General features: G+C 66.4%; 47 protein-coding genes, 2 pseudogenes and 2 riboswitches (1 of these 51 running past the window's edge). Of the genes and pseudogenes, 21 read left to right on the top strand and 28 right to left on the bottom strand.

Features of this window, described 5'->3' with window-relative positions:
- Positions 1 to 171: the 5' portion of an amidohydrolase family protein gene (locus ACW4E8_RS10665; RefSeq protein WP_456804472.1), read on the bottom strand. Its footprint begins 684 nt before the window's first position; the window shows 171 of its 855 coding nt (coding positions 1-171); the start codon lies at positions 169 to 171; its stop codon lies off the left edge, out of view.
- Between the two features lie 125 nt (positions 172 to 296).
- Between ACW4E8_RS10665 and ACW4E8_RS10660 the strand changes: the two genes are divergently transcribed.
- The 3 genes from ACW4E8_RS10660 (at position 297) to ACW4E8_RS10650 (ending at position 3103) form a co-directional block, all read left to right on the top strand.
- A complete protein-coding gene (locus ACW4E8_RS10660; protein WP_456804471.1) occupies positions 297 to 1046 on the top strand; it encodes a GntR family transcriptional regulator in 750 nt (249 codons plus the stop codon).
- Positions 1047 to 1071: 25 nt separating this feature from the next.
- Positions 1072 to 2052 (top strand): tripartite tricarboxylate transporter substrate binding protein, encoded by a 981-nt coding sequence (locus ACW4E8_RS10655; RefSeq protein WP_456804470.1) that lies wholly within the window; start codon positions 1072 to 1074, stop codon positions 2050 to 2052.
- A 61-nt stretch (positions 2053 to 2113) separates the two neighbouring features.
- The gene (locus ACW4E8_RS10650) at positions 2114 to 3103 is read left to right on the top strand and encodes a Bug family tripartite tricarboxylate transporter substrate binding protein (RefSeq protein WP_456804469.1); all 990 of its coding nucleotides are present in this window, start codon (positions 2114 to 2116) and stop codon (positions 3101 to 3103) included.
- Between the two features lie 37 nt (positions 3104 to 3140).
- On the opposite strand, the gene ACW4E8_RS10645 is transcribed toward ACW4E8_RS10650, so the two are convergent.
- The 3 genes from ACW4E8_RS10645 to ACW4E8_RS10635 are packed head-to-tail and all read right to left on the bottom strand — an operon-like array spanning position 3141 to position 7217.
- On the bottom strand, positions 3141 to 3644 hold the full coding sequence (locus tag ACW4E8_RS10645; protein ID WP_456804468.1) for a TlpA family protein disulfide reductase: 504 nt from the start codon (positions 3642 to 3644) through the stop codon (positions 3141 to 3143).
- Complete coding sequence (locus tag ACW4E8_RS10640) at positions 3641 to 4864, bottom strand: sialidase family protein (RefSeq protein WP_456804467.1); 1224 nt, start codon at positions 4862 to 4864, stop codon at positions 3641 to 3643. Before ACW4E8_RS10640 ends, ACW4E8_RS10645 begins: the two co-directional genes overlap by 4 nt.
- A gap of 25 nt (positions 4865 to 4889) precedes the next feature.
- Positions 4890 to 7217 (bottom strand): TonB-dependent receptor, encoded by a 2328-nt coding sequence (locus ACW4E8_RS10635; RefSeq protein ID WP_456804466.1) that lies wholly within the window; start codon positions 7215 to 7217, stop codon positions 4890 to 4892.
- A gap of 156 nt (positions 7218 to 7373) precedes the next feature.
- A riboswitch (glycine riboswitch) is annotated at positions 7374 to 7472 on the top strand.
- A riboswitch (glycine riboswitch) is annotated at positions 7473 to 7591 on the top strand.
- Between the two features lie 11 nt (positions 7592 to 7602).
- On the opposite strand from ACW4E8_RS10635, the gene ACW4E8_RS10630 reads away from it, so the two are divergent.
- Positions 7603 to 8916, top strand: a complete 1314-nt coding sequence (locus ACW4E8_RS10630; RefSeq protein WP_456804465.1) for a D-amino acid dehydrogenase — start codon at positions 7603 to 7605, stop codon at positions 8914 to 8916.
- Between the two features lie 766 nt (positions 8917 to 9682).
- On the opposite strand, the gene ACW4E8_RS10625 is transcribed toward ACW4E8_RS10630, so the two are convergent.
- From ACW4E8_RS10625 to ACW4E8_RS10580, 10 genes are all read right to left on the bottom strand, one after another.
- Positions 9683 to 10627 (bottom strand): branched-chain amino acid ABC transporter permease, encoded by a 945-nt coding sequence (locus tag ACW4E8_RS10625; protein ID WP_456804736.1) that lies wholly within the window; start codon positions 10625 to 10627, stop codon positions 9683 to 9685.
- Positions 10628 to 10698: 71 nt separating this feature from the next.
- Entirely contained in the window at positions 10699 to 11583 is an 885-nt protein-coding gene (locus ACW4E8_RS10620; RefSeq protein WP_456804464.1) for a branched-chain amino acid ABC transporter permease, read from the bottom strand.
- A 10-nt stretch (positions 11584 to 11593) separates the two neighbouring features.
- Positions 11594 to 12319, bottom strand: a complete 726-nt coding sequence (locus ACW4E8_RS10615; RefSeq protein ID WP_456804463.1) for an ABC transporter ATP-binding protein — start codon at positions 12317 to 12319, stop codon at positions 11594 to 11596.
- A 21-nt stretch (positions 12320 to 12340) separates the two neighbouring features.
- Entirely contained in the window at positions 12341 to 13114 is a 774-nt protein-coding gene (locus ACW4E8_RS10610; protein WP_456804462.1) for an ABC transporter ATP-binding protein, read from the bottom strand.
- Positions 13115 to 13163: 49 nt separating this feature from the next.
- On the bottom strand, positions 13164 to 13853 hold the full coding sequence (locus ACW4E8_RS10605) for a DUF2848 domain-containing protein (RefSeq protein ID WP_456804461.1): 690 nt from the start codon (positions 13851 to 13853) through the stop codon (positions 13164 to 13166).
- 67 nt (positions 13854 to 13920) lie between these two features.
- Positions 13921 to 15147: an ABC transporter substrate-binding protein gene (locus tag ACW4E8_RS10600; protein WP_456804460.1), complete on the bottom strand. Its 1227-nt coding sequence runs from the start codon at positions 15145 to 15147 to the stop codon at positions 13921 to 13923.
- A gap of 47 nt (positions 15148 to 15194) precedes the next feature.
- Positions 15195 to 16538 (bottom strand): amidase, encoded by a 1344-nt coding sequence (locus ACW4E8_RS10595; protein ID WP_456804459.1) that lies wholly within the window; start codon positions 16536 to 16538, stop codon positions 15195 to 15197.
- 2 nt (positions 16539 to 16540) lie between these two features.
- The gene (locus tag ACW4E8_RS10590; protein WP_078199353.1) at positions 16541 to 16921 is read right to left on the bottom strand and encodes a cupin domain-containing protein; all 381 of its coding nucleotides are present in this window, start codon (positions 16919 to 16921) and stop codon (positions 16541 to 16543) included.
- A 45-nt stretch (positions 16922 to 16966) separates the two neighbouring features.
- On the bottom strand, positions 16967 to 18451 hold the full coding sequence (locus ACW4E8_RS10585) for a 4-hydroxyphenylacetate 3-hydroxylase family protein (protein ID WP_456804458.1): 1485 nt from the start codon (positions 18449 to 18451) through the stop codon (positions 16967 to 16969).
- 36 nt (positions 18452 to 18487) lie between these two features.
- Entirely contained in the window at positions 18488 to 19033 is a 546-nt protein-coding gene (locus tag ACW4E8_RS10580) for a flavin reductase family protein (protein ID WP_456804457.1), read from the bottom strand.
- A 368-nt stretch (positions 19034 to 19401) separates the two neighbouring features.
- On the opposite strand from ACW4E8_RS10580, the gene ACW4E8_RS10575 reads away from it, so the two are divergent.
- Positions 19402 to 20625: an IscS subfamily cysteine desulfurase gene (locus ACW4E8_RS10575; RefSeq protein ID WP_456804456.1), complete on the top strand. Its 1224-nt coding sequence runs from the start codon at positions 19402 to 19404 to the stop codon at positions 20623 to 20625.
- Here the strand turns inward: ACW4E8_RS10575 and ACW4E8_RS10570 are convergent.
- Positions 20622 to 21164 (bottom strand): MarR family winged helix-turn-helix transcriptional regulator, encoded by a 543-nt coding sequence (locus ACW4E8_RS10570; RefSeq protein WP_010812514.1) that lies wholly within the window; start codon positions 21162 to 21164, stop codon positions 20622 to 20624. The genes ACW4E8_RS10575 and ACW4E8_RS10570 overlap by 4 nt on opposite strands.
- 109 nt (positions 21165 to 21273) lie before the next feature.
- Between ACW4E8_RS10570 and ACW4E8_RS10565 the strand changes: the two genes are divergently transcribed.
- On the top strand, positions 21274 to 21855 hold the full coding sequence (locus tag ACW4E8_RS10565) for a nuclear transport factor 2 family protein (RefSeq protein WP_456804455.1): 582 nt from the start codon (positions 21274 to 21276) through the stop codon (positions 21853 to 21855).
- Between the two features lie 10 nt (positions 21856 to 21865).
- On the opposite strand, the gene ACW4E8_RS10560 is transcribed toward ACW4E8_RS10565, so the two are convergent.
- Together ACW4E8_RS10560 and ACW4E8_RS10555 are read right to left on the bottom strand one after the other, a co-directional pair.
- On the bottom strand, positions 21866 to 22909 hold the full coding sequence (locus ACW4E8_RS10560; RefSeq protein ID WP_456804454.1) for an amidohydrolase: 1044 nt from the start codon (positions 22907 to 22909) through the stop codon (positions 21866 to 21868).
- 62 nt (positions 22910 to 22971) lie between these two features.
- A complete protein-coding gene (locus tag ACW4E8_RS10555; RefSeq protein ID WP_456804453.1) occupies positions 22972 to 24189 on the bottom strand; it encodes an RNA-guided endonuclease InsQ/TnpB family protein in 1218 nt (405 codons plus the stop codon).
- 260 nt (positions 24190 to 24449) lie between these two features.
- On the opposite strand from ACW4E8_RS10555, the gene ACW4E8_RS10550 reads away from it, so the two are divergent.
- Positions 24450 to 25370, top strand: coding sequence for a LysR family transcriptional regulator (locus ACW4E8_RS10550; protein ID WP_456804452.1), 921 nt, complete (start codon positions 24450 to 24452; stop codon positions 25368 to 25370).
- Between the two features lie 3 nt (positions 25371 to 25373).
- Here the strand turns inward: ACW4E8_RS10550 and ACW4E8_RS10545 are convergent, their stop codons facing one another.
- From ACW4E8_RS10545 to ACW4E8_RS10515, 7 genes are all read right to left on the bottom strand, one after another.
- Positions 25374 to 26372 (bottom strand): Bug family tripartite tricarboxylate transporter substrate binding protein, encoded by a 999-nt coding sequence (locus tag ACW4E8_RS10545; RefSeq protein WP_456804451.1) that lies wholly within the window; start codon positions 26370 to 26372, stop codon positions 25374 to 25376.
- Between the two features lie 30 nt (positions 26373 to 26402).
- A complete protein-coding gene (locus ACW4E8_RS10540) occupies positions 26403 to 27647 on the bottom strand; it encodes an ABC transporter substrate-binding protein (RefSeq protein ID WP_456804450.1) in 1245 nt (414 codons plus the stop codon).
- Between the two features lie 80 nt (positions 27648 to 27727).
- On the bottom strand, positions 27728 to 28834 hold the full coding sequence (locus ACW4E8_RS10535) for a Bug family tripartite tricarboxylate transporter substrate binding protein (RefSeq protein WP_456804449.1): 1107 nt from the start codon (positions 28832 to 28834) through the stop codon (positions 27728 to 27730).
- Positions 28835 to 28910: 76 nt separating this feature from the next.
- Positions 28911 to 29639 (bottom strand): SDR family oxidoreductase, encoded by a 729-nt coding sequence (locus ACW4E8_RS10530; RefSeq protein WP_456804448.1) that lies wholly within the window; start codon positions 29637 to 29639, stop codon positions 28911 to 28913.
- 35 nt (positions 29640 to 29674) lie between these two features.
- Positions 29675 to 30847 carry an acyl-CoA dehydrogenase family protein gene (locus tag ACW4E8_RS10525; RefSeq protein ID WP_456804447.1) on the bottom strand — a complete coding sequence of 391 codons (1173 nt, stop codon included), beginning with the start codon at positions 30845 to 30847 and terminating at the stop codon, positions 29675 to 29677.
- Positions 30841 to 32463, bottom strand: coding sequence for an AMP-binding protein (locus ACW4E8_RS10520; protein ID WP_456804446.1), 1623 nt, complete (start codon positions 32461 to 32463; stop codon positions 30841 to 30843). The genes ACW4E8_RS10525 and ACW4E8_RS10520 overlap by 7 nt, the downstream gene beginning before the upstream one ends.
- Positions 32464 to 32475: 12 nt before the next feature.
- Positions 32476 to 33564: a cyclase family protein gene (locus tag ACW4E8_RS10515; protein WP_456804445.1), complete on the bottom strand. Its 1089-nt coding sequence runs from the start codon at positions 33562 to 33564 to the stop codon at positions 32476 to 32478.
- 142 nt (positions 33565 to 33706) lie between these two features.
- Between ACW4E8_RS10515 and ACW4E8_RS10510 the strand changes: the two genes are divergently transcribed.
- Positions 33707 to 34507, top strand: coding sequence for an IclR family transcriptional regulator (locus tag ACW4E8_RS10510; protein WP_456804444.1), 801 nt, complete (start codon positions 33707 to 33709; stop codon positions 34505 to 34507).
- A gap of 34 nt (positions 34508 to 34541) precedes the next feature.
- Here the strand turns inward: ACW4E8_RS10510 and ACW4E8_RS10505 are convergent, their stop codons facing one another.
- Positions 34542 to 35777, bottom strand: coding sequence for a CaiB/BaiF CoA transferase family protein (locus ACW4E8_RS10505; RefSeq protein ID WP_456804443.1), 1236 nt, complete (start codon positions 35775 to 35777; stop codon positions 34542 to 34544).
- Between the two features lie 126 nt (positions 35778 to 35903).
- On the opposite strand from ACW4E8_RS10505, the gene ACW4E8_RS10500 reads away from it, so the two are divergent.
- The 3 genes from ACW4E8_RS10500 to ACW4E8_RS10490 all read left to right on the top strand — a co-directional run bounded on the left by ACW4E8_RS10500 (position 35904) and on the right by ACW4E8_RS10490 (position 39085).
- Entirely contained in the window at positions 35904 to 36749 is an 846-nt protein-coding gene (locus ACW4E8_RS10500) for an IclR family transcriptional regulator (RefSeq protein WP_456804442.1), read from the top strand.
- A 123-nt stretch (positions 36750 to 36872) separates the two neighbouring features.
- A complete protein-coding gene (locus ACW4E8_RS10495; protein WP_456804441.1) occupies positions 36873 to 37871 on the top strand; it encodes a Bug family tripartite tricarboxylate transporter substrate binding protein in 999 nt (332 codons plus the stop codon).
- Between the two features lie 35 nt (positions 37872 to 37906).
- The gene (locus ACW4E8_RS10490; RefSeq protein WP_456804440.1) at positions 37907 to 39085 is read left to right on the top strand and encodes an acyl-CoA dehydrogenase family protein; all 1179 of its coding nucleotides are present in this window, start codon (positions 37907 to 37909) and stop codon (positions 39083 to 39085) included.
- Between the two features lie 28 nt (positions 39086 to 39113).
- Here the strand turns inward: ACW4E8_RS10490 and ACW4E8_RS10485 are convergent, their stop codons facing one another.
- A complete protein-coding gene (locus tag ACW4E8_RS10485; RefSeq protein WP_456804439.1) occupies positions 39114 to 40046 on the bottom strand; it encodes a LysR substrate-binding domain-containing protein in 933 nt (310 codons plus the stop codon).
- A gap of 154 nt (positions 40047 to 40200) precedes the next feature.
- On the opposite strand from ACW4E8_RS10485, the gene ACW4E8_RS10480 reads away from it, so the two are divergent.
- Together ACW4E8_RS10480 and ACW4E8_RS10475 are read left to right on the top strand one after the other, a co-directional pair.
- Complete coding sequence (locus tag ACW4E8_RS10480) at positions 40201 to 41190, top strand: Bug family tripartite tricarboxylate transporter substrate binding protein (protein ID WP_456804438.1); 990 nt, start codon at positions 40201 to 40203, stop codon at positions 41188 to 41190.
- A 101-nt stretch (positions 41191 to 41291) separates the two neighbouring features.
- Entirely contained in the window at positions 41292 to 42587 is a 1296-nt protein-coding gene (locus ACW4E8_RS10475; protein ID WP_456804437.1) for a hypothetical protein, read from the top strand.
- A 95-nt stretch (positions 42588 to 42682) separates the two neighbouring features.
- On the opposite strand, the pseudogene ACW4E8_RS10470 reads toward ACW4E8_RS10475, so the two are convergent.
- Positions 42683 to 42970 (bottom strand): annotated as a pseudogene (locus ACW4E8_RS10470) (CoA transferase); the annotation flags it as partial.
- Between the two features lie 257 nt (positions 42971 to 43227).
- Between ACW4E8_RS10470 and ACW4E8_RS10465 the strand changes: the two are divergent.
- From ACW4E8_RS10465 to ACW4E8_RS10450, 4 genes are all read left to right on the top strand, one after another.
- Positions 43228 to 44253 (top strand): acetamidase/formamidase family protein, encoded by a 1026-nt coding sequence (locus ACW4E8_RS10465; protein WP_456804436.1) that lies wholly within the window; start codon positions 43228 to 43230, stop codon positions 44251 to 44253.
- Between the two features lie 32 nt (positions 44254 to 44285).
- Entirely contained in the window at positions 44286 to 44495 is a 210-nt protein-coding gene (locus tag ACW4E8_RS10460) for a XapX domain-containing protein (RefSeq protein ID WP_010812532.1), read from the top strand.
- 32 nt (positions 44496 to 44527) lie between these two features.
- A complete protein-coding gene (locus tag ACW4E8_RS10455) occupies positions 44528 to 44719 on the top strand; it encodes a DUF1427 family protein (protein WP_010812533.1) in 192 nt (63 codons plus the stop codon).
- Between the two features lie 97 nt (positions 44720 to 44816).
- On the top strand, positions 44817 to 47180 hold the full coding sequence (locus ACW4E8_RS10450; protein ID WP_456804435.1) for an acetamidase/formamidase family protein: 2364 nt from the start codon (positions 44817 to 44819) through the stop codon (positions 47178 to 47180).
- Positions 47181 to 47219: 39 nt separating this feature from the next.
- On the opposite strand, the pseudogene ACW4E8_RS10445 reads toward ACW4E8_RS10450, so the two are convergent.
- Positions 47220 to 47357, bottom strand: a pseudogene (locus ACW4E8_RS10445) (IS30 family transposase); the annotation flags it as partial.
- Positions 47358 to 47661: 304 nt separating this feature from the next.
- Between ACW4E8_RS10445 and ACW4E8_RS10440 the strand changes: the two are divergent.
- Genes ACW4E8_RS10440 through ACW4E8_RS10425 form a run of 4 tightly spaced genes read left to right on the top strand, consistent with a single transcriptional unit; the run spans position 47662 to position 57596 of the window.
- Positions 47662 to 49470: a ShlB/FhaC/HecB family hemolysin secretion/activation protein gene (locus ACW4E8_RS10440; protein WP_456804434.1), complete on the top strand. Its 1809-nt coding sequence runs from the start codon at positions 47662 to 47664 to the stop codon at positions 49468 to 49470.
- A gap of 11 nt (positions 49471 to 49481) precedes the next feature.
- Complete coding sequence (locus tag ACW4E8_RS10435; protein ID WP_456804433.1) at positions 49482 to 50618, top strand: glycosyltransferase family 4 protein; 1137 nt, start codon at positions 49482 to 49484, stop codon at positions 50616 to 50618.
- Positions 50619 to 50661: 43 nt separating this feature from the next.
- On the top strand, positions 50662 to 51012 hold the full coding sequence (locus tag ACW4E8_RS10430) for an ESPR domain-containing protein (protein WP_456804432.1): 351 nt from the start codon (positions 50662 to 50664) through the stop codon (positions 51010 to 51012).
- Positions 51009 to 57596 carry a hemagglutinin repeat-containing protein gene (locus tag ACW4E8_RS10425; protein ID WP_456804431.1) on the top strand — a complete coding sequence of 2196 codons (6588 nt, stop codon included), beginning with the start codon at positions 51009 to 51011 and terminating at the stop codon, positions 57594 to 57596. Before ACW4E8_RS10430 ends, ACW4E8_RS10425 begins: the two co-directional genes overlap by 4 nt.
- Positions 57597 to 57671 lie beyond the last annotated feature (75 nt).

Genomic DNA, 57671 nt, shown 5'->3' with positions numbered 1-57671 from the left:
AAAGCTGGTCTGCACCACTACCCCATACAGGTCTCCCAGCTCTGCAAGCCGGGCGTGCCAGCCCTTCAGGTCGGCGGCATAGGGCGGCCGGTAGCGGGCCGATGGCGTGGCCGGTCCGGCATCGAAGACGTGGAAGTGGGTATCCACCAGCGGCAAAGCGCACTTGCTCATCAGTCAGCCCCTCAGTGGCGCGTCTCAGTGGCGCGGGTATATCCGGATATGGCATCCGAACCCGCGTCAGTATTCTAGTCCTCTAGAGGACATCGACATTGACATCAATTTAGCACGGGTTCGGCATGCCAGACAACGCGCTGCTCCAGACCACGACCACCGCCGCGGGCCTGAGCCGCTACGGCCAGATCGCGGCAGAACTGCAGGTAAAGATCGTTTCCGGCGCGTGGACGCCCGGCAGCGCCATCCCTGCGGAAGGCGCGCTGGCCAAGGAATTCGGCATTGCGCTGGGCACCATCCGGCAGGCCATCGCCGTGCTGGTCCAGCAGGGCCTGCTGGAGCGCGTGCAGGGCAAGGGCACCTTTGTGCGCAAGGGACTGAGCGGGGCCAGCCTGATGCGGTTTTTCCGCTTCGGCGGCGCCGATGGCGCGCCGGCGGTGCCGCGCTCGGAAATCCTGTCGTGCCGCGCCGTGCGCCTGGACAAGGCCATGGCAACCCGCTTCGGGCTGCCGACCGGCGCGCGCGGGCTGGCGATCTCGCGCCGCCGCTGGCTGGAAGACACGCCCCGGCTGCTGGAATCGATCTGGCTGCCGCTGCCGCGCTGCGAGGCCCTGCAGCAGATCCCGCCGGTGCAATGGGGCGACCTGCTCTACCCGCTGCTGGGCAGCGCCTGCGGCATCACGGTCCATCGCGCCGTGGACGAAGTGACCTTCCGCACGCTGGCAGCAGACGAGGCCGCCTTGCTGGACTTGCCGGATGCGCACCCGTGCGCGGTCGTGACCCGGCATGCCTTCGACCTGGGCGGCAACTGCATCGAATACCGGCTGACGCGGGGCGACGCCTTTGCCTTTCGCTATACCGCGGACGTCCGCTGACGGACCGCGCCGAGGAGACAGACCCATGCACGTACGCCACGCGATCGCCGCCACGATCGCTGCCATGATCGCCACCACCACGCTGGCGCAGGCCGCCGACACCGCAGCTGCCTGGCCGGCACGCCCCGTCACGATCGTGGTGACGTATCCGCCGGGCGGCGGCGCGGACCTGATGGCACGGCTGATCGCCCCGGGTCTCGGGCGCGAGCTGGGCCAGACCGTCGTCGTCGAGAACCGCCCGGGTGCCGGCGGGCAGATCGGTGCCGCCTATGTCGCCAAGGCGGCACCGGACGGCTACACGATGATGGTCGATGCCTCCTCTTATGCGGTGAATCCCAGCCTCTATCCGCGCCTGCCCTACGATCCGGACAAGGCCTTCCGGCCGGTCGGCGTGCTGGCGCGCTATCCCAATGTGCTGGTGGCCACGGCGGGCTTTCCCGCCAGCAAGGTCAGCGACGTCCTGGCCATGGCCAGGCAAAAACCAGGCTCGGTCGCCTTTGCGTCCTCGGGCAATGGCTCGGCGCAGCATCTGGCCGGCGTGCTGTTCGAGCAGCGCGCGGGGGTCGATCTCCTGCATGTGCCCTACAAGGGCGGCGGCCCGGCCATGACCGATGTCATCGCCGGCCAAGTGCCGCTGTTCTTTGCCAACGTGGCTTCGAGCCTGCAGCACATCAAGGCCGGCAAGCTGAAGCCGCTGGCGGTGACCAGCCATGCCCGCACCCAGGCATTGCCGTCCGTGCCCACCATGCAGGAAGCCGGCGTGGCGAGCTACGAGGTCTATGAATGGAATGCGGCCTTCCTGCCCGCCGCAACGCCGGACCCGATCGCAGCGAAGCTCGCTGACGCCCTGCAGAAAGTCATGACCAGCCCCGAGATCCGGCAACGCGTGGCCGAGCTGGGCGGCGAGGTCGTGGCTGCGCCGCCCGCACAGGCACGGCAATTCATCGACGGGCAGACCCGGCTATGGGCCAAGGTCATCCGGGACGGCAACATCAAGCCCGAATAGCACCCACCAGCACCGCCCCTGCCCCACCACGGCCCAGCTACAGAACTTTCAGGAGACAAGCATGACCCCGATAAATCCCCTTCGACGCCATCTGCTCAAGACCACCGCCGCGCTAGGCGCGTGCGCGCTGGCGCCAACGCTCGCGCGTGCCCAGGCCTGGCCGGCCAAACCGATCCGGCTGGTGGTGCCGTTCGCACCGGGCGGCAGCTCGGAGATCGTGGCGCGCTCCACCGCGGCGGAGCTGACCAAGCTGCTCGGCGTGTCAGTGTTCGTCGAGAACAAGCCCGGCGCGGCCGGCAATATCGCGATGGGCGAAGTCGCGCGCGCCGATGACAACCACACGCTGATCCTCGGCCATATCGGCACGCTGGCGGTCAATCCCTTTATCTTCCCGAAACTGCCCTACGACCCCGTCAAGGACTTCCGCGCGATCTCGCTGCTGTCGAAGGTGCCGAGCCTGTATGTGGTCCACCCCGACGTGCCCGCGAAGAACCTGAAGGAGTTCGTGGCGCTGGCCAAGAGCAAACCAGGCAAGCTGAACTACGGTTCGGCCGGCAACGGCAGCGCCGGCCACCTGGCCTTTGAATACCTGAAGGCCGCGACCGGCACCTTCATCACCCATGTGCCGTATCGTGGCAGCGGCCCGCAGATCACCGACCTGCTGTCGGGGCGGCTGGACGCGGCCGCCGTCGGCGCGCCCGCGATCATCCAGTTCATCAAGGCCGGCAAGTTGCGCTGCATCGCCACCGGCACGACCCAGCGCATTCCCCAGCTGCCTGATGTGCCAACGGTTGCCGAACAAGGCTATCCCGGCTTCGAAATGACGCAGTGGTATGGCCTGCTGGCGCCGGCATCTCTGCCCCAGGCGGCCGCCGACAAGCTGGCGGACGCCACCGTGAAAGCAGTGAAGAGCAAGTCGTCGGTCGAGCGCCTGAGCGCCGATGCGGCGATTGTCGTGGGCGACACGCCGGCGGAGTTCGCGCGTTTTATCGCGCAGGAGCAACAGCGCTGGAAGCCGATCATTGCGCGCGCGGGCATCAAGCCCGACTAAGCGGACAGCCGCTGGGCCGGATCACCCCGGTCCAGCCTCAGCCGGCGATGCCAGCCCAGCGCAGGTGCTTGCCCCAGTCCGCGTCGCTGATCACGCCGGACACGCCCTGCCGCTGGCCATCGGCGCGATAGAAGTACGTGCGCGGCATCTCGCCCATCCAGTCCGGGTCGACCGCATAGCGCAGCCGCTCCTGCGGCTCGTGCCCGAATACCCACGCGTTGCGCGTGAGCCTGACGCGCTGGAGCAGTTGCTGCACCTGTGGCAGCGCGTCGGGGTTGTCCGTCGCCAGCGTGACGACGCGCAGGTCCGGATGCTTCGTACGCAGCTTGTCGATGGCGTCGAAGTTGCGCTTGCAATAGATGCAGTCGAGCGACCACACCACCAGGACAAAGGGCTTGCCCTGCTGGCTGGCTGCCAGCTGGGTGGCGCTGGCCGATGCGAACACAGCGACGCGGTCGGCCGGTTGACTGCCGGCATTGGCGGCAGTCATCGCCAGGGTCAGCACGGCAGCGGCGAGCAGCTTGCGGCGGGATAGCATCATGCGCCCTCCTTGCCCAGCGGGAACACCTGGAAGCCCTCGGCCTCGGTACGCCACAGCACGTAGGCGCGGCCGGCATGCTGCAGCAGGTGCGGTTGGTCCGAGTCGCGTTCTGTGCCGGCCAGCTTGCGCGTCTGCCAGGTCTTGCCGCCGTCTTGCGACAACATCGCTGACAGGCGTGTCTGCTGGCCGTCGAACGATTTCCAGGCCACCGCGATCTCGTTGTCGTTCAGCGCGACGATATCGGCATGCTGCGCGCGCGGGTCATCCAGCGGGCGCTGTGCCTGCAGCTTGCCGTCCTTCCAGCGCCCCACCGAGACCGTGGGCTTGCCTTCGCGCACGTTGAACCAGACCATATGCACTGTGCCATCGGGCGCCACCGAAGCGCCGGGGCCGTGGTGCGGGCAGGCGTCGATGCGCCAGTCGTCGAAGGTGGCGCGCTGCATCGGCGTGGCCTTGCCGTTGGTGCCCAGCAGCGCCAGCGCGTGGTCGCGCGCGTTGGGCGGGAACACATGGCGCCACAGCGCCAGCATCTTGCCGTCGGGCGTGGGCGACAGCGCGATGCGGCAGCATTCGCACGACTGGTCGGCGATCTTGTAGTCGCCCTGGAAGGTCTTGCCCTGGTCGGCCGAGACCGCGTAGTAGACCGCGGCGCCGGCATACGGCTGCTTGCGCGCCTCGGCGGCAACCACGTCGCGCTTGTCGATCCAGCTGACAAAGACGCGCCCGGCGTTGTCCACCGCGATGGCGTCGAAGCGGTGCGCGATCTGGTCGCGGTTGGCATGCACCGTCAGCGGTTCGGCGAAGGATTTGCCGCCGTCGGTGGAACGCGCAAAGCGGATAAAGCCGGTCCACGGCGTGGGCAGCGGCTGGGTCCAGGTGACGAAGATCTCGCCGTCGCGCCCGGTGGCGACCTTGGGCCGGCTTTCATGATCGGCGGCGACTGCTTCCGGCGTGCTGTTGACATGCTGCGCCGGCCCGAAGCTGCGGCCATGATCGCTCGACGCCCGCACGGCAACATAGGGGCCGTCCTTGTAGGCGATCCACAGTTTGCCGTCCCGATCGAAGGCGGCGCCGGTGCCCAGCTCGCTCATCTTTGCGGCCTTGGCCTGCCCGCCGTGGCCGCTGTGATCGCCGTGCGTTTGCGCGGTCGCGGCCAGCGCGGCACAGGCCATCATCAGCCCGGCAACGATCAAGCGGAAACCGGGGCGAACGCCTTGCATGGTTGTGGTCAGCCTGTTCACGTGCTCAGAAGGAGAGTTTCGCCTCGGCGTAGAACGTCCGGCCCGGATACGGGTGGTAGACGTAGTAGCGCTGGTCGGTGAGGTTGTCGATGCCAAGCCCGAGGCGCACGTTCTTCGCGGGCCTGTACGTCACCTTGACGTCAAAGGTCAGGAAGCTGCTGGTGCCGCCGAAGGTGTCGGGATTGACGTCGGAATTGTCGAGCGTATTGTACTGCCGCCCCGAATAGGTCATGGCCAGCGTGCCGGCCCAGGCCGGCGTGATGCGATAGGTGCCCATCAGGTTGGCGCGCCACTTGGGGATGCGGTAGAAATACTTGCCCACCGAGGCCGGGTTGTTGGCGTTCTCAAGCGTCTTCGAATGGTTGTAGGCCCCGCTGGCCGACAGGTCGAAGCCGCTGACGAAGACATCGCGCGCGTCATAGGCCAGCTCGATGCCGCGGGTGCGCACGCGGTCGACGTTCTGGAAACTGGTGACGGTCGGGAATACCGTGGTGTTGGTCTGGCTGACCAGGGCATCGCGGATATCGTCCTCATACACCGAGACCCGGAAGTACGACGAATCCACTGTACGCTCGAAGGTCAGGTCCTTCGAGAACGATCGCTCGGGCCGCAGGTTGGGATCGTTGTTGATCAGCGCGGTCCCGGTGATGCGGCCCTGGAACAGCTCGCTGACAGTCGGGTAGCGATAGGCCTGGCCCAGCGACAAGCGGCCCAGCCAGTCCTGCCCGAAGGCCTTCTCCAGCGCCAGCTTGGGCGACCAGTTGGATTCGCTGCGCACCGGGTAGCCGATATCCACGCCGGGCTGGCTGCGGCTGCCGTCATAGGCGCGCCAGTGTTCGTAGCGCACGCCGGGGATCAGCTTCCAGTCCTCGGCGAAGTACCAGGCGTCCTGCGCATAGAGCGCCTGGGTCTCGGTCTTGCCGGCAAAGGCGTTGTTGAAGGCGGTGATGGTGGCCGCCTGCCAGTCCGAGGTGTTGTAGGTGGTGTTGCTCAGCCGGTAGTTGTCGTAGTGATAGCCGAACGTGACCCAGTGCCCGCCCTGCAGCTGCTGCGGGCGGTAGTCGGCCTTCAGGTCGAGCGTGCGCCAGCCGGTGCCGTCACCATAGGTCACCGTGCCCGGCCCGCTGCCGACGGTGTTGGCGCTGCGGCTGATGTCCTTGCTGACGTCGAACAGCGACGCCACGCCCGAGAAATTCCAGCCGGTCTCGTTGCGCGTGCGCAGCGACAGACCATAGAGCCAGCGCGCGTCCTCGCCGTTGCTCGGGGCAAAGGCGTTGGCGGGAATCACATAGCGATAGCCGCCGATATTCACATTACCGCTCGACACCGCATTGCCATTGGCATCGCGCAGGTAGCTGCCCGTGGCGCTGGAGCGGTCCTGTTGCCAGTAGGCGGCAGTGAACTGCGCCTGCAGGGTATTGGTGATGTCGTAGCCGAGCTTGAGCTTGAGCTGGTCCTGCACCGTGTGCGTGACGCCCTCGCTGTTCACGCCCATCACCACGCGGTCGCGGCCGGTCTGGTCCTGGTCGAAGTAGGCGCCGGTGACCGGCTTGTCGGCAGAAGTGGCGCGGGCTGTGGAGCGCGCCGCGGTATAGAAGCTCAGCGGCTGGCTCTTGCTGTCCTGCCGGTCCACGCTGACCAGCCACGAGAACGGGCCGACGCGGTCGCCCACATAGGCGTTGGCGTGGACTCCGTTGAAGTTGTCGTGCGTGCCATACAGGCTGAAGCGCTGCGTGAACAGCTGCACGCTGGCATCGCCCTCGAACTTCTCCGGCGTGCGCGTGGTGATCAGCACCGTCGCGCCCAGCGAGTTGCCGGGATACAGCGCCGAATACGGGCCGTACAGCACGTCCATGCGCTCGATTTCGGCGCTGTTGACCAGCGACCAGCGCGGCGGGAAGCTGAAGTCCGAACCCAGCAGGTTGGACAGCAGCAGGCCGTCCGCATAGACCAGCCCGCGCGCCGACTGGCGCGAACTGGTGCTGCGCACCGAGATGATCGAGTTCATATCGCCGATGAAGCGCTTGCGTACGGCGAGGTTGGGCGCGTATTTGAGGGCGTCTTCCGTGTTCACCACATTGAAGTCGGCCATGCGGCGGCTGCTGATGCCGTAGGCCGGCGAGGGCGTGTTGGGCGCTATGGCCGGCGTCTCGCCGCGCTCCGACTTGGCCGAGACCACCACCTCCTGCAGCGGCTCGGGCGCGTCCACCACCTGGGCGGCGGCGACGGCGGGGCCCATCAGTACCGCCGAAACGGCCAGTGCAATGCGATTTTTCTTCACTGGAAAACCTTGTTGTCGTCTTTTTTGGCTCACCCCACCTGAGCGCAGCATACGGCGCTTCTCCCCGAGAGCGAGCGCTGACATTTTATGGGGCACAGGGACGCAGGCCGATGCGACATAGCGACGCGGGCGGCAGGCCGCCTAAGCGTTAACCCGCATATCCAACGTCGAGCCTTGTCACTACATTGCCCCGATTGGCCTCAAGCCAATGTGATGCAGGGAGAGACTGTCGCGGCGCCCGCCGCGGACAGCGCCGAAGGAGCAACCGCCCCGGAAACTCTCAGGCAAAAGGACCGGCATCACCAGTCAGTGCACTCTGAAGAATGCCGGACGCTATCGTCCGCCGGCATACCGAAGGAGCAAGCGCGCCCCGCCCTGGCGGCCGGGTGTCGTGAATCTCTCAGGTCCAGAACAGAGGGGGCGTCCGCCACGCATATTGCGTCCGGGCTCCCACCATCGACGTTCCTGGAACCTGCAGATCATGAAATCAATCGCTGTCATCGGCGGTGGCATCACGGGTGTCACCACGGCCTACGCGCTGGCCCGGCGCGGATTCTCCGTCACGCTGTTCGAACGGCACCGCTATGCCGCCATGGAGACCTCGTTCGCCAATGGCGGACAGCTATCGGCCTCCAACGCCGAGGTCTGGACCCACTGGTCGACCATCGTCAAGGGCATGAAGTGGATGCTGCGCAACGACGCCCCGCTGCTGGTCAATCCCCGGCCGAGCTGGCACAAGCTGTCGTGGTTCGCCGAGTTCATCGCCGCGATCCCCCACTACCGCCGCAACACCATCGAGACCGCGCGCCTGGCCATCGCCGCGCGCGAGCACCTGTTCGCCTGGGCGGCGCAGGAAGGCATTGATTTCGACCTGAAGAAGGAAGGCATCCTCCATATCTACCGCGACAAGGCCGGCTTCGAGCAGGCCGGCCGGGTCTCGGCGCTGCTGGCGCAGGGCGGGCTGGAGCGGCGCGCCGTGACGCCCGAGGAGATGCGCGCGATCGAGCCGACGCTGGCCGGGTCGTACTACGGCGGCTACTTCACCGAGAGCGATTCCACCGGCGACATCCACAAGTTCACCAGCGGCCTGGCCGCGGCCATCGATCGGCTGGGCGTGCGCTGCCTGTACGGCCAGGACGTGCGGGCGGTGAAGACCGACGGCAGGCGCGCCACCGTGACCGTGCAGGACGGCGCCGACACGGCCAGCTCCACCTTCGACGGCGCCGTGATCTGCGCCGGCACCGCCAGCCGCGCGCTGGCCGCGGGGCTGGGCGACCGCGTCAACATCTATCCGGTCAAGGGCTATTCGATCACGGTCAACCTGACCGACGAAGCCAGCCGCGCCGCAGCACCGGTGGTGAGCCTGCTCGACGACGAAACCAAGCTGGTCACCAGCCGCCTGGGCGACGACCGCTTCCGCGTGGCCGGCACCGCCGAGTTCAACGGCTACAACCGCGATATCCGCGCCGACCGCATCCGCCCGCTGGTGGAATGGGTGCAGCAGTGCTTCCCCGGCGTCAGCACGCGCAGCGTGGTGCCTTGGGCCGGGCTGCGGCCGATGATGCCGGATATGCTGCCGCGCGTGGGGCGCGGGAGGGCGGCATGCATCTTCTACAACACTGGGCATGGGCACCTGGGGTGGACTTTGTCGGCGGTGACGGCGGATATGGTGGCGGGGGTCGTTGACCAGCATCTCGGCGCGAAGGTGGCAGTCGCGCCGCGTGCGTCGCTGGCATTGGCCAAGGCCTGAGCCTGGGTGCGGGGGTGTCTTCTCCCCTCTCCCATTTGTGGGATAGGGGCCACCGTGCTCGAACAGCGCCGCGCCATGATGGAAGCATGGGGCGGCGCATGTATAGGCTTGAAAAATAGTGGATGTGATGCCCTATCTTCGCCCGGATGAATATCCAAGCCATCCACCAATTAATGAGGCTGCGACCATAGACACGAACCAGCCAACAAAGAACAGATTCGCTGCATGCTGATTCGTGTCGAACAAACTTCCTGTCCCGCGCAAAACTACAACGCCGAAGAGATATAACCCGCCCCAAGCAGCAAGCGTAGCCAGGACAGCGCCCGTAATAGCGCCGATGACTGCTCTCAGTTTCTTCATATTACGGGGAAGAAAATAATTGTCTTCGAGTTGCGAAAAATCTTCTTGGTTTTCGTGTCTTGCATCATTGATCCTCGGTCGGAAATAGCTTGCTTTCCGAATGCCATTGAGCCGAAATCGGCGGTGGGGATCAATCAGACATGGCCTAAATTTTGGGATGATTCTTCAAAAAGATTTGCATGCCGGCCGGGCGGCCTGAAGCCTATTGTTCACGGGACGACCGCGACCGGCCTCCTGGTTGTGGAGCGCTCGGTGCGGCAGCCGCACGCTCGGCCTGCGCCCGGCTGCGCGAGCGGCGTGCGGGCTTCCAGCCCCATCCTGTAGGCCGCGTCGAGTGAGACATGCCCTCTCCCCCGGCCCCTCCCGTAAGCGCGAGAGGGGAGAAACCCCATGGACGGTTTTCGACTCACCCGGGGCGTCGCCCCAGACTGCCCACGATCCCCTTGCGGAAGGTCAGCACACACACGATGAAGATGATGCCCGTCACCATCGACACCGATTCACCGAGCCCGTTGAACCAGTCGATGCCCGTCACGGCCGCAAGGTAGCTGCCCAGTTCGCCCAGCTTGTTCTCCAGCGCGATCACAACAAACGCGCCGACGATCGGGCCGGTGAGTGTGCCGAGCCCCCCTAGCAGCGTCATCAGGATCACCATGCCGGACATCGACCAGTGCACGTCAGTCAGCGTCTCGAAGCCCAGCACCAGCGCCTTGACCGAGCCGGCCAGCCCCGACAGCGCCGCCGACAGCACGAAGGCGGTCAGCTTGACGCGGTCGACGTCATAGCCCAGCGAGATCGCGCGCGGCTCGTTCTCCTTGATCGCCTTCAGGATCTGGCCGAACGGCGAATGCACCGTGCGCACGATCAGCGCAAAGGCGGCGACGATGATCGCCAGCGCCACGTAATACAGCGTCAGGTCGTCCGACAGCGGCAGCACCCCGAACAGCTTGCCGCGCGGAATGCCCTGCAGGCCGTCCTCGCCGCCGGTGAACGGCGCCTGCAGGCAGATAAAGAACAGCATCTGCGCCAGCGCCAGCGTGATCATCGAGAAGTAGATGCCCTGCCGGCGGATGGCCAGCGAGCCCACCACATAGCCGATCAGCGCGCCCGCAGCGGTACCCAGGATCAGGCCGATTTCCGGGGTCACGCCCCAGACCTTCATGGCATGGCCGGCGGCATAGCCAGCGCCGCCGAAGAAGGCCGCGTGGCCGAACGACAGCAACCCGGTATAGCCGATCAGCAGGTTGAAGGCGCACGCGAACAGCGCGAAGCACAGCACCTTGAGCACGAACACCGGATACGCACCGGCCAGCGGCGCGGCCAGCAGGCACACCAGCACCACGCCGTACATCACCTGCTTTGGCAGGCGCCCCGCCACCTGCTGCTGCCGCATGCCGATTGCGGCGATAGATTGTCCGCTCATCACTTCTCCTTTCCGAACAGCCCTGCCGGGCGCAACAACAGCACCACCACCATGATGACGAAGACAACGGTGGAAGATGCTTCCGGATACAACACCTTGGCCAGCCCTTCGATCACGCCCAGCCCCAGCCCGGTCAGGATCGCGCCCATGATCGAGCCCATGCCGCCGATCACCACCACCGCGAACACGACGATGATCAGGTTCTGACCCATCAGCGGCGACACCTGCATGACCGGCGCCGCCAGCACCCCGGCAAACGCGGCCAGCGCCACGCCGAAGCCGTAGGTCAGCGTCACCATCCGCGGCACGTTGACGCCGAACGCCTCGACCACCTTGGCGTTCTCAGTGCCGGCGCGCAGGTAGGCGCCCAGCTTGGTCTTCTCGATCACGTACCAGGTGGCAAAGCACGCCGTCAGCGACGCCATCACGACCCACACGCGGTAATTGGGCAAGCGCATGAAGCCGAGGTCGGAGGCGCCCTGCAGCGCCTCGGGCGGTGCATAGGGCAGCCCGGACACGCCATAGACCGAGCGGAAGATGCCTTCGATCACCAGCGTGATGCCCAGTGTCAGCAGCAGGCCGTAGATATGGTCGAGCTTGTAGATCCAGCGCAGCATGGTCTTCTCGATCACCACGCCCAGCGCGGCCACCACCAGCGGCGACAGCAGCAGCATCGCCCAGTAGCTGAGCCCCGCATAGGTCATGCCGGCGCACGCCAGCACCGCACCCAGCATGAAGAGCGCACCGTGCGCGAAGTTGATGACGTTCAGCAGCCCGAAGATCACCGCCAGGCCCAGGCTCAGCATGGCGTAGAAGGCGCCGTTGACGAGCCCGAGCAACAACTGCGACAGCAGCGCCGGGAGCGGGATTTCAAACAGATTCATGAGTCGCTCCTTATACGCCCAGCAGTTCATGCAGCACCGGCATCCTGGCCTGCAGCTCACTGGCCGCGAAGCGCTCGACGATGCTGCCGTGCTCCATCACGTAGAAGCGGTCCGCCAGCGGCGCGGCAAAGCGGAAGTTCTGCTCCACCATCACCACCGTGTACCCCTTCTGCTTGAGCATCAGGATCATGCGCGCAAGCGCCTGCACGATCACCGGTGCCAACCCTTCCGAGATTTCATCGAGCAGCAGCAGGTTCGCGCCGGTGCGCAGGATGCGCCCGACCGCCAGCATCTGCTGCTCGCCGCCGGAAAGACGCGTGCCCTGGCTCTGGCGGCGCTCCTTCAGGTTCGGGAACATCTCGTAGAGTTCGGTCTCGCTCATGCCCTTGCTGGTGTCGGCGCCCTTCAGCACCGGCGGCAGCATCAGGTTTTCTTCGCATGAGAGGCTGGAGAAGATCGCCCGCTCCTCGGGGCAATAGCCAATGCCGTAGTGCGCGATCTTGTGCGTGGGCAGGCCGATGGTCTCGTGGCCATTGACCTTGATCGAGCCCTTGCGCGCGCCGGTCAGTCCCATGATCGCGCGCAGCGTGGTGGTGCGGCCAGCGCCGTTGCGGCCCAGCAGCGTGACCACTTCGCCGCGGTTCACGGTCAGGTCCACGCCATGCAGGATGTGCGATTCGCCGTACCAGGCGTGCAGGTCCTTGATCTCGAGCGCGGGTGTGTTGGATGTCGTCATGTGTCGTTCCCCCGGGCCGTCTCAGTGCGCGCCCTGCAGTTCCGCGTCGACGGTGCCCATGTAGGCCTCCATCACGCGCGGATCCTTGGACACTTCCGCATACGGGCCTTCGGCCAGGATCGCGCCACGCTGCAGCACGGTGATCTTGTCGGCGATCGACGAGACCACGCTCATGTTGTGCTCCACCATCAGGATGGTGCGGCCCGCCGAGACCTTCCTGATCAGCTGCGTGACGCGGTCCACGTCTTCATGGCCCATGCCCTGCGTGGGTTCATCGAGTAGCATCAGCTCGGGCTCCATCGCCAGCGTGGTGGCAATCTCCAGCGCGCGCTTGCGGCCGTACGGCAGGTTCACCGTCAGCGTCTGCGCGAACTCGGTCAGGCCGACCTGTTCGAGCAGCTCCATGGCGCGGTCATTGAGCACGTCCAGCGAGCGCTCGCTGCGCCAGAACTGGTACGCCGTGCCAAGTTGCCGCTGCAGCCCGATGCGCACGTTTTCCATCACCGTCAGGTGCGGGAACACCGCCGAGATCTGGAACGAACGGATCACGCCGCGCCGCGCGATCTGCGCGGGCTTTTCACGGGTGATGTCGATGCCGTTGAAAAGGATGGTGCCGGTGGTCGGCTCCAGGAACTTGGTGAGCAGGTTGAAGCAAGTCGTCTTGCCGGCGCCGTTAGGGCCGATCAACGCATGGATCGACCCGCGGCGCACCTGTAGGTTGACGTCGCTCACCGCGGTAAAACCGCGGAAGGCCTTGCCGAGGTTGCGGGTCTCTAGTATCAGGTCGTGGTGCATGGCCGTGACTCCGTGGCGCTGCCTTGTCGGTTGGGATGGCGCGGCATGCTCAGCCCGCCACGGGCAGCGCAGCGACCGCGTACGCGTGGCGCAGCGTGCGCCCCAGCACCGGGTCTTCCAGCTCGATCTCGAAGCGATCGGCCGGGCGGATGCCGCCGATCGCGGGCAGCGTTCCGCACAGCATGGCCGAGCCTTCGCCAAAGTCGCCGCCATGCCCGCTGAAGCGCTGCAGCAGGTCCGCCGGGGAGCGCATGGCGGTCACCGGGCCTTCCTGGTACAGCACACGCTCGCCGTCGATGGTGGCGTAGGAGCGCAGCACCAGCTGGTCCCAGTGGCCTTCCACCTCGGAAAGGCGCCACAAGGCCGACGCACAGGGCTTCTCGCACATCTGCTTGGACACGGTGATGCCGTAGGTCTCGGCTTCGCGGTCGGTATGGTCAGAGGCAATGCCCACCAGGATGTCATCGCCGTCACGGACCAGCAGGAACTCGGCTTCGCCGCTGCTGGCCTCGCCGCTGACCTGGATCTCCGGTGCCGGGCCCAGGCGTTGCGCAGCCACACGGTAGAACACCGGGGTATAGGGCGGGCGCTTCACGCCCAGTTCTTCCAGTTCCCGGATGTGGGCTTCCATGGCTTCGACGTCGCGGCCGGTCCAGCCCGCCACGATGAGCTGGTGGATGGTGACGGTGCGTTGCGACTTGCCTTGGCGGGTGTCGAGTTCAAAGGTAAGGGTCTTCATGATCGCTTGCTCTCTGCTATGGGGTGGAGCGCCGGCTGGAATGCCGGCCTCGGTGAGGGATATGGGCTTACTTCCTGACCAGGGGGCAAGTGCTTGCGCTGAGCGGGCGGAACGCCTCGCTCGCGGGGATCACGGACTTGATCTTGTAGTAGTCCCAGGGACGCTTGGACTCCTGCGGGCGCTTCACTTCGACCAGGTACATGTCGTGCACCATCAGGCCATCGGCGCGGATCGTGCCGTTCTTCGCGAAGAAGTCATTGACCGGGGTCTCGCGCATGCGCGCCAGCACGGCATCGCTGTCGTCGGTGCGCGCGGCCTGGATCGCCTTCAGGTAGTGCGTGGTCGACGAATACACACCGGCATGCACCAGGGTCGGCATGCGCCCGGTCTTGTCGAAGAAGCGTTGCGACCAGGCGCGCGTGGCGTCGTCGCGGTCCCAGTAGAACGATGTCGTCAGCGTCATGCCCTGCGCGGCTTGCAGCCCCAGGCTGTGGATATCGCTGATAAACATGTGCAGCCCGGCCAGCTTCTGCTTGCCCGCGGTGTTGATGCCGAAGTCCGCGGCGGTCTTGATCGCATTGACCGTGTCTGCGCCTGCGTTGGCCAGGCCGATCACCTTCGCGCCCGAGGACTGTCCCTGCAGCAGGTAGGACGACAGGTCGGCGGAGTTGATCGGATGCCTGGCCTTGCCCTTCAGGGTGCCGCCGACACTGGACAGGGCCTCGGTGCCGTCCTTCTCCAGCGATGCGCCCAAGGCGTAGTCGACCGTCAGGAAGTACCAGCTGTTGTCGCCGCGCCGGGCCAGCGCCTTGACCGTGTTGGCGGCAAAGGCGTAGGTGTCGTACGAGTACTGGATGGTGTAGGGCGAGCAGTCTTCATTGCTCAGGCGCGTGGTACCGGCACCGCTGGCGATGACGATCTTGTGCTTGAGCTTGCCCAGGTTGGATACCGCCAGCGCGACCGAGGACGGCAGGGCGTCCTGGATCACGTCGACCTTCTGGTTGTCAAACCAGCCGCGCGCCAGCGTGGCGGCGACATCGGTCTTGTTCTGGTGGTCGGCGCTGACCACCTGGATGGGGGCGCCCAGCACCTTGCCGCCGAAATCGTCCACGGCCATCTGCGCGGCAACCACCGAGCCCTTGCCGCCGATATCGGAGAAGATCGACGACATGTCGGTCAGCACACCGATCTTGACCACGCCGTCGCTGATGGGGGCCGGGTCGGCTGCGGAAGCAGTCGCCGCGAACAGGGTGGCGCAGGCCAGTACGGCGGCGCCGGTACGGATATCAGGCATTGTTGTCTCCACTGTAGTTATGGGTACTTCTGTACTGCTGCGGGGGCTCAGCCCCGTTCGTGCCGCAATGCCGCCTCGATGCCCATGCCGATGGCCAGCAGCCTGCGGTCGGACAGGTGGCGCCCGAACAGCATCAGGCCCACCGGCGCGTCGCCCAGGCGATGGCACGGGACCGACAGCGCGCACAGGTCGAGCATGTTGGCGATGGCCGGGTTGCGCAGCAGCAGCCGGTTGGTGCTGAAGAAGGCTTCGTCGTCGTCCAGGTCCGCGATGCGCGGCGCCACGACCGGCACGGTGGGCAGGACCACGGCATCGAAGCCAGCCAGCTCGGCATCGGCCTGCCGGCACAGCTCGCCCCGGCGCTGCAGCATGCGCAGGTAGTCGGCGGCACGCTGCCCGTCAGCCAGCCGGATGCGCGACAGCACGCGCGGGTCATAGCGATCGGCCTGCTCAGCCAGCAGGCTGCCGTGCCAGGCACTGGCTTCCGCGGCGACCAGGCCGCCGTTCGCGCCGATGCCGGCCAGCTGGTCCCAGCTGTCGAAGCTCACGTCCTGCAGCAGCGCGCCCGCCGCCGACAGCCGGCGCAGCGTGCGGCTGAAGACCTCGGCCACCTCGTCCGACATGCCTTCCAGCACCAGGCCGGTGGGCACCGCCAGGCGCAGCCCGGCCAGCGGCGCCGGCCCCGCGGGCGGCGCCTCGCCCGCCATCACTGCATCAATGGCGGCGCAGCACGCCACGGTGTTGGCCAGGCAGCCCACCGAGTCATAGCTGGGCGACAGCGGCACCGTGCCCTGCAGCGGCACGCGGCGCGCGGTGGGCTTGAAGCCAGCGATGCCGCACAACGCCGCCGGGATCCGGCACGAACCGCCGGTGTCCGAGCCGATCGCGGCCAGGGCCATGCCGTCGGTCACCGAGACCGCAGCGCCTGACGACGAGCCGCCCGGAATGCGGCCGGCTTGCCGGTCGTAGGGATTGCGTGGCGTGCCGTAGTGCGGATTGATGCCGACGCCCGAGTAGGCGAACTCGGTCATATTGGTGCGTCCGACAAACACCGCCCCCGCCGCACGCAGCCGCGCAATGGCCGGTGCATCGGCGCTGGCGGCACGCTCCGGCAGCACGCGGGCGCCGGCGCGGGTCACGTCGCCCTGCACGTCGAACAGGTCCTTCACGGACACCGGCACGCCCGCCAGCGGGCCGGCCACGCCTTGCTCGCGCAGCATGTCGCACGCCTGGGCCTGCTTGCGCGCGGCCATGCTGACGCCATGCGGAAAGGCGCGCGCGCCCTCGCCGCCGGGGTTGCAGATACGTTCGACGCACGCCGCCAGCAAGGACTGCGCGTTGGCGCTGCCCGCGGCAAGCTGGCGCTGTGCGGTTGCGATGGTCGCTTCCATGATCAGGCCGGGTCGTAGTAGTGGATCTCCAGCAGCATGCAGCCGCCGTCGGACTTGAACGGGCCGTGGAAGGCGCCGGGCGGGCGGCAGGCGTAGGTGTTGGGGACGAAGGCTTCGCCGCCCTTGCCATTGGCGTCGTTGCCGACGGTCAGGTCGCCGCTGAGCAGATAGACCTCTTCCCAGTACTCATGCACGAAGGGCGAGGTGGTGAACACGCCGGGCTGGAAGCGCAGCAGGCGGGTACGGCTGCCGCTGCGGCCGCCCTCGTCCAGCGAGCCGGACAGGATCTTCTGCTGGATGCCCGACGGATAGCCGTGGGGGACCTCCCAGCCGGACTCCAGGTCCAGGGTGTGGAACTCGTCGTGAAGTTTGGTGATTGCCATGTCGATCTCCGTAGTCGATGCAGGAAGTGGGAACGGTGCGGGAAGTCAGGCGGCCTGCGGCAGCTTGGCCAGTTCGCTTTCAAGGGAATAGCTGCCGAGCATGTTGTCGACCAGGCCGGATGCGTTCTGCCAGTCGTAGGTGCGGTAGGCATGGCCCTTGGTGACAAAGGTGGCGCCGGCGTAGAACATCTCGTACTGGTTGTGGCGCGACGCAAACTCGGAGCCGACCGCGTCCCAGGCGAGCTTGAAGAACTTTACGCGCTCTTCCGGGCTGCACACCGGCGACTTCTGCGTCTTGGCGATGATCCCGGCGAGCGACGGATTGGCGAAATCCTCGATGCTCGACGGCAGCATGATCATGCCGCCGCCGGCCAGCTCGCGCAGCGTGGCCAGCACCTTGCCGTAGAGCTGCTGGGTCACCACCTGCGAGCCGTACAGCATGCTGCGGTCCGGCACGAAGTAGCCGTGCTTGCCGACCTGGCCCTTGGCTTCCATGCCGTAGACCCAGGCCTCGACCATGCCCGCCTCGGCGGCCAGCTGGCCCAGCATTTCCCTGACCTGCGGGAAGCTGTTGGTGCCGTTGATCTCGGTGATGCGGTGCGCCAGGCCCACCAGGAAGCGCAGCTTCACCATCAGCCGCACCTGGCACTGGTAGTTCTGGTAGACGTGCGCCGGCGTGGCGTGGAATTGCTTTGCACACAGGCTCACGTCGCCCGCGACGAAGATGCGCTCCCACGGCACCTTGACGTCGTCGAAGTAAAGCACCGCGTCGTTCTCGTCGAAACGGCTCGCCAGCGGGTTGTCGAACACCGAGGTGGCATTGGCTTCATACGACTTGCGCGACATCACCTTCAGCCCCTTGGTGTTCATCGGCACCGCGAAGGACAGCGCATACATCTCGTCGCCCTCGCGCAGCGGCTGGATGCAGCTGCAGAAGACCTCGTTGGCCATGATGCCGCTGGTGGCCAGCATCTTGGCGCCGCGCACGGTGATGCCCTCCGCGTCCTGATCGACGATGCCCACCGCCAGGTACTTGTCTTCCTGCTCGTGCGCGGACTTGGACTGGTTGGCCTGCGGGTTGACGATCACATAGGTGAGGAACAGGTCGTTGTCGCGGGCATAGCGGTAGTAGTCGCGCAGTGCGCCGGCACGGGCCGGGTCGGCCTGCTCGAAAACATCGATGCCCATGTACATGCCCGAGATGCACGAGGCCACGTGGTCGGGCGAGCGGCCCATGAAGCCGTAGTGCAACTCGGTCCAGGCTTCCAGCATCTGGCGGCGTTCGACCAGTTCGTTGTAGCTGGCCGGCAGCTCCCAGATCCGGCTGACGCGCCGGTCGGTGCCCACTGGCTGGAAGGTCATCTTGTCGATATTGCCGGGCTGCGCCTGGAAGTCATAGAGGTTGGCGTAGCTGCGGATCGAGTTGCGGAAGGCCGGGTGGCTGGTGACGTCCGTCACCCGCTTGCCGTCCAGGTACACCTCGCGGCCATCGCGCAGCATGGCAATGTGCTGGTTACCGGTCTTGATCATGTCGTTCTCCTGTGCTGACTGTCTGTTCTTGTGGATTCAGGCGGCGGCCGGACTGTCTTCCAGTGCCCGGTACTTGCCGCCAAAGAAGATGAGGGGCCGGCCGTCCTGGCGGGCCTGGTGACGGACCACCCGCCCGATAAAGATCACGTGGTCGCCGCCGTCGTGCTGGGCATAGGGCTCGCACTCGAAGGTGGCCAGCGCGTCCGGCAGCAGCACATGGTTGTCCCCGTCGCGCTTGCTGAAATCGATGCCCTCCCACTTGCCGGAATTGGCCCTGGCAAAGCGGTTCGAGATATCCTGCTGCGCCTCGGCCAGCACGTTGACGGCATAGCGCCGCGCGGTGCGCAGGTCGCCCAGGCTCAGGCAGCGGCGGTCCACCGAGAACAGCACCAGCGGCGGGTCCAGCGATACCGAATTGAACGACGCCACCGTGATACCGACCGGCAGCCCTTCTTCGCGCGGCGCGGTAATCACGGCAACGCCTGTTGCAAACATCGCCAACGCATTCCTGAAGCGGCGTTGCGCTTCTGCGTCCGCTTCGGCGTCCGCTTTGACGCCCTGACCAACAGATGACTCAGCCATCACGACTCCTACGCAAGTGTTCTCACCAACCAGTTACTTTGTTTATTTATCTTTGTAACTTAGGTTTTATTGAATGCTAGAAAACAACGCTATTCAAGTTGGTGGAAACCCTAGAGTGCGGAGCCGGACAGCCCCCGAGGCGACTCGATGAAGTCCGGAAACCCTTGCTGGACAAGGTTTTCCGGCTAGCGGACAGGTGGCGCCACGCGGCCGGAATTGCAGCTGTCCGCGCGTCAAGCAACCCTACCGGCAGCATGGCGCCGCCGCGAATGGCCGCTACCCGGTGCTAGACTCGGCCCCACTTTCCTTGACCAGCGGGTACGCTTTGCCCACGGTCGTCCCCACATCCGCCTCCAGGAATGAGCGCCATGCAATCCGAGCCGAAGACCCTTCCGATCTACATGGACTACAGCGCGACGACACCGGTCGACACCCGGGTCGTCGAGAAGATGGTTCCCTACCTGCACCAGCAATTCGGCAACCCCGCATCGCGCAGCCATTACTACGGCTGGCAGGCGGAAGAGGCGGTCGAGGCCGCACGCGCGCAAGTGGCCGCACTGCTGAATGCGGACCCGCGCGAGATCATCTGGATCTCCGGCGCGACCGAGGGCAACAACCTGGCGATCAAGGGCGCGGCGCATTTTTATCGCGGCAAGGGCAAGCACATCATCACGGTCAAGACCGAGCACAAGGCCGTGCTCGATACGTGCCGCGAGCTGGAACGGCAGGGCTTCGCGGTGACCTATCTCGACATCGGCACCGACGGCCTGGTCGACCTTGACGCGCTGCGCGCGGCCATGCGGCCGGACACCATCCTGGTGTCGGTGATGATGGTCAACAATGAGATCGGCGTGATCCAGCCGGTCGCGCAGATCGGCGAGCTCTGCCGCGCGGCGGGGGTGGTGTTCCATTGCGACGCGGTGCAGGCCGCCGGCAAGATCGCCATCGACCTGGAAACCCTGAAGATCGACCTGCTCACCGTGACGGCGCACAAGGTCTATGGCCCCAAGGGCATCGGCGCGCTCTACGTGCGGCGCAAGCCGCGCATCCGCATCGAGGCGCAGATCCACGGCGGCGGGCATGAGCGCGGCATGCGCTCAGGCACCCTGCCGACGCACCAGATCGTGGGCATGGGCGAGGCATTCAGGCTGGCAAAGCTGGAACTTGCGGAGGAAGCGCGCCGCGTGGGCGCGTTGCGCGACCGGCTGCTGGCGGGGCTGTCCCGGCTGGACGAGGTCTACGTCAACGGCAGCCTGGCGCACCGTATCCCGCACAACCTGAACATCAGCTTCAACTATGTCGAAGGCGAGTCCCTGATCATGGGCATCAAGGACGTGGCGGTGTCGTCGGGCTCGGCCTGCACCTCGGCCTCGCTGGAGCCCTCGTTCGTGCTGCGGGCGCTGGGCCGCAGCGACGAGCTGGCGCATAGCTCGATCCGCTTTACGCTTGGGCGCTACACCACTGAGGCAGAGGTGGACGAGGTCATTCGGCAGGTCAGCGAGACCGTAACCCGCCTGCGTGAACTGAGCCCGCTATGGGAGATGCACCAGGAAGGCATCGATGTCGGCACGGTGCAGTGGGCCGCGCACTAGCCTTTCTGCCGGCGCGCCTGCAGGTGTTCGAGATCCAGCGCGGCGCGGTCGCCGTTGGCGACCAGCCGGTCGACCACCGAGCACAGCACCTTGAATTCGGTGCGGGAAACGCCGTCGAACAATACGTCGTTGATCTGCTGCTGCACCGGCAGCAGTTCATTGAGCAGACGGGTCCCGGCGGCAGTGATGGTGAGTCGCATCTTGCGCTTGTCTTCGGGATGGGCCTTCTTGTCGATCAGGCCCAGCTTCTTGAGCTTGCCGGTCTCGATGGTGATGAACGGGCCGCTCAGGTGCAGATGGTCGGCGAGCTGGTTGACCGTCACCTCGCCTTGCTGCGACAGATGCAGGATCGAGCGGATCAGCGAATACTGGACCCCCGTCAGGCCGATCAGGCTGCCAAAGCCGTCGCGCACGGACAGCAGGCGCGCGGCAAACGGCAGCAGGCCATTCACCAGGTGCCGGAACTCACGGTCCGAGCCGTCGACCAGGCAGGCCGGGTGCGTTACGGTCAGGTTCTTGTTTGCAGGAGTCGTTGCCATCGGCGGAATGTCCACTTAGCTTTTGATGCAAGCTTTGTGCCAAATTCTATCAAACTCGCTGCAACACCCCGGGGGTCCCTGTCCTTCAACCCATCCCCCTGAGTCCAGCATGAACACCATCCCGCTTGCCACCGCCAAAGCCCGTCTGGCCCAGTACGTCGAGGCCAAGGACAACAACCGCCCGGCGCTGATCCACGAAGCCTTTGCCGCGGATGCGTCGCTGACCTTCTCGATCGATACCGACACCATCAGCTTTCCGCCCAGGGCCGAAGGCGCGGATGCCATTGCCGCGACACTGGTCAGCGAGTTTGCGAAGACGTTCGACCGCTGCCGGACCTACTACATCGGCGACGTTGCCGCGGCGCTGGACGGCAACGCCATGACGATCCCCTGGCTGGTGGTGATGCGGGAAACCGCGGCCAACGCCTTGCGCGTCGGCAAGGGCCATTACCGCTGGGGCTTTGCCGCCGGTGATGACGGCACGTACCGTATCGCCAGCCTGCATATCCATATCGAACGGATGGACACGATCGCCGATCCCGGCGCGGTCACGCTGACGGGCCTGCAGGCGGCACTGCCCTATCCCTGGCTGCCGGCGCCGGTGCTGGCTGCCGCCATCGAAGCGCACGCCGGGGCGCAGCCCGCGCTGGGCTTCCTGAACGTGTTCGCGCAAGCGGCCCGCATGCCCTGACGGGCGCGGATCATCTGGCCGGCAATTGCTGCGCGACCAGCGCCACCCAATACGCCGCGCCCAGCGGCAGGATCCGGTCGTTGAAGTCGTAGTAGGGATTGTGCAGCGGCGGATCCTCCGCGCTTTCACCGGCGCCGATGCCGATATAGGCGCCGGGGCGCTTTTCCAGCATGAAGGCGAAGTCCTCCGATCCCATTGCCGGCTTGATATCGGTCTTCACGTTGTCCGCGCCCACCAGTTGCGCGGCGGCGGCAATAGCGGCGTCGGTCTCGGCGGGGGTGTTGACCACGCCGGGGTAGCCGGGGCGGTAGTCAATCGCGATCCGCGCGCCGTGGGTCGTGCCCACGCCCTCGCAGATCTGCCGCATCGCGGTCTGCGTGCGATCGCGCACGGCGGGGTTCAGCGTGCGGATGGTGCCGCGCAGCACCACCGACTCAGGCAGCACGTTCCAGGTATCGCCGCCGTGGATCTGCGTGATGCTGACCACGACCGAATCGGTGGGATCGGTGCGGCGGCTGGCAATGGTCTGCAGCGCGGTGATCAGGTGCGCGGACACGACCACTGAGTCAATGCCGTGGTGCGGCTGGGCGCCATGCGCGCCCTTGCCGGTGATGACGATCTCGAAGTTGTCCAGGAACGCGGTCATGGTGCCGGCGCGGATGGCAAACTTGCCGAGCGGCAACTGGGGGAAGTTGTGCATGCCATAGACGGCATCGGCCGGGAACTGGTCGAACAGGCCCTCTTCCACCATCACGCGGCCGCCGCCTTCATTCTCCTCGGCGGGCTGGAACACGAAATGCACCGTGCCGCGGAAGGCATCGCGGTTGCGCGACAGGTGCGCGGCCGCGCCCAGCAGCATGGCGGTATGGCCGTCGTGGCCACAGGCGTGCATCTTGCCCGCGCAGGTGGAAGCGTGGGCGGCCTTGCCCAGCTCCTGCATGTTCAGCGCATCCAGGTCCGCGCGCAGCGCGATGCTGGGGGCCGTCGCCGTTGCGCAGGGTGCCGACCACGCCCGTCGTCGCCAGCCCGCGCTGCACTTCGATGTCCTTGACATCCTCCCCTCCCTCGGCCTCCGACCGCCGCCTTATGGCGGCAAGGGCGGGGATTCCTTCGGCGCTACGCGATGACTTGCGCAGTCGCTGCGGTGGGTTCCTGCTTCACCGAGCGGCCCGACTGCACCGACTCTCCACAGGCTGCAACGCGGTGTCCCCGCGCCAGAATGTTGATCGCTCCGACCACATCTGCGTTCTTCTCGAATCCGCACTCGACGCAGCAGAATCTTGCCTGCGTCGTACGGTTTTGCGCCGACACCTGACCGCAGCACGGACACGTCCGGCTCGTGTTCTGCGGTGGCACAGCGATAAGCCAGCCCCCGTTACACGCCAGCTTATATTCCAACTGCCGGCGGAACTCGAACCAGCCCTGGTCGAGAATGGACTTGTTCAGGCCGGACTTAGCCCGAACATTCGCGCCTGGGCTTTTGCCTGTTCCCGCCGCCGACCTGGACATGCTCCGTACCTGCAAGTCCTCGATACAGACCATCGCGTGATTTTTGCTGATCGTGGCCGTGGCCTTGTGCAGGTAGTCGCGGCGGGCGTTGCCGATGCGGGCGTGGATGCGCTGGACTCTGGCTTTCGCCTTCCTCCAGTTGGCGCTGAACTTCGTCTTGCGGCTCATCGCTCGCTGAGCGCGGCGCAGTCTGGCTTCGTGCCGTTTGAAACTGTGGAGCGGAGCGAGGAACGTACCATTGCTGAACGTAGCGAATCGGGTAATGCCAACATCGATGCCGACTGCGCTGGTTGCTTGCGGCACCGGCTTTTCCACCTCACGCGCGGTCTGGATCGAGACAAACCACTTGCCCGCATGCAGAGATACCGTGGCGTTGCGCACCTCGCCAGGCACATCCCGGCTGCTGCGGTAGCGAATCCATCCGAGCTTGGGCAGAAAGATGCGGCTGTTGGCCTGATCCAGCTTGATCTGCTTCCGGTCGGGGTAGCGAAAGCTGTCGCGCTGCCCCTTCTTCTTGAAGCGAGGATGTGCGGCCCGTCTAGCGAAAAAGTTTTTGTAGGCTCGCTCCAGATCCTTGAGCGCGTGTTGCAGCGGGTGCACCGGGGAGTCCTTGAGCCAAGGTGTTCCAGGTCCATTGCGCCACTCGGTGAGACGCTTTGCCATCGCCACATAGCTGATGAACTTGCCGCCAGCCTCGTAGTTTTTGATCTGTAGCGCCAGCGCCTTGTTGTAGACGAACCGGCACGATCCGGCGAATCGGCGCATGTCGCGCTGCTGTTCACCGCGCGGCATCAGTTCGAACTTGAAGGCCTGGAGTCGTTGCATCTGGCCAATGTACAGGTAGCCGAAGAGCTCAAACGTGAAACTCTGTAAGGTCGCTACTGTGTCTGTACTGACGCACGATCTCGAGGAGCGCTCCGACGCAACTTCCGGCGAAGTGGGACGGCAACCATAGCGCCCTCACCGTCGCGCTATCCTTCCCCGCCCTGAAGGGCGGAGTATGCCGCGCTTCTCGATCAATGATCGTGATATGGGAAACTCGTTGCATTCAATTCAACGCTCAAGCGGAGTGACACGTGCTTTCCATGGACGACAAACTGGACACGCGGCGCGTGCGCTACTTCATGCAGGTGCTCGACAGCGGCTCGGTCCGCGGCGCCGCCGAAGTCCTCGACATGGACCCTTCAGCCGTCAGCCGGGCCATCGCGGTGCTGGAGAAAGACTGCGGCACGCGCCTGCTGGAGCGGCACGGCCGCGGCGTGGTTGCCACCGAGGCGGGCGATCTGCTGGCCGCCTACGTGCGCAACCAGAACAACCAGAAGCAGCAGTTGCTGGCCGAACTCGACAGCATCCAGAAGGTGGCGCGCGGCCATATCGACATCGTGGCGGGCGAAGGTTTCGTGGAATGGCTGATGCGCCATAGCCTGCGCACCTTCATGCTGGCCCACCCGGGCATCACGGTGGACCTGTCGGTGGGCAGCACCGACGAGATCGTGCAGCGCATTGTCGATGGCAGCGCCCATATCGGGCTGGTGTTCCAGCCGCCCAAGGACGCGCGGCTGCGCTGCCACCACGCCCATCCGATGCCAATCCAGACCCAGGTGCTGGCCTCGCACCCGCTGGCGCAGCTGGGCCGGCCGCTGGACCTGCAGGACCTGCTGCCCTACCCCGGCGCCACCCTGCACCGGACCTTCGGCGTGCGCCAGCACATCGAGGCCGCCGAGATCAGCGAAGGCGTGCGCCTGCAGTCGCTGCTGACCACCTCGTCATTCAATGCGCTGGGGCATTTTGCTGCGGCGGGGCTTGGCTATGTCCTGTGTACGCGGCTGGCCTTGGGGAACCAGCTTAACGAGGCGCCCGTGGTGTCGCTGCCGATGAAGAATCCCCTGCTTTACCAAGGCGAGATCCAGACTGTGTCGCGGCAGGGGCGGGTGTTGTCGCCGCCTGCGGCACGGCTGTTGCGGCAGATCGTGGGGGATTTCTCGGCGCTGATGACTGGGGAATAGGCCCTACTCCGCCGTTGCGCCGGAGGCCTTCACCGCCTTGCCCCACTGGTCGCGCTCGCTGCGCATGAAGGCATCGAAGGCTGCCGGCCCCAGCACGCCCGGCCGGCCGCCCAGTTGCTGCAGCCGCTGGCCAAACTCCTTGCGCGCCAGGATGGCGGCCACCGACCGGTGGACCGCATCGATCACCGGCTGCGGCGTGCCGGCGCGCGCCACCAGCCCGAACCACCCGGTGACCACGAAGTCGTCCACGCCTGCCTGCGCCATGGTCGGCACCTGCGGCAGCCCGGGTACGCGCTCCGTGCCCGTCACGGCCAGGGCCCTGACGGTGCCCGCGCGCAGCTGACCCTCCGCCGACGGCAGGTTGTCGAACATGAACGCCACCTCGCCCGACATCACGGCCGCCAGGCCCAGGTTGGCGCCCTTGTACGGCACGTGCAGCGCATCGATGCCGGTACGCAGCTTGAACAGCTCGCCCGACAGGTGCGTGGTCTGGCCAATGCCGGATGAGCTGAAGGTGAGGCGCCCCGGCTGTGCGGATGCCAGCCGCTTCAGGTCCGCGACGTTGCGCACCGGTGAGTCGGCCTTGACCACCAGCACATTGGGAAACACCAGCACGTCGGCAATGCCAGCCATGTCGGCGGGGGTGTACGGCAGCTTCGGGTACAGGCTGTAGTTGATGGCATTGACGCCGGTATTGCCCATCATCAGCGTGTAGCCGTCCGCCGGGGCCCGCATCAGCGCCTGGATGCCGACAATGCCACCGCCGCCGGGCCGGTTCTCGACCAGCACCGGCTGGCCCCAGCTGCCAGCCAGTTCCTTGGCCAGCAGCCGCGCGGTGATGTCGCCGCTGCCGCCAGGCGGCCCCGGCACGACCAGGGTGACAGGACGGTCGGGGTAGCCAGCGGCATGCGGCACGCCGCTGCAGAGCATCGCCAGCAAGGCGATGCCTGCCACGCGCAGCCAGGCAAGGCGGGCAGCGTTCCCATACAGGTTTGCATTCATCACGATCTCCTTGGGCAGCCTTGCGCCCGGTCAGCGACGCACCAGCGGACAGCCCGATTCCGCCAGCGGCTTGAAGGCCCTGTCGCCCGGAATGGTGGCCAGCAGCTTGTAGTAGTCCCACGGGTATTTCGATTCGGACGGGCGCTTCACCTCGAACAGATACATGTCGTGCACCATCAGCCCATCGTCGCGGATGCGGCCGTTCTTCGCGTAGAAGTCCACCACCGGCAGCTCGCGCATCTTGCGCATCACCGCGGGCGCCTCGGTCGAACCGGCGGCCTGCACGGCCTTCAGGTAGTGCAGCACGGACGAGTAGACGGCCGCCTGGCTCATGTTCGGCATGGCCCTGACCTTGTCGAAATAGCGCCGCGAGAAGGCCCGTGTCTCGGCGTTCATGTCCCAGTAGAACGCTTCGGACAGGACCATGCCCTGTGCGGTCTGCAGGCCGATGGCATGGACGTCGTTGATATACATCAGCAGGCTGGCCAGCCGCTGCTTGCCGCCGGCACGGATACCGAACTCGCGCGCCGACTTGATGACGTTGACCAGGTCGCCGCCAAAGCTGGCCAGGCCGATCACGCCGGCATCACTGCCTTGCGCCCGCACCACCACGGACGAAAAGTCGGACGCGCCCAGCGGGTGGCGCACCTCGCCGGCCACGCTGCCGCCCTCCTGCTCCAGCGCGGCCCGGGCCGCAGTGACGATGTCATGGCCGCCTGCGTAGTCGGCCGTGATGAAGTACCAGCGCTTGCCGCCCTGCCTGGCCACGGTACGTGCGACCGAGTTGGCCAGCGCATAGGAGTCGTAGGCGTAATGCACGGAAGTGGCCGAGCACAGGTCGCCGGTCAGCCGGTCCGAGGCAGGACCGCTGAGCACCAGCACCTTGCCTTTCTCGCGGGCGACGTTGAGCACGGCCAGCGCCGTCGACGAGCCCGTCACGTCATGGATGGCGTCGACCTTGCGCACGTCGAACCATTCGCGCGCCTTGCTGGCGGCAATGTCGGCGCGGCCCTGGTGGTCAGCCACCACCAGTTCCACGTCGCGCCCCAGCACCTTGCCGCCGAAGTCGGCAATCGCAAGCTGGGCCGCCGTGGCGGTGCCCTTGCCGGAGATGTCGGCGTAGACGCCGCTCATGTCCAGGATCAGGCCGATCTTGACGGTCTCGGCGGCGCGCGCGGGCTGCGCCGCCAGGCTCAGCGCGGACCATACCGTGACGCATACACATGCCGCGGCAAATCGGCACGCGCGTGCCAGGCCCTGCCATTGAAGTTGCATAGCTGTCTCCTCGCCGTACGATGCGGCGTTGTCGGGTCTTGCGACGGGGTGGGAACGTCTTGCGTCGCTGGTGCGGCCGGCTACCCAGCCATCAGTCCGGTGTCGCGGATCATTGCGGTCCAGCGCTCGCGCTCGGACTGCAGGAACCTGGCATAGCTGGCGATGGTGCCGCCGGTGGGCGTGACCCCCAGCGCCACCATGCGCTCGCGCATCGCGGGCGCGCCGATGGCCGCTGCCGCCGCCGCGTGCAGGCGTTCGGCAACTGGCGCCGGCGTCCCGGCCGGCACGAACAGGCCGTTCCAGATCGGCACGGCATAGCCGGGAAAGCCCAGTTCCGCCACGGTCGGCACGTCGGGCATGCTGGCCGTGCGCTCGGCGCTGATGGTGGCCAGCACGCGCACGCGGCCGTCCTGCACCAGCGGGCGCGTGAACGGCACGGTCATCACGGCCACGTCGATGCGGCCTTCCAGCAGGTCGGCCAGCGCCGGGCTTTCGCCCTTGTACGGCACGTGCACCATCGATACGCCAGCGCGCTTGCTCAGGTATTCGAGCGCGACATGCAGCGGACCAAGCATGCCGGTGGACATGTAGGAAACCGCCCGCGGCCGCTTGCGCGCCGCCGCGAGCAGATCGTCGAGCGAGCGGTACGGGCTGCCGGCGGCGACCGTCAGCACATAGTCGACATTGCAGAGGTAGGCCACCGGCATCAGGTCCCGTACCGGGTCATACGGCAACGACGGCTGCGTATAGGCCAGCACGATGTTGGTGCCCACGCCCCCGAGCAGCACGGTATAGCCGTCGGCCGGGCTCTTGGCCACGGCGGTGGCCCCGATGGCGCCTGCCGCGCCGACCCGGTTGTCCACCACCATCGGCTGGGCCAGCGAGGACTCCATGGCGCGGCCCAGCAGCCGGCCCAGCGTATCAGTCGCGCCGCCGGGGGCGAACGGAACGACCAGGCGCACCGGCCGGTTCGGATAGGCGCCTCCACCGGTCGTGGCCAGCGCCGACGTGGCCGGCCAGCCCAGCGGCGCCAGCAGGCCCGCGGACAGGCCGCGCAGCACGCTGCGCCGCCGCGCTGACACACCGCGCTCCCGCGCGCTCCCCTTGCCGCTCGCGGCGCCCACATCATGGTCGCCACCCATCCCGGCGCCGCCTTGGCCGCGGCCCTCTGCATCCAGCACTTTCATGTCGTGTCTCCTCTCTTTGCGTGGCCCGCGCACGGTTCGGTGCCGGCGTCGGGAAATCACTGGCGCCCGGCCCGGCTCAGACCCGGACCGCGCTGATCGTGAGGCCGCCGTCGATATGCAGCGTCTGCCCCGTCATGAACCCGGAACGCTCGTCCAGCAGGAAGGCGATCGCATGCGCGATCTCTTCCGGCGCGCCCACGCGCTGAACCGGCACCGCCGCCATCAGCGCCCGGGTCTTCGGGTCGTCCGGCGGGCTGGCCGTGCGGAACAGCTCGGTGGCGATCGGCCCGGGGGCGATCACGTTCACGGTGATGCCGGACGCCGCCAGCTCCAGCGCCCAGGTCCGGCTCATGCCGATCACCGCGGCCTTGCTCGCGCTGTACGCGGTGCGGTTCACCTTGCCCAGCGCCGCGCGCGACGACAGGTTCACGATGCGCCCCGTGCCCTGCGCGCGCATGCCCGGCAGCAGCGCCTGGGCGCACACCAGGGCCGCATTGACATTGACGCGCATCGCGTCGTCCATGTCGGCGAGCGAGGCGTCGTCCAGCGAGGTGGTCGGCGCCATCGCCGCGTTGTTGACCAGCGCATAGAACGGTCCCTGCGCGGCCAGCCGCGACACCAGCGCCCGCGTCTGCGCCAGGTCATTCAGGTCGCAGCAATGGAAGGCCGGGTCGTCGGCCAGGTCCGCCGGCCGTGTCCGTGCCAGGCCAATGGCCTCATAACCGTCCTCGCGCAGGCGCGCCAGCGTGGCGCGCCCGATGCCCTTGCTCGCGCCGGTGACCAGCACGCGTCGTCTTGTAGCCATCGATACTCCTTGTATTAAGAAATGCGGTGCGATCCCTAGCGCTGCGCGCCCAGGACCTTGCGTCCGATGATGAGCTTCTGGATCTCCGAAGCCCCTTCGTAGATGCGCATCGGCCGCACGTCGAGGAACAGCTGCTCGATCACGCACCCTTGCGTGATCCCGAGCGCGCCGAACAGCTGCACGGCGCTGTCCACCACGCGGAACGCGGCCTCGGTCCCGCCCAGCTTGGCCATTGCGGCCTCGCGGGTGATGGTGGCCTGGCGCACGTCGCGCAGCCACGCGGCGCGATAGACCAGCAGCGCGGCGGCTTCCATGTCCAGCGCCATGTCGGCCGCACGCATGCGCACCGTATCCATCTCGGCCATGGGCTTGCCGAACAGCGAGCGGCTGCCCATGCGCGCCACGGTCTCGTCCAGCGCGCGGCGCGCAATCCCGACCGCGGCGGCGCCGACCGACGAGCGGAAGATGTCCAGCACCGACATCGCCACCTTGAAGCCGTCGCCCGGTGCGCCCAGCAGGTGGGCGGCCGGCACTTCGCAATGGCGAAGGTGCAGCGTGGCCAGCGGGTGCGGCGCGACGATCTCCAGGCTGGTGTCGATGGTCAGCCCGGGGCTGCCGGCTTCGACCAGGAAGGCGGACAGCCCCTTGGCGCCGGGCGCCTGCTCGGAGCGCGCCACGATCACGTAGTAGTCGGCAATGCCGCCGTTGGAGATATATGTCTTGGCGCCGTCCAGCACATAGACATCGCCGCGCCGCGTGGCGGTGGTCGCGGTAGCGGCCACATCCGATCCGCCCTCGGGCTCAGTCAGTGCAAAGGCCGCGATCTGCCCGCCTTGCCGGCAGCCGTCCAGAAAGCGCTCGCGCAAGGCGGCGCTGCCATGCAGCCACAGCGGGGCGGCACCGATGCCTTGCATCGAGAACACAAAGTCCGCCAGCGCCGATCCGTACGACAAGGCTTCGCGCACCATGCACACCGAGCGCAGGTCCAGCGCCGGGCGTGCGTCACCCTCCAGCGTAGGCACCGCGTAGCGCAGCAGCCCGGCTTGGCCCAGTTCGGCCGCCAGGCGGCGGCATTGGGCCGGCAGCGGCAGGGCCTCCAGTTCCGGCGCCAGCGCCGCCTGGCGCTGCTGCCAGTCATCGAGTTCGCGCGCCAGGGCGGCATGGCTGGCATCGAAGAAGGGAAGATCCCAATGGGTCCATTTCAGCATCGTGCAGTCTCCTCGGCCGCCAGCATCTGCTGGGCCATCGCGCGCAGTTCGTTCTTGCGGACCTTTTCGCCGTTCGGGCTCGGGGTCACCGGAAAGGCATCGACCCGGAACACGCGGATCGGCACCTTGAACACCGCCAGCTGCGCCTTGCATGCGGCCAGCACCGCCGCCTCGGCATGGGTATAGCCGCTGCCGCCCATGACGAAGGCCACCGGCCGGGCGCTGCCATGGGCCTCCACGGCGACCACCTGGCACGCAGCGGCGCCGCTGGCCGACAGCACCACCTCTTCGATCTCCAACGGATTGACCAGGTAGCCGCCGATGCGCAGCACATCGCCGATGCGCGACAGGTGCGTGAAGCCGCCATCGCCGTTCAGGTAGGCCAGGTCGCCGGTACGCAGGTACCCGTCGTCGGTAAGGGCGGCGGCGGTGGCCGCGGCGTCATCGAGATAGCCAAGCATGACGTCAGGCGTGAGCAGCTCGAGTTCACCGGATTCACCCGGCGGCAGGCACTCGTGGGTCTCCAGCGAGCGCACGCGCACGCGCGCCGCCGGCGCCAGCGGCACGCCTCCCGATTGCTCGCGCCGCGCCAGCGGGGCTTCTGCCAGCTGGCTGGCGAACAGCGCCAGGGTTTCACTCAGGCCATAGCAGCCGCGCATGGCGATGCCGCGCTGCTGCGCCCGTTGCGGCAAAGCCGTCAGCCCCGGCGTGAAGTTGGCATGCCCGTACATGCGCAGCGCCTGCGGCTTCCATTCCGGGCCGCCCGCGTCCAGCAGCTTGTCCAGCATGTCGTTGGTGCCGAACATGTGCGTAATGCCGTCCGCCACCAGCAGGCGCGCGGTCTCGGCCGGCTCGAAGTTCTCGACCAGCGTCAGCGGCGCCTGCGCCGCCAGCGCCGTCATGGCAACGGTGTATCCAAAGGCGCCGCATAGCGGGATCGCCAGCAGCAACCTGGCGTCGCCGCCGAGCATGGAAAGGGCGGCCGCCACGTCGCCAGCGTGCCGCGCCACCCGGCCCTGGCCATGGACGATCAGCTTGGGCTGGCTGGTGGTGCCGGACGAGGACAGGATGATGCAGGCATCGCCGGGCTGGCCGCCGGCAACTGCATCTGGCTCAACGGCGGCCAGGTCATCCAGGTCAACGCGCGCCAGCCGAGGCCACGGGTGCGCCAACGCCCCGGCGATGTCCGATGGCGCAGGCTCCGGCGCTTGCAGCAACGGCACCGCCAGCGCAAGCGTGGCCAGGCTGTGCGGCGCCACCGCGCCCATCAGGGCCTCATAGTCCTTGCCGCGGTACGCCGGCAAGTAGACCAGCGCCTTGCAGCGGGCCCGCCGAATGAAGTCGCCGGCTTCCTTCGCGCCGTAGCGCATGTTCAGGCTCATCACGCCGGCGCCGATGCGGGCACAGGCAAAGGCAATGCTGAGCCAGTCCGGCACGTTCGGCAGCCACAGGCCCACCACATCGCCGCGGCCTATGCCATGCCGGCGCAGGCCGCCGGCGATGCGCAAGGCGCGCTCGCGCAGCGCGCCGTATGTGATCGCGCTGCCCTCGAAGCGCAGCGCCACCGCATCGGCAGGCGCCGCGTCAAGCAAGTCGAACAAGGTACGTTCCGCCATGATCGCCCCCGCTCAGACCGTGCCAACCGGCGTCACCGGCGAGCCCACCGCGCCGGGCAGCCGCAGCGGCGGCGCGGTCAACAGGAAGCGGTTACGCCCGTTGGCGCGCAGCCATTGCGCCAGGGGTGTCAGGTACCAGAGCTCGCCAAACGGCATGCCCAGCTTGAACAGGCACAGCTCATGCAGCGGCAGGAAGGCGCACGGGCCCGCCTGCGGGCGCGCGGGGATGGCCTCCACGCCGTAGTTGTCGGCCACGATGGCGGCGATTCCGCTGTCGATGATCCACTGGTGCAGCTCGGGGTCGCGCCCGTCAAGCGCCGCGCCGAAACGCTCGGCCATGTCCGGCTCGGGCTGGCGGTTGCGCTCCAGCAGCAGTTGCGCAAACCCCGTGTGCAGGCAAAGGATGTCGCCCGGCTCGACCGTCACGCCATCGTCGCGCATGATCTGCGCCAGTTGCCGGTAGCCAACGCGGGTATGGCCGTCGCCAAGGTGCGCGCGCAGGTCCACCATCACCGCGCGGCCCTGCACGCCGTGCTCGGCGATCTTCTCGATGCCAAGCGCCAGTGCCCGCGACTGGCCGTCCAGCGCCGGATCATCGTCCGGCCCCTGCACGTCGACGCCCGCCCGGAAGCCGTTGTAGTAGACCATCTCGCTGACGCCGTCGCCATCGGCGTCGAAATGCCCGCCCACGTGCGCCAGCGCATCCCATTGCGTCGAGTACTGCAGGAACATGTGCACGTAGTCGTCGCAGACCACATCGGTGAGCTCGGCGTTCTCGCGCGCCAGCGCGAAGTTCATGCCCAGCCCCAGCGCGCGCGGCGTCGGCTTGATGACGGGCGGGTGGCGCCGCGGGTTCAGGGCGTTGCCGCCCGGGAAGTCCAGCGGCAGGCTCAGGCAGAAGCGCAGCCCTTCCCTGACCTCCGCCGCGCCCTGCCTGACCTTTTCAGGCGTGATCAGGTTGAGGCGGCCCAGCTGGTCGTCGGGTCCGAAATCGCCCCAGTTGGATTGCTCGGGCCGTTGCTGCCAGCGCGCCGTGCGCTGGGTTGCGGCACCTTCAACCGGCCGGGCATGGGGGGCGTGCACGTACTTGTATGGGGGCATGGCGTCTCCTCTGGAATGGTGACCACTGGCGTTCCGGTGCCGCGCGCGGCTGCCGGACGCTGGCCGTGGTCTCTGTTTTCTATTCCAGCGGAACGTCGATTACACTACAAGCAATTTTGATTAATTTGATTACATTGTGATCATGACCAAAAATCAGGCTGCCAAGGGACCGGCGGAAACCGGCGTGGCAGGCACCCAGAGCCTGTCGCGCGCACTGACGCTGCTCAAGTGCATCGGCGCCGCCCATGAGCGCGGCATCGAACTGGCGGAACTGCTGGCGGCAACCGGGCTGGACCGCAGTACCGCGTTCCGGCTGGTATCGGGGCTGGTGCATGCGGGCTTTGTCGAGCGCGAGGCGGACTCCAAAAAGTACCGCCTCGGCATCGAATCCATGCAGCTTGGCCTGACTGCGATGAGCCGGGCGCCGGTGCTGGTCAGTTGCCGCCCAATGCTGCAGTCGCTGGCCCGCCAGACCGAGGACACGGTGTTCCTGGTCATCCGCAACGGCGACTACGGACACTGCCTGCATATGGAAGAAGGGAGCTACCCGATCAAGGCCCATACCCTGATGGTCGGCAGCCTGCGCCTGCTGGGGATCGGCACCGCCGGGCTGGCCTTGCTGGCCAGGCTGCCCGATGCGGAGATCGACGCGCTATACCGGCGCCATCGCGACGAATACGACGCCGCCGGCCTGACGCGGCTGCGCCTGCTCGAACTGGTGGAGCGCACGCGGCGTCAGGGCTATTCGGAAAGCGAGAACCTGGTGACCGCGGGCGCCGGTGGCGTTGGCGCCGCGTTTGAAATCAGCCAGGGACACTACGCCGCCTTGAGTGTTGCCTCGGTGATGTCCCGGATGAACAAGACCAGGCGCACATGGGTGGCCGGGTTGGTGCTTGAGGAAGTCCGCAAGGCGGAAATGCAGTTGCGTGCGGCGCTGCAGTGAAACGGTCCGCGCCGCTGAACTCGCCGATCGCCGATCAGACCACGCCCTCTGCCCGCAGCCGGGCCAGCTCTTCATCCCCGATACCAAGCCGCCCATAGACCTCGGCATTGTGTTCGCCCACATCCGGCCCGGTACGCGGTGACGGCAGCGCATAGCCCGAGAAGCGCGGCACCACGCATGGCGCCGGCACCGAGCCCAGGTCCGGATCGGGCAGCCGCACGATGGCCTGGCGCGCCGCCATCTGCGGGTCGTCGACGATATCGGCGATGCTGAACACCTTGCTGAACGGCACCTGGCACTGCTCCAGCCGGGCCGCCACGGCGGCATAAGGCTGCGCGGCAAACCACTCCGCAATGCTGCCGTCCAGCGCTTCGATATTGCGCACGCGCCCGGCGTTGGTGGCGTATTCCGGCGCCTGCGCCAGTTGCGGCGCGCCCATGGCCTCGGCCAGCCGGCGGAAGGTGACGTCGGAGGAGGCCACTACCGTGACCCAGATCTCGTCCGCGGTGCGGTACATATTGGACGGCGCCGCGTAGGTGGTGCGGTTGCCGGCGCGCTGGCGCACATGCCCCAGCTGTTCATACTCAATGGCCAGCGGGTCCAGCAGGCGGAACAGCGCCTCAGTGGCGGCCAGGTCGATCTCGCGGCCGCGCTGGCCGGGCCTGGCACGTTGCTCGGCTACCGCAGTGGCAATCGCAAACGCGCCGAACAGGCCGGCAATCATGTCCCCCACCGGGTAGTTCATATGCATCGGCCCGCTCTGCGCGGTGCCCGCCAGGTTGGTGAAGCCGCTCCTGGCTTCAAAGATGCGGGCAAAGCCCGGCCGCGCCGCATCGGGCCCGGTCTGGCCGAAGCCGGTCAGCCGCAGCACGATCAGCTTCGGGTTGGCCGCATGCAGGGTGTCGAGATCCAGCCCCCAGCGCGCCAGCGTGCCGGTGCGGAAGTTCTCGACCAGCACATCGAACTGAGGCAGCAAGCGCAGGAAAATTTCGCGGCCGCGCGGCGTGCGCACGTCGAGCGAGATGCCGCGCTTGCCGCGGTTGGTCACCTTCCAGTACAGGGCGTGGTCCTCGGTAACCGGCTCCAACCCGCGCAGCGGATCGCTGCCGTCAGGCAGCTCCAGCTTGACCACATCGGCGCCCATGTCGGCACACAGCGTGGCGGAAAACGGGCCGGCCACCACGGTGGCCATGTCGAGGATGCGCAGTCCGCCCAGCGGGCCCGTGCAGTGTGCGTCTGGCGATACAGCGAGTGCGTCTTTGTCTTGCATGGCGGGCCTCCGGCGGCATTGGCGTCTGCTGCAAGGTGGCAGGCGGCTGGCCCGGATGCAAGTACGGTTTCGCTGTGCGGAACGGTCGTGCTACAACATTGACGCCCCCCATCCCCGGATCCCAGCATGGAACCCAAGCAACCACCGCACAGCATGGACCGCAATCCGGAACACCTGCCCTTGCCGGGCCTGGCCAGCGAGGACGCACTGGCCACCGACCGCCAGTTCGCCACCAACCTGGCGCGCGGCCTGGAGGTGCTGCGTGCCTTCACGCCGTCCAGCCCGGTGCTGGGCAACCAGGACATCGTGGCGCGCACCGGGCTGCCCAAGGCGACGGTGTCGCGGCTGACCTACACGCTGGGGCTGCTCGGCTTCCTGAGCCGCGTGCCCGGCAACCAGAAGTACCGGCTGGGCGCCGGCGTGCTCGCGCTGGCCTACCCAATGCTGGCCGGGCTGGCGATCCGCCAGGTGGCGCGGCCTTACATGGAGGCCATTGCGCGGGAAACCGGCTGCACGGTGAACCTGGGCATGCGCGAGCGGTTGTCGGTGGTGTACGTGGACAGTTGCCGGCTGGATCCGGGCAACCTCTACCAGCCGGACATCGGCAGCACCCGGCCCCTGCTGGCCAGCGCAATCGGTCGCGCGGTCCTGCTGGCCTGCAGCGCCGACGAGCGCACGGCACTGCTGAACCGGCTGCGCGTGGACGATCCGGAGCGCTTCAACGTTGAGCGCCAGATGTGGGCGGACGACCAGAAGCACTTTCGCGCCCACGGTTACTGCCTGAGCCGCGGCGAGTGGCGGCCAGAGATCCACGCGATCGCGGCACCCGTGCGCCAGTCGCTGCACGAAGACGCGTTCGCGCTGAACTGCACCATCGCCGCATCGCGCAACCGCGACAACATGCTGGAGCGCGAGGTGGCGCCAAGGCTGCGCGAGGCGGTGCGGCAGATCGAACTGAGCTGCGCGCGGTAGCCGACAGGACACAGCAATGCAGTCTGCCGGTGATGTCGCCGGCAATGACAAGCGGCCCGCCAGAGGCCCGCATGAAACCGCGCCGCGGGAAATCCCCTGGCGCAGGCAACCCAAGGAGACAAGATGGATGCCATCCAACCATTGCGCCGGCTCGCCGCCGGCATGCTGGCCTGCGCCGCGCTGATGCCGCTGCCAGCGCTGGCCGCCCCTGACAATGCGGCGCGCTTCCCGGACCGCCCGATACGGATCATCGTGCCGTTCTCCGCCGGCGGCGTGGTCGACTCCGTCACCCGCATCACCGCGGAGAACATGGCGAAGGTGCTGACGCAGCCCGTCATCGTCGAGAACAAGACCGGCGCCGGCGGCGCCATCGGCGCGGACTTCGTCGCCCGGTCGCCCGCCGACGGCTATACGCTGCTGGCGGCCAGCCCCAGCTATGTGGTCGGGCCGCTGCTCAACCCGTCGGTCCAGGGCAAGGGTGGCAAAGACTTCCGCGCGGTGGCGGGCATTGGTGCCGTACCCAACGTGATCGTGGTGCCGGCCGCGTCACCGCTGCGCACGCTGCCTGAACTGCTCGACGCCGCGCGCAGCCAGCCCGGCACGCTGACCTACGCCAGCGCGGGCGTCGGCACCTCGAACCATCTCTCGGCGGAACTGCTGGCGCAGATGACGCACGTGAAGCTTACCCACGTGCCCTACAAGGGGCAGCCCGAGGCCATGAGCGACCTGCTGGGCGCGCGCGTCTCGATGATGGCGCTGACCTCGGCCATTGCCCGCCAGCAGGTGCAAAGCGGCAAGCTGCGGGCGCTGGCGGTGACCTCGGCAAAACGCTCGCAGGCGCTGCCCGACGTGCCCACCGTGGCCGAGGCCGTGCGCCTGCCCGGCTATGAAGTGGGTGCGTGGTTCGGCCTGGTCGCGCCGCAGGGCACGCCGGACGCGGTGGTACGCAAGCTGGCCGAGGCCGCCGCGCAGGCCACATCGGACCCTGCCACGGCTCACCGCCTGGCCGAGCTCGGCATGGATCTGGCACCGCAATCCACCGCCGCATTCGACCGCTTCCTGGGCACCGAAACCAAGAAATGGACCGGCGTGCTGAAGACCGCCGGCATCACGGCACAGTAGCCGCACACGCTCATCCAACCAACCGGAAACCCTCCATGATTCGCGACTCCGCCCGCCAGCAAGCGCTGCTTGCCGATATCCGCCGCTTCGTGCTGGAAACCTGCATCCCGCTAGAGGCGGAGATCGACCGTACCGATTTCATCCCCGAGCCCGTGGTCGAGCAGATGCGCCGCCTCGGCCTGTTCGGCCACAGCATCCCCAAAGCGTACGGCGGCGCAGGGCTGACCACGGAAGAACTGGCGCTGGTGAATATCGAGGTCTCGCAGGCCGCCACCGTGTTCCGTGCCCGCTTTGGCGGCAACACCGGCATCGCCTCCGAATCGCTGGTGGCCGACGGCACCGAAGCGCAGCGGCAGCGCTACCTGCCGCGGTTGGCCTCCGGTGAAGTGACCGGCTGCTTTGCGCTGACCGAGCCCGAAGCCGGCTCCGATGCGACGTCGCTGCAAACCACCGCACGCCAGGACGGCGATCACTACGTGCTGAACGGCGCCAAGTGCTTCATCACCAATGCCCCGATCGCCGACCTCTTCACCGTGTTCGCCCGCACCGATCCCGATACGCCCGGCGCCCATGGCATCAGCGCCTTCCTGATCGAGCGCGGCACCCCGGGCCTCAGCACCAGCGAACCGGAACGCAAGATGGGACAGCACGGCTCGCCGGTAGGCGATGTCTACCTGAAGGACTGCCGCGTACCGGCCAGCACCATCGTCGGCGGCAAACCCAATGTCGGCTTCAAGACGGCGATGAAGGCGCTGAACAAGCAGCGCATCAACCTCGCGGGCCTGTGCGTGGGGCCGGCCATCCGGCTGGTCGACGAGATGGTCCGCTACGCGGCGCAGCGCCGGCAGTTCGGCAAGCCGATCGCGGACTACCAGCTGGTGCAGCAGATGATTGCCGACAGCAATACGGAACTGCACGCCGCCCGCGCACTGGTGCTGGACACCGCGCGCAAGCGCGACGCCGGCGAAGACGTGACCATGGAGGCGTCGATGTGCAAGCTGTTCGCCTCAGAGATGGCTGGCCGCGTGGCCGACCGCGCGGTGCAGGTGTTCGGCGGCAGCGGCTATATGGCGCGCACCGTGGCCGAGCGCTTCTATCGCGATGTGCGGCTGTTCCGGCTGTATGAGGGCACGACGCAGATCCACCAGCTCAATATTGCGCGCAGGACGATGGAGGCGCGGGGGGCGGCGCTGGAGGGCGGCAGCGCAGGCTGATGCGCCCCGCGCGGGGCATACCCGCCGCTCAGCCGCCCCGCACCCGCCCCGTCTTCTCCGCCAACGGCGAGCGCACGCGAAAATGCGCCGCCAGCAGCGCCGCGAATTCCTCCGCGATCTCCGATGGCGCGGAATGCCCGGAAAACGCCATGCGCACCTCCACCGGGCAGCGTGGTGCGAGCGGCACCACGCGCAAGCCATGTCCGAATACAGCCGCGACATAGGGATTGACGATCCCTATGCCCGCCCCTTCGGCCGCCATCGTGCAGATCGTGCCTGAGTAAGTGGTCTCGATGGTCGCCGACGGCTCGACGGCGGCTCGCTGCATGAGCCGCTGCACCGCCAGGTGCAGCGCATCGTCTGCGTTCAGCAGGATCAGGAATTGACCGCGCAGGTCGCGCACGCGAAGGGTGTCGCGCGCCGCCAGCGGATGTTCCGGGTGCATGACGCACACCGCTCCCGACTGATGCACCACGTTGACATCCAGGTGCGGATGGTCGATCTCGCTGGTGGTCAGCACCAGGTCGTACAGGCCATGCAGCAGCCCTTCGCGCAACTGGTGCCCGCCGACCGTTTGCAGGCTGATATGCACGTCCGGGTGCCGCTCGGTGAACGGCCGGATCACCTTGGGCATTACCCCCAGCCCGAGCGAAGGCGTGCAGCCGATGCGCAGCACGCCAGTGCCGGACTTGCGCAGCACCGCCACGTCCTGCTCGATCCGCGCCAGCCCCTGGAAGTGGTTCTGCACCGTGTCGAACAGGCGCTGCGCCTCCTGCGTCGGCCGCAGCCGGCCTTTCTGGATATCGAAGAGCTTCAGTTCAGTCGCCGCCTGCATCTGGGCCAGCAAACGGCTCACAGACGGCTGGGTCGTATGCAGCATGGCAGCGGCCGCGGTCGTGGTTCCGGTCAGCATGACCGCGCGGAACGCCTCGATCTGGCGGAAATTCAAGGGACGGGACATGGCATCGGCAAGGGACTGGCGAGTCGGGCAATGTATATCAAATCTGCATAGGGTACATTGAACAAAGAATTATTCAGAATGCCAACCCCTCCTCTACACTCGCTTCGCATTGCCGCTTCCAAGACGGCAGGACCAGAACCCAAGGAGAAAAGTGATGAAGCGGCATTCGCCCCGGAATGATTGGAAACGCGGGATCGTTGCGGCCGTGCTGGCCATCGCCGGCACCGGCGGCGCACTCGCCCAGGCGGGCTATCCGGACCACACCATCCGGATCATCGTGCCGTTCAGCGCGGGGGGCAGTTCGGACCTGCAGGCCCGCATGCTGGCCGACCGACTGGGCAAGCTCTACAAGCAATCGGTGGTGGTCGAGAACCGGCCCGGCGCCGGCGGCCATATCGGGGGCAAGGCCGTGGTCGATGCAGCGCCCGACGGCTACACGCTGCTGCTGGGCTCGCTGGGCCTGCACGCCACCTATGCCACCTTCAGTAAGCTGAACTACAACCCCGCCACCGACCTCAAGGTCGTGACGGTGCTGGCCGAGATGCCGCACGTGGTGGTGGTCAACCCGAAGCTGGCGGTGAACAACCTGCAGCAACTGGCCAGCCTGGCGCGCCAGCAGCCAGACACCCGGACCTTCGGCTCGGCCGGCGTCGGTTCCTCGGTGCACATGATGGGCGAGTTGTTCCGCCTCAACGCCAATGCCCCGATCACGCACGTGCCGTACAAGGGCAGCTCCGCGGCCATGACGGACCTGCTCGGCGGCCAGATCGACATGATGTTCGAGAATCCGCCCACCACGCTGGCCTATATCCGCTCCGGCAAGCTCAAGGCGCTGGCGGTGACCGGCAAGACCCGCTCGGCGGCGCTGCCCGATGTGCCCACTGCCAGCGAAGCCGGCTTCCCGTCGTTCGTGGCGACTTCCTGGACCACGGTTGCGGTTGGCGCCAGGGTGCCCGATGCGATCGCGGACAAGCTCAACGCCGATATCCGCCAGATCGTGGCCACGCCGGAGTTCCGGCAGGGACTGCAAGAGCAGGGCATGACCCCGGTGGCCAATACGCGCGATGCCGCGCAGAAGTTCGTCGCCGCGGAGAAAGTGCGCTGGGACCAGGTGATCCTGAAGGGCAAGATCACTGCCGAATAAGCGGCTTCCATCCACACACGGACACTCCCCTTTCATGGCTGGCCGCGCGGCCAGCCATTGGCCCTTCCAGACTTCAGCTTCAACACGGACACACACGCTTCATGTCAACGGAACGCATCATTGCCACGCCGCTGCCCTGCCGCCGCGTCGGCGCGGGCGAGCATCATCACTTCTTCGGCTACTACAACAAGACCAACTGGGAGCGCAGCGGCCGCTACCTGCTGGCGCAGCGCGTGCCGATGGCCGATGCTGACCTGACCCCCGACCTGGTTGCCGAGATCGGCTACTTCGACCTGCAGGACAACGAGCGCTTCCATCGCGTGGGGGAAACCACCGCCTGGAACTGGCAGATGGGCTCGCAGCTGCAATGGCTGGATGGCGAAGCGCAGCGCCAGCTTGTCTACAACTGCCGCACCCAGGACGCGAAGGCCTTCTATCCCAACCTGGGCGCCACCATCTTCAACCTCGACACCGGTGAAGCGCGCCAGCTGCCGATGCCGCTCTATGTGCTCGCGCCGGACAGCCGCTATGCACTGTGCGTGGACTACCGCCGCCTCTACGTCACGCACCAGACCATCGGCTACAGCGACCACGGCACCCAGCCCGCGCTGGACAATGCGCCCGCCGGCGACGGCATCCACTACATGGACCTGCGCACCGGCCAGACGCGCCTGAGCGTCAGCTACGCAGCCCTGCGCAACTTCCATCCGCGCGCCTCGATGGACAAGGCCATCCACTGGGTCAGCCATATCGAAATTAACCCGTCCTCGTCGCGCGTGCTGCTGCTGCACCGCTGGACCGAACGGGTCGAGGACGAAACCTGCTTCCTGCACCGGCTGATCACGGTCAACCCGGACGGCAGCGACATGCGCCTGCTCGAATGCTCCGACCATCCGCTGCCGCAGCTGGCTGAAGATTTCGACCCAAGCGCGGTCGGCACCTTCGACTATGAGAAATCCGAGTACCAGATCTCTCACCCGCTCTGGCAGGACGACACCCATATCATCGTGTGGGGACCGCACGCGGGCAACATCCACTACCACCTCTATCACGACAGCCCCGGCGGCAAGGTTGAAGTCATCGGCGACGGCACCCTGACCGAGAACGGTCACATGACCTTCTCGCCCACCAACAAGCGCTGGCTGCTCAGCGACACCTATCCGGACGCGCACACCAGCGAGCGCGTGCTGTTTCTCTTCGATATGGCGCAGGGCGTGCGCCATGACCTGGGCAGCTACTACACCAGCTCGGACCTGAAGAAGGAAAACCGCTGCGACCTGCATCCACGCTGGAGCCGCGACGGGCGGCACGTGTGCATCGATTCGATCCATGCGTCGGAGCGGCAGATGTACGTGGTAGACGTCTCCGCCCTGACTGGCGACGTGGACCCGGACTAAGACTCCCTGGTTGGCGGTCATGCCAGTGCCAGCCCCGCAAGTGACTGACGGGTGGCAATTGCGCCGGCTTTGCACCGGCGCGACACCAACAACGGTCAGACCACCCCGGCAGCCTTAAGCCCCGCCACCTGCCCGGCATCCATGCCCAGCAGATCGCCCAGCACCCGCTCCGTGTCCTGCGACAGCAGCGGCGGCGCGGCGCGCACGGGCACGCGCTGGCCGTCCAGGCGGTACGGCGGCGCCAATACTTCTACGCGGCCGGTCTCCGGGTTGGGCATCTCGGCCAGCAAACCCGCTTCGGCCGAGCGCTTTGAGCGCAGTGCCTCCAGCAGCCCCAGCACCTCGCCGCACGGAATGCCGCCGGCGCTCAGGCGCGACAGCACTCCGCCGCTACCCGGCAGCGTGCTGCGGGTTTACCTTAGTACGCAGCAACACAAGAGTTTGGGGTGAATCGCCCTACTGCCCCGGAACGCCCTGTTCCTAGTATTGACTCACCGCGCGGCGCCTGCAGGACTGCCGTGCGGTACCAGGCATACCCCGCCTGCCACGCATAGCCAGTGTCCCTGATTACTTCATCGAATCCAGCCGTTCACCGGGTGAACGGCTGCGGACACGGCTGCAAAAAAACAAAGGAGACAACATGCTGCACGACCTGCCCGCCCGCCCCGAGACCGTCCACTGGGGCTACTTCGACGCCGCCAAGGCGCCCGCCCTGACCGTGAAAAGCGGCGACCTCATTCGCGCCGAAGCGGTGACCCACCATGCCGGCGATGCCCCCGACCTGATGATGGACGACGCCATCCGCCAGCTCTACCAGACAATTCCCCAAGACGACCGCAACCCCGGCGTGCATATCATGACCGGGCCCATCTTTGTCGAAGATGCCAAGCCCGGCGATGTGCTTGAGGTTCGCTACCTGCAGATGATTCCCCGCTTCCGCTTCGGGGCCAATGTCGCCGCGCACTGGGGCCAGCTCTACAAGGAGTTCGAGAAGGAGCGGGTCACCATCTATGAGCTGGACCAGGCCTCCAACACCGCGCACGCGCTGTACGCCTTCGACTATCCCGGCAAGCTGACCATCCCCGGCAAGGTCGTCGACGAACGCGAATGCTGCCGGCAGCCCGCGCTGGCCGGCGTGCGCGTTCCCGTGCGGCCGCACCTTGGCACGGCCGGCGTCGCGCCCGATGCGCGCGGCCGCGTCTCGACGGTCGAGCCCGGCCTGCATGGCGGCAATATCGACAACTGGCGCATCGGCGCCGGCGCCACCATGTACTACCCGGTCCAGGTCGACGGCGCGCTGTTCTCGATCGGCGACCCGCATATCTCGCAAGGCGACGGCGAAGTCAGCGGCACCGCCATCGAGGCCTCATTGAACGTCCTCTTCCAGGTGGTCCTGCGCAAGGACTTCCACTTCCCGTCGCCGCTGCTGGAAACGCCGGATTGCTGGGTCGTCCATGGCTTTCATGAAGACCTGGATGAAGCCGGCAAGAACGCGGCCCGCGACATGATCCACCTGCTGACCGAGCAACAGGGACTCTCGCGCGACGATGCCTATTCGCTCATGAGCGTCTCGGCTGACTTCGGCGTGACGCAAGTCGTCGATGGCACCCAGGGCATCCATTGCACCATGCCGCGCTCGATCTTCCCGCCCAAGGACAAGGGCTGAGCCGTCAACTCAATACAAAGGGAGAACGCCGCATGCAATACGTCTACATAGGACGCAACGAGCTGGTTGCACTGATTGTCGGCCTGGTCACCGGCACCCTGTATTCCTGGCTGAACCTGCCGATCCCGGCGCCAAACGTCACCGGCGGGATCTGCGCCATCCTCTTCACCTACATCGGCTACCTGATCGTGCACGCCTGGCGCAGGACCATCGCCTTCGGGCGGCCGCCGGAAAGCCGCTGAATCACGCGCAATTCATGAGATTGGGGAATGACATGGTCGAAATTGCATTGGGCAGCACCGAGCTGCAGGCCGCAGCCGTTGGCTTGGTGACTGGCGTTATCTACACTGCGGTACGTGCGCCGATACCGGCCCCGAACGTGCTCGGCGGGATCTTCGCCATCTTTGGCACGTTTGCGGGATTCGTACTGGTGGCCGCGATGCGGGGGCAGTTGCTGTTCGGCTAGCGGAGGGCCTGGCCTTCGCAAGAAATGCTTTGGATGCGCGGCGGACAGCAATGTCCGCCCGTTTTCGCTGTTGCAGCGTGATGCCAGGGAGGCTCAATTGCACCTTTTGCGTTTTTCCACCGAAGCCTATCCACGCAACCGGCGCGGCGCAGCCTGGCGTGACGAACTCCGCGCCGCACGCCTGCATTGCGAAAGCCTGTGCGCCGATCACACCCTGCACGGCACGATCGAGTCCCGGACCACCCCCGCGGGCATCGAGCTGGCCTGCATTGCGTCGGTCCCCCAGACGCTAGCCATCACCAGCGGCGATGGCCGCGGCCTGATGCTGCTGATGCTGACAGAAGGCGAAGCGCACCTCGCTGCGCCGGAACTGCATGAACCGCTGCGGCCCGGGCAGGTTGTCTGCGTGCCGGAACACGCCGCCCGCAGGCTGGCCCTGGCCACCAGCTTCCGGATGCTGATCGTGCATATCGGCCAGGCATTGCTCAGCGCACGCATCACCGCCCCCTTGCCTCGCTCCGCGCTGGTGCTGAGCGGCGACGCCGCGGAACTGTTTGCCCGCCTGCTCCAGTCCATGGCGGCCAGCTTCGACACCATCGTGTCCGCAAACGCCAAGGCCATCCAGCCCTTCGACAACACCATCACCGCCTGCCTTGACGCCGCGCTGGCCGACAGCCAGCCCAGCGCACCGCCGGACATGACGCCCTCGCGCGCGGCCGTCTTTGCGCGCGTCTGCAGCCGCATCGACGCACGCCTTGCCGAGCCGGAACTCAGCCTCGCCGCCATCGCCGCAGACGAGCGCATGTCGGCCCGCTACCTGCAGAAGCTCTTCGAGAAATCCGGCAGCAGCTTTTCCGCCTACCTGCGCACCAGCCGGCTTGAGCGATGCCGGGCCGACCTGGCCAACCACCAATACGACAAGCTCTCGGTCTCCGACATCTGCTATCGCTGGGGCTTCAACGACCCTTCGCACTTCAGCCACGCGTTTCGCGAACAGTTCGGGATCTCGCCCCGCGCCTACCGTGAGCAGACGGCGAACACGCCCGAGCATCGCCCACCGCAGAATGTCTCCCGCGGGCTTCCGGCCAATGCGAAACGTGCTCCCGCCAGTCCTGGCGCGCCCGCGAACGATGGCTCTGCTGCGCGCCTGCAACCGGCGCCCACCATCGTCCCCATCACCCAGGCCCGCTCGCACGCCGCCCGCCCGGAAGGCCGGCACCACTGGCTGCAGGCCACGGACAAGACCGTGCACTGGGGCTATCTCAGCCACGACCTGCCGCCCGTGCTTGAGGTCATGCCCGGCGACACCGTCACCATCGAAACACTGACGCAGCACGCCTCTGACGACCGGGAACGCATGATCGACGGCGACGCCGGCGCCGAAAGCGTCTTTCACTGGACCGCAGAGCAGAAGAACGTCAACCGGCGCGGTGCCGGCCCCATCGACGCCTCGGTCTATGGCCGCGGCGCCGGCGAAGGCTTTGGCGTGCATATCTGCACCGGCCCGGTCGCGGTGCGCGGCGCCATGCCCGGCGATGTGCTGGAGGTGCGCATCCTCGACGTGCGCCCGCGCCCGTGCTGCAACCCGCGCTTTGCCGGCAGGGCCTTCGGCAGCAACGCCGCGACCTGGTGGGGCTTTCACTATCGCGACATGCTGACCGAGCCGCGCGAGCGCGAAGTGGTCACCGTCTTCGAGATCGATTGCGAACGTGCCGATAGCCGGGCGCGCGCGGTCTACAACTTCCGCTGGACGCCGCAGCGCGATCCGTTCGGCGTGCTGCACCCGACCATCGACTATCCCGGCGTACCAGTCGACCACGACACCATCGTCAAGAACTACGACGTGCTGCGCGATATCGAGATACCGGTCCGCCCCCACTTCGGCGTCATCGCCGTGGCGCCGGCGCAGGACGGCCTGATCGACTCCATCCCGCCCTCCAGCTTCGCCGGCAACCTGGACAACTGGCGCGTCACCCGGGGCGCCAGCGTCTATCTCAGGGTTGCCGTGCCGGGCGCCCTGCTGTCGATTGGCGATCCCCATGCCTCGCAGGGAGACTCCGAGCTGTGCGGCACGGCCATCGAATGCTCGCTCACCGGTGACTTCCAGCTCATCCTGCACAAGAGCACCATGATCGACCGCGGCGCTCCCTTCGCCGACCTGAGCTACCCGCTGGTGGAAACCGCCGACGAATGGATCCTGCATGGCTTCAGCTCGCCGAACCACCTGGCTGAACTGGGCCAGATGGCGCAGAGCCACATCTACCTGAAGTCCACCCTCGACGACGCCATGCGCGACGCCTTCCGCAAGACACGCCGCTTCCTCATGTCGGTCAAGGGGCTGAGTGAGGACGAGGCGGTCGCGCTGATCTCCGTTGCGGTGGATTTCGGCATCACGCAGGTGGTCAATGGCAACTGGGGCGTGCATGCCATTATCAGGAAGTCGATGTTCACCCGGCGCTAGCAGACCGCTGCCAAACCTGCCCGCCATTCGCCAATGGGCGAGCGCGCCCTGGGCGGTGCAGCCGTCCATGCGGCACAAAATCACGATGCGTGTCTTTCGCTCCACCAATGTGCCGACGGTCGACCGATTGAACGCGCCTTTGATGAGGTCGCCCTCTCAATGTCCCGGCAACTGCCGCAGATCACTACTACTCGGCTGGAAATGCAGAAATTTCCGAGCGAGAAATAGAAATCGTCCTATATGCGTCTGCTTGCGGCATTGTTATCTTTGCGCGCTAATAGCCGCTCGCCTGCCTGAAATTCAAAAGCGCATTGATTCGTTGGCGTTTGATTTTCGTCACGGAATGTGAATCTTTGCAATCTCGCGATTGGGGCGTAGCAACGTTCCATTATCGTGCGGCATATCGCCCCCGGAACCAACAACCATAGGCTGCATTTTCGAAATCGGAATGCAGCCCGGCCCCGTTTGCGCTTTCGAATTGATGAGACGTCGCTTTCCTTCCCTACTTCCCAGGCTGCTTGGCGCTACGGCAAGCGTTGCGCTGGCGGGTGGCGCGCTCGGCCAGACGCCGCCCGACGTCGAAGAAGCGCTGCGCCGTTCGCGCGCCGAGCAAAATCAGCAGCGCCAGCGTGAGCGCAATATCGAACAGGCCGACGAGCGCGCCCGCCAGGTCCAGGCGCCCAACGTGTCGCTGGACGGCGCCGCGGCTGAACGCGAAGCGCTGTTGACGCACTTACCGGCGGAATCGCCTTGCTTTGCCATTAATCGCGTCCAGCTTTCCGTTCCAGAGGCACTGCCGGGAAGCATCCGCGCATTGGGCGCAAGCGCGTTGCCGATGGACACCTTCCGCTTTGCACAGGAATACCTGGACCAGTATGCCGGCCAGTGCGTCGGCCGCGACGGCGTCAACACCATCGTCAGGCGCCTAGGCGCGCAGATTCTTGGCCGAGGCTATACCACCACCCGTGTGGCGGTGCCGGAGCAGGACCTGTCGACCGGGGTGCTGCGCCTGTCCCTGATCCCAGGCGTCATCCGCCACATCCGCTTTGCTGATGAAACCCTGCGCGGGAGCTGGAAGTCCGCGTTCCCCGCACGCCCCGGCGACCTGCTCAACGTGCGGGACCTGGAGCAAGGCCTGGAGCAGATGAAGCGGGTACCCAGCCAGGACGTCGAGATGCAGATCGTCCCGGGCGAGCTGCCGGGCGAGTCGGACGTAGTGATCACCGTGCGGCGTACCAAAGCCTGGAAGCTCATCGCCTCGCTCGATGACAGTGGCAATACCGCCACCGGCAAGCTCCAGGGCAATTTGTCGCTCGGCATCGACAACCTGCTTGGGTTGAATGACCTCTTCAATATCGGCTATGGCCACGACGCCAGCGTCAATCAGGGTGGACGAGGCTCGCGCGGCTTCAATGCCTTCTATTCCGTGCCGTGGGGCGACTGGACCTTCGCCACCTCCGCCAACAGCAGCGATTACTTCCAGCGCATCGCCGGCGTGAATCAGGTGTTCGAGTCGAGCGGCAACTCGAAGAATGCCGAGCTGAAGGCCATGTACCTCTTCCAGCGCGACCAGTTCCAGAAGAACAGCCTGCAGTTCCGCATCGGCCATCGCTGGAGCCACGCCTTCATCGAAGACACTGAGATCCTGAATCAGCAGCGCAGCACAACCTTTGCCGAGATCGGCTGGCTGCACCGGCACTACTTCGGCACCGCGCAACTCGACTTGTCGCTCGCCTACCGTTTCGGGGTGCCCTGGCTCAACGGCCAGACCCAGGTGAAGACGATCGTGCCCGACGCTCCGAGCCAGCGCGACAAGTTCCTGTACCGCATCGGCCTGTTGGACGCGACGCTCTCGGTGCCGTTCACCGTGCCGCTCTCCGCCGAGCGCCGGCTGCCGCTGCGCTACGCCACCACCTTCCACGGCCAATACTCCGACCGCCAGTTGCTGGCCTCCGAATTCCTCTCCATCGGCAATCGCTGGACGGTACGTGGCTTCAGCGGGGACGTGACATTGGCCGCGGAGCGGGGCTTTTACTGGCGCAACGATCTGGAAGTGCCGCTGGGCTACACGGGCCACAGCTTCTACATGGGGCTGGATGCCGGCACCGTGAGCGGTCCGAGCGCCGCCTATCTGCCGGGCAAGACCCTGGCTGGCACGGCGATCGGCCTGCGCGGCTCGCCCGTCAAGGGCCTCTATTACGACGCCTTCCTGGGTTGGGCTCTCTACAAGCCCGACGGATTTCCCACGCGTTCGCCGACAGGCGGATTCTCCCTGACCCTTCAATACTAAGAACACTAGCAATGAAGCTGCTGTTGACAAACGCTCACGTGGGCTGGGCTGGCGGGCATACCACCTACATTCGCGAACTGGCGAAGGCTTTCGCTGCTCGCCATCAGGTGTTCGTGGCATGCCCGTCTACCAGTGATGTCTATAAACAGTCTCGGGAAATTCCCGGCGTTGAGGTAGTTGCCATGGATTTCCCGAGCAAGCCCAAGAATCTACTGCACATCCTGAGAGTTCGCGGGCAGCTGCGCGACCTGATACGCCGCGAGTGCTTTGACATCGTCCACGTCAACGGGTCGCCAGACCACAGGATGATGATGTACGCGATGGCCGGGCTGGGGGAGCCGAAGCCCAAGGTGGTGTATACGCGCCATGCCTCCACTGCGGTAGGAAAGGGATTCTCCAGCCTTCTGCGCGCGCGCATCGCGACGGACCACGTCATCGCCGTAAGCCATCACACAGCGAGAGCCATGTCGGCGACACCATACGGAACCTGCGGCGTCACGACAGTGCACAACGGCGTGGACGTGACACATTTCTTTCCTTACGACCAGGCAGCGACGCAGGCAGTTCGCAGGCAGTTGCTGGGTGACGCCAACCTGAGCAAGTTGATCGTGGGCACCGTTACCGGGTTCACCGGATACAAGGGGACGATGGATTTGGTTGAAGCGGTCGCCAGCTTGCCGGCGCGCGATCGCGCAGCCATTTATATCCTGGTGGCGGGCGAACCGCCAGATGCCGAGAAGTTGGCACGAATCCGCGAATTGGATATGGAGGGCGCCATTACGGCGCTCGGTGTGGTCAGCGACGTACGGCCTGCCATTGCAGCGTTGGACGTTGGCTTCGTCCTGTCGCATGCCGTGGAGACAATTTCATTTGCCTGTCGCGAAATGATGGCGATGGCAAAACCCGTCATGGTCACGAACTACGCCGGCTTGCCCGAGAACATCGCCCCCCATGTCGATGGCTGGATCGTGCAACCCCGGTCGCCATTGCAGATTGCCGATTGTCTGCAGGAGATCCTGAACCATCGGGAGGCGCTCCAGGAAATGGGAGCTGCCGCGCGCAGGCGCAGTGAACTGTCCTTCGACCTCGAGCGCTTCGTTGCTGGCACTGAGTCGGTCTATCAACGTGTCGCGGGGGGCGACAAATGATCAAGTGTGCTGTTGTTCTGATGTCTTGACGTAAGAAGAAGCAATGAATCAAAACCGTTATCGTCTGGTCTTCAACAAGCAACGCGGCATGCTGATGGCCGTGCCCGAGTGTGCCAACGGCGCGCACAAGGCAGCATCCGGGGAGCGTGCCGGCGGCACAGGCAGGTCGTTCTTGGCAACGCTGCGCCCGATCGCGTGGGCGCTGCTGCTGTCAACAGGGTATGTACAGCTTGCCGGCGCGCAGATTGTCTCCGACCCACGCGCGGGTCATGGCCCTGCAGTCACGACAGCGCCCAACGGCACACCGCTGGTCGGCATTAGTTCCCCGTCCGCACCGCACAGGCCGGCACGCTCGATCTGGCCAACGCCACTGTTACCGCCGGCCAGGGGTTGACGGCCAATGCCGCGGGCCTGATGCGCAGCGACGGCGCCAAGATAAGCGCCGCACGGATCGACGGCACCGCGCAGCAGCTGTCCAACCGGGGCGGCACCCTCTATGCCCAAAATGGCGCGACCATGGCGATCCGCGGCGATGCCGACAATACCGGCGGCGCACTGCTGACCGACGCGGGCGACATGTCACTGTCGGTGGATGGCAAGCTCACCAACGCCGGGGGCCGCGTCACGAATGCCGGTGCGGGCCTGGCTACGGTGCGCGCCCGGCGCATCGAGAACAGCAACGCCGCGGGTACGGCCGGCCTTGGCATGATCGGCGGCAATGGTGCCGTGTCCATCACCACCGACCAGTTGGTCAATACCAATGGCGGTCAACTGATCGCCGGGACCGACCTCGGTCTGCACCTGACCCAGTCGGCCGACAACTCCGGCGGACAGATCTACGCCAGACAGCGTCTGACTGTCGATGGCAGCCAGGTCACCTGGCGCAACGACAGCGGTACGATCTCGGGCAAGTCGGTCCAGTTTACCGGCGCATCGCTCTCGAACCGTAAAGGCACGATCCTCGCGGATGAAGACCTGAAGGCCACCATCGGTGGCGACCTGGACAACACCGGCGGCGCGCTGCAGGGCGGCACCACGCTGGCCGTCTCGTCCACGGGAACGCTCAACAACGACGCCGGCCAGATCGCCAACACGGGCACCGGCAAGACCGGCGTCACGGCGGCAACACTCATCAACACCAACCGGGCCACACTGGGCGGCAACGGCGATGTGGCCGTCAGCGCGAACCAGATTGCCAATACGGCGCGCGCTCAAATGAGTTCCGGCCACGCGATGGAGATTACCGCCGGCATGGCATTCAACAATACCCGTGGCCAGGCCTATGGCGGCTCCGGCCTCACCGTCAATGGTGCGGGCGTTGTGCTCAACAACGACCGCGGCAGCCTTGCTTCCGGCGGGAACACCGCATTCAAGCTTGCCTCGCTCAGCAACGAGGGCGGCAAGGTGGTGGCCGATGGCGACATCAACCTGGACACCAACTCATTTACCGGGACCGGCACCGTTCATGCGGGGAACGACCTCGCGGTTGCCATGCAGGGCGACTACGACAACACCGCCGCCAATCTGCTGAAGGCCGAGCACAACCTGACGTTTGGCACCACAGGCACCTTCAGCAACCAGGGCAAGCTCGAAGCCGTCAACGCCCTCACGGTCAATGGCAACCGCATCGTCAATGAGGCCGGCGCGACAATCAATTCGGCCACGACGACCCTGAATGCATCCGCCGATATCGCCAACGCCGGTCGGATCGAAGGCGATACGCTCACCACCAACGGCGACATCCTCAATAACACCGGCACGGTCATCGGCGGTACGGTGACGACCAATGCCCGCGAAATCCACAACACCGGCGCCGCGGCGATCATGGCCGCCACGGATACCCTGAATGTCTACGGCCGGGAGCAAGACACCAATACGGAAGGCGCCACGCTCTATACCTTGGGCGACCTGAACGTCGCCGCCAACGGCGAGCGTGACGATCGGGGCCTGCTCAAGAACCGCACCGGTCTGCTGCTGAACGACAGCAGCACGATCGAGGGCGGCAGCAACGGCAGCGTGGTGGAAATCGCCGCGCAGGATGTCGTCAACCAGCGTCCGGCTCCAGTGATCGCCAGCGACACTACCGTCGCCACCAAGCACGAGCTCAAGCGCGAGAAGTACATCCCCTGCCCCACGACCAACGCCGACCCGCACACCACCTGCAAGCAGAATGTGTGGGAAGGCCCGTACAAGACGCCAATTGACGTCACCTTCAACGCGAGCCAGATTCGCTCGCGCGATGACTCCAGGCAGCGCCTGATTGTCGACATCAACGGCGTTGACACCCAGATCGACTACAACACGCTGAGCGAGAGCAACGGCGTCGTCTCGGTCAACTACTGGGACGGCTACAACCGCGACATCCACTACGATCCAGCCACGGAGTACGCCACGCGGAACGACGCGCACAATGGCTTCCAGCGCGTCGAGATTGCCCGCGACACGACTACCACAACCGTCACCGATCGCGACGCCAACCCGAATCAGCCCAGCGCCAGCCTGGTCTCCGGCGGAGACATGATCCTGGCAAATGTCGGCACCCTCACCAACCGCTACAGCACCGTCGCCTCGGGCGGCAGCATGCAGATCGGCGATCAGCGGACGAGTTCCGGGGTGCTGGAATCCGGCCAGTTCGGCACCACCACGGTCACCAACGTTGGCCAGACGCTGTATGGCCGTTCGACCCAGGACATTGTCTCGACCTACGCCTGGAACGAGGACGCCAACCGCGATGTCGGGCAGATCGTCCAGCCCAGCGTGGTGATGACGCCCGGCGTGGTCGGCAAGGTCGGCGGCAACATCACTGCCGGGCGGCGTCTGGCCATCTATGGCGGAGGCATCCAGAACCAGGATGTCGGCAAGAGTGACCCGATGGCCGGTACTGGCAGCACCGCCGTGACCGGCACCCAGGTGACCGCACACGGCGTGAACACGGTGACGCTGGCCAACGTGCCGATCCGCCTGCCGACCAATGGCCTCTACAAGTACCACACCGAGCCGGGCTATACGTATCTGATCGAGACGGATCCGCGCTTCACGAAGTATGGCAACTTCATCTCGTCGGACTACATGCTGGGGCTGCTCGGCATCGACCCGGCCATGACGCAGAAGCGCCTGGGCGACGGCTTCTATGAGCAGAAGCTGGTTCGCGACCAGGTGACCAGCCTGACCGGGCGCGTCTATCTGCAAGGCTACGACAGTGCGGAAGAGCAGTACAAGGCACTGATGGCGTCCGGCGTACATGCCGCCCAGCAGTTAAATTTCTTGCCGGGCATGGCGCTCACCGCAGCGCAGATGGACGCGCTTACGACTGATATCGTGTGGCTGGTGTCGGAGACCGTCACACTGCCAGACGGCAGCATCCAAAGCGTGCTGGTGCCGCGCATCTACCTGGCACGCGCGCATGCCGCGGACCTGCAGGCCAATGGCGCGCTGATCGCGGCTGACGACCTGCAGCTGCGCAGTGCCGGCACGCTGCAGAACAGCGGCATTGTCGACGCGAAGAGTCGCCTCTCGATCGCCGCGCGCGATGACGTGATCAATCGTGGCGGCGCCATTCGCAGCCAGGGCATCACGGGCATCTCGGCCGGGCGGGACATCCTGAACCAGTCTGGTCAGATCAGCGGTGCCAAGGTCGGGCTGGTCGCCGGGCGCGACATCCAGAACGTCACCCTCTTCGACCAGCGGGGCGTGCAGTCCGCCGCCGGGAATTCCGAGGCATCGACCAGCCGCTATGGCCAGCAGGCGGGTATCACCTCGACTGGCGACATGCTGCTCTCGGCTGGCCGTGACATCACAGCTACCGGGTCGAACATCAACGCCGGCGGCGATGCGGCCCTGCTCGCCGGCCGCAACCTCACCCTCGACACGCTCGAAGGCAAGATCCGGCAGTCGCTCTACAACAGCGACAAGCACCACGGTGAGGACAGCCGCACCGAGCACACAGTCAGCGCCGTCACGACTGGTGGCAGCCTCACCACGAGCAGCGGCGGCGACACGACTCTCAAGGGCTCCCAGGTCCAGGCGGGTACCGATCTGACCATGGTTGCCGGCGGCGATCTCGTGGCCAGCGCCGTCACCAACGAGACCACCCATGACAACGTGGCGCGCCAGAGCAAGGGCCGCCAGGAAGAAGACCACAGCCGCAACCAGGCCACCGTGGCGGTGAACCTGTCCGCCGGCGGCAATGCGACGCTGGCCGCGGTGAAATCCGCCGATCGGGGCGGCGGGCTGGATCGTTCCGACGGCAAGGGCAACGTGACGCTGACCGGTGCCAACGTGACGGCCGGCGCCGACGGCAAAGGCGTCAGCACCCTGAACGTAGTGGCGGACCGCGACGTGACCGTGGCCGAGGCGCGCGAGCTGCACGACAGCAGCATCGACGTGCAATCGAAGCGCGGCAGCTTCGTGTCCCGCACCTCAAGCAGCGAGCAGTCGAGCCGCCACAGCAATATTGGCGTCGGCAGCACGCTGTCCGGCGACACCGTCCGGGTCAAGGCCGGCAACGACCTGACTGTGCGCCAGAGCGCCATCGCGGCGACCGACGGCGTCGCCCTCACGGCCACGCGCGGCGACGTGCTGGTCACCGCCGGCCAGAACATCCGCGAGGAAAGCGACGCACGGCAGGTCAAGAAGTCCGGGGTATCCGCCTTCGCAGGCCAGGGCGGCGTCGGCGTTTCCGTAGGCAAGAACGAATCGTCTGGCTCAAGCCACACGCTGGCGATTACCCAGAGCGACGCGCGCAGCGTGGTGGGGGCCAGCGACGGCAACGTCATCATCACGGCTGGCAAGGATGCCGCCGTGATCGGCAGCGATGTGATTGCCGGCAGCAAGGGGGACAAGGACAAGGACAAGGCCAGCGCAGGCAATATCGACATCCTCGCGCAGAACGTGACCGTTGCCGAGGGCGTGGATCGCGTGTACCAGGCTGCCAAGCAGCGCAACAGTTCCAGCGGCCTGTCGGTCGCCCTGGTCGGGACGCCCTATGACACCATCAAGAACCTGCAGGCGGTGCAGCGGGACCCCAGCACCGTCTCGCGTGTGACCGGCACGGTCAAGGAACTGGGCGCGTCCGCCCTCACCCTGCCCCAGGTCGATGTGCGCATCGGCAACCAGAAGAGCAGCGCTCAAGGATCGAGCGTGGCCACCACCAGCAGTGGCAGCAGCCTCACCGGTGCCGGCAATGTGCGCGTGCGCGCGACCGGCAACGGGGAGACCGATGCCAACGGCAAGGCGCTCGACGGCAACATCCTGGTGTCAGGCAGCACGATCAGCGCCGGCGACGCGGCCATTCTGGACGCGGCCCGGGATGTGACGCTCCGCGCCTCAACCGACACCTATCAGGCCTCCAACAGCGCCAGCAGCAGCGGCTGGAAGTTCAGCAACGCGCTGCCCAGCCCCGGCGACGTGGCCCGCCATATCGGCGGCGGCCCGAACAACAGCGGCGTCGGCATGGTGCCGTTCGGCAGCCAGACCAGCAATGCCAGCGGGGCTACCGCCAGCAGCAAGCAGAACGCCAGCGTCATCACGGGCAACACCGTGGGCGTGAAGGCCCGCACTGGCGACATCGCCATCGCCGGCAGCGGCATTGCGGCCGAGGGCGATGTGGCGCTGTCCGCAGCCAAGGGCAAGATCGACGTCCTGTCCGGCCAGGACACGCTGTCGCAGCGCTCGGACAGCTCCAGCCGCCAGATCGGTGACCTCGGCGGCACCGGCTACGCCGGCACGGTGGGCGTGCGCAGCGAGTCGCACCACACCGACGCCAACCAGACGACCCAGAACACCATCCGCAGCCAGGTGGTCAGCAAGTCGGGCAACGTGACGATGGCCGCGGGTGAGAACATCAGCGCGCGCGGGGCCGACATTGCCGCTGGCAACGATGTGACGTTGATCGGCAAGAACGTCATCCTCGATCCCGGCGCGGACACCACCAGCCAGAACGAAAGCCATCGCATGAGCCAGTACGGCACGACGCTGGCCCTCTCAGGCTATACAGTCACCGCCGCCCAGGCCGCGGAGAATGCCGCACACGCCGTCGAAGACAAGAAGGACGGCCGCGTGGCGACCCTCTATGGCGTGCAGGCAGGCCTGGCCATCGCCAACGGCATCCAGGGGATCCAGGCCGTGACCAGCGGCGGAGTGAGCCAGACCGCAGCGATCAAGGTGACCGCGAGCGTGGGTGGTGGCAGCCAGAGCAGCGAATCACACAGCCAGGCGAGCACCAACCAGGGCACGACCGTCAAAGCGGGCAATGCGGTCACCATCGCGGCGACGGGCTCCCGCCAGAAGGATGCTGACGGTTTCGCCACCGACGGCGACATCAGCGCGCGCGGCGTGCAGATCGAGGGCAAGACCGTCACCCTCAGCGCGGCGCGCGATGTGAACTTGGAAAGCGCACAGGACCACTCCACCCTGGACAGCCGCAGCTCGGGCAGCAATGCCGGCGTCGGCGTGGGGCTTGGTCTGGGTGGCGATCAGAACGGCTTCACGCTCGAGCTGGCAGCGAGCCAGAACAAGGCGAAGGCCAACGGCGAGGCGGTAACGAACCACAATTCGCACGTGGTGGGCACCGACAAGGTCACGGTGGTAAGCGGCCGCGACACCAATCTCAAGGGAACTCAGTTCATCGGCGACACCATCGAGGGCACGGTGGGCCGGGACCTGAACATCGAGAGCCGACCGGATACCGAGACGTATCACAGCAAGGAGTCATCGTCCGGCATGCAGGCCAGCATCTGCGTGCCGCCCTTCTGCTACGGCACCACGGTGCACGCCAGCGGCAGTGTCACGCAGGGCAATACCGACAGCGTCTACAGCTCGGTGCAGGAGCAGAGTGGCATCTATGCCGGCAAGGGTGGGTTTAATGTCGATGTGAAGGGTAATACCGACCTGAAGGGAGGCATCCTGGCGAGTACCGCGGATCCGGCCGACAACCACTTCAAGACTGGGACGCTGACCACCAGTGGAGCGGCCCCCTGAATCGCCGGACACAGTCCCCCACTTACAATAGCGGGTAGGCATACGACTGTGTTTATGACTAAAACGAAGCAGGAA

It is taken from the genome of Cupriavidus sp. CP313 (genome assembly GCF_054072015.1).
The sequence above is the reverse complement of the archived record's forward strand: the minus strand, read 5'-3'. Positions and strand labels throughout refer to the sequence as shown.

Coding starts and splice junctions, on each gene's coding strand:
- ACW4E8_RS10620 (WP_456804464.1), bottom strand. CDS start 11,583: ATGAATCTGTTTGAAATCCCGCTCCCGGCGCTGCTGTCGCAGTTGTTG.
- ACW4E8_RS10660 (WP_456804471.1), top strand. CDS start 297: ATGCCAGACAACGCGCTGCTCCAGACCACGACCACCGCCGCGGGCCTG.
- ACW4E8_RS10510 (WP_456804444.1), top strand. CDS start 33,707: ATGACCAAAAATCAGGCTGCCAAGGGACCGGCGGAAACCGGCGTGGCA.
- ACW4E8_RS10655 (WP_456804470.1), top strand. CDS start 1,072: ATGCACGTACGCCACGCGATCGCCGCCACGATCGCTGCCATGATCGCC.
- ACW4E8_RS10605 (WP_456804461.1), bottom strand. CDS start 13,853: ATGAAGACCCTTACCTTTGAACTCGACACCCGCCAAGGCAAGTCGCAA.
- ACW4E8_RS10600 (WP_456804460.1), bottom strand. CDS start 15,147: ATGCCTGATATCCGTACCGGCGCCGCCGTACTGGCCTGCGCCACCCTG.
- ACW4E8_RS10490 (WP_456804440.1), top strand. CDS start 37,907: ATGATTCGCGACTCCGCCCGCCAGCAAGCGCTGCTTGCCGATATCCGC.
- ACW4E8_RS10645 (WP_456804468.1), bottom strand. CDS start 3,644: ATGATGCTATCCCGCCGCAAGCTGCTCGCCGCTGCCGTGCTGACCCTG.
- ACW4E8_RS10575 (WP_456804456.1), top strand. CDS start 19,402: ATGCAATCCGAGCCGAAGACCCTTCCGATCTACATGGACTACAGCGCG.
- ACW4E8_RS10505 (WP_456804443.1), bottom strand. CDS start 35,777: ATGCAAGACAAAGACGCACTCGCTGTATCGCCAGACGCACACTGCACG.
- ACW4E8_RS10580 (WP_456804457.1), bottom strand. CDS start 19,033: ATGGCTGAGTCATCTGTTGGTCAGGGCGTCAAAGCGGACGCCGAAGCG.
- ACW4E8_RS10595 (WP_456804459.1), bottom strand. CDS start 16,538: ATGGAAGCGACCATCGCAACCGCACAGCGCCAGCTTGCCGCGGGCAGC.
- ACW4E8_RS10525 (WP_456804447.1), bottom strand. CDS start 30,847: ATGCTGAAATGGACCCATTGGGATCTTCCCTTCTTCGATGCCAGCCAT.
- ACW4E8_RS10435 (WP_456804433.1), top strand. CDS start 49,482: ATGAAGCTGCTGTTGACAAACGCTCACGTGGGCTGGGCTGGCGGGCAT.
- ACW4E8_RS10430 (WP_456804432.1), top strand. CDS start 50,662: ATGAATCAAAACCGTTATCGTCTGGTCTTCAACAAGCAACGCGGCATG.
- ACW4E8_RS10475 (WP_456804437.1), top strand. CDS start 41,292: ATGTCAACGGAACGCATCATTGCCACGCCGCTGCCCTGCCGCCGCGTC.
- ACW4E8_RS10625 (WP_456804736.1), bottom strand. CDS start 10,627: ATGTACGGCGTGGTGCTGGTGTGCCTGCTGGCCGCGCCGCTGGCCGGT.
- ACW4E8_RS10610 (WP_456804462.1), bottom strand. CDS start 13,114: ATGCACCACGACCTGATACTAGAGACCCGCAACCTCGGCAAGGCCTTC.
- ACW4E8_RS10455 (WP_010812533.1), top strand. CDS start 44,528: ATGGTCGAAATTGCATTGGGCAGCACCGAGCTGCAGGCCGCAGCCGTT.
- ACW4E8_RS10545 (WP_456804451.1), bottom strand. CDS start 26,372: ATGAATGCAAACCTGTATGGGAACGCTGCCCGCCTTGCCTGGCTGCGC.
- ACW4E8_RS10480 (WP_456804438.1), top strand. CDS start 40,201: ATGAAGCGGCATTCGCCCCGGAATGATTGGAAACGCGGGATCGTTGCG.
- ACW4E8_RS10465 (WP_456804436.1), top strand. CDS start 43,228: ATGCTGCACGACCTGCCCGCCCGCCCCGAGACCGTCCACTGGGGCTAC.
- ACW4E8_RS10555 (WP_456804453.1), bottom strand. CDS start 24,189: ATGCAACGACTCCAGGCCTTCAAGTTCGAACTGATGCCGCGCGGTGAA.
- ACW4E8_RS10640 (WP_456804467.1), bottom strand. CDS start 4,864: ATGCAAGGCGTTCGCCCCGGTTTCCGCTTGATCGTTGCCGGGCTGATG.
- ACW4E8_RS10565 (WP_456804455.1), top strand. CDS start 21,274: ATGAACACCATCCCGCTTGCCACCGCCAAAGCCCGTCTGGCCCAGTAC.
- ACW4E8_RS10485 (WP_456804439.1), bottom strand. CDS start 40,046: ATGTCCCGTCCCTTGAATTTCCGCCAGATCGAGGCGTTCCGCGCGGTC.
- ACW4E8_RS10650 (WP_456804469.1), top strand. CDS start 2,114: ATGACCCCGATAAATCCCCTTCGACGCCATCTGCTCAAGACCACCGCC.
- ACW4E8_RS10515 (WP_456804445.1), bottom strand. CDS start 33,564: ATGCCCCCATACAAGTACGTGCACGCCCCCCATGCCCGGCCGGTTGAA.
- ACW4E8_RS10440 (WP_456804434.1), top strand. CDS start 47,662: ATGAGACGTCGCTTTCCTTCCCTACTTCCCAGGCTGCTTGGCGCTACG.
- ACW4E8_RS10535 (WP_456804449.1), bottom strand. CDS start 28,834: ATGAAAGTGCTGGATGCAGAGGGCCGCGGCCAAGGCGGCGCCGGGATG.
- ACW4E8_RS10550 (WP_456804452.1), top strand. CDS start 24,450: ATGGACGACAAACTGGACACGCGGCGCGTGCGCTACTTCATGCAGGTG.
- ACW4E8_RS10560 (WP_456804454.1), bottom strand. CDS start 22,909: ATGTCAAGGACATCGAAGTGCAGCGCGGGCTGGCGACGACGGGCGTGG.
- ACW4E8_RS10590 (WP_078199353.1), bottom strand. CDS start 16,921: ATGGCAATCACCAAACTTCACGACGAGTTCCACACCCTGGACCTGGAG.
- ACW4E8_RS10635 (WP_456804466.1), bottom strand. CDS start 7,217: ATGCTGCGCTCAGGTGGGGTGAGCCAAAAAAGACGACAACAAGGTTTT.
- ACW4E8_RS10585 (WP_456804458.1), bottom strand. CDS start 18,451: ATGATCAAGACCGGTAACCAGCACATTGCCATGCTGCGCGATGGCCGC.
- ACW4E8_RS10495 (WP_456804441.1), top strand. CDS start 36,873: ATGGATGCCATCCAACCATTGCGCCGGCTCGCCGCCGGCATGCTGGCC.
- ACW4E8_RS10500 (WP_456804442.1), top strand. CDS start 35,904: ATGGAACCCAAGCAACCACCGCACAGCATGGACCGCAATCCGGAACAC.
- ACW4E8_RS10460 (WP_010812532.1), top strand. CDS start 44,286: ATGCAATACGTCTACATAGGACGCAACGAGCTGGTTGCACTGATTGTC.
- ACW4E8_RS10540 (WP_456804450.1), bottom strand. CDS start 27,647: ATGCAACTTCAATGGCAGGGCCTGGCACGCGCGTGCCGATTTGCCGCG.
- ACW4E8_RS10530 (WP_456804448.1), bottom strand. CDS start 29,639: ATGGCTACAAGACGACGCGTGCTGGTCACCGGCGCGAGCAAGGGCATC.
- ACW4E8_RS10615 (WP_456804463.1), bottom strand. CDS start 12,319: ATGACGACATCCAACACACCCGCGCTCGAGATCAAGGACCTGCACGCC.
- ACW4E8_RS10520 (WP_456804446.1), bottom strand. CDS start 32,463: ATGGCGGAACGTACCTTGTTCGACTTGCTTGACGCGGCGCCTGCCGAT.
- ACW4E8_RS10570 (WP_010812514.1), bottom strand. CDS start 21,164: ATGGCAACGACTCCTGCAAACAAGAACCTGACCGTAACGCACCCGGCC.